Here is a 55,264-nt window from a genome sequence, read left to right as displayed (position 1 = left end):
AACAGGGTTTCCGCTTCAATACGCGCCCGATCAAGCGTTAGCGGCCAGGATTCGCCCACGCAACGTACATACGGCAGCGCCTGCTTTACGATCACCCGACTAACGCCGTCATGATCGCGGATCTTGAACACCAGATTCAAATTGCCGTCACCAATCTCGTCAGCGCTTACCAGCACCTGTGGCTCGGCCAACTTCCCATATTGACGGGCATACTCAACGGCATCAGCAGCAGTAAACGTACGATAATGTGACATCCCCAACCCCTTTAATCTTTCTCACTGACCTAGCGATTATAATTTTTAGACGTAAAAGCATTTGGACGTCTATACATCCGGAAGTCATGTTGGCAGAATAGCTTTCCAGATGCAATAACTACGCAACAAGGAATTAACCGCCGATGCAAGCGCTTAACACCACCAGTTTGACCTTGAGTGACAACCGACTTTGGATCCTCGACCAGCAGGCTTTGCCGCAGGAAAAACAGTGGCGCAGCTGCGACAGTGTGGAAGAATTGGTCGATCATATCCTTACCCTGCGTGTACGGGGTGCACCGCTGATCGGCCTGTCCGCCAGTCTGTTATTAGCCCTGCTGGCAGAGCGCGGCTTGCCGCGTAAGGAACTGGAGCAGGCACTAATCACTCTGCGTGCCTCACGGCCGACGGCAGTCAACCTGATGAATAATCTGGATCGCATGAAGCTGGCATTGGCACAGCCACAATGGGTAGCTGCGATGGTGGAAGAAGCGCTGCGGCTGGTGGAAGAAGACCGAAAATTGTGCGATCGCATTGCCGATCACGGTGCCAAGCTGGTGAAACCCGGCAGCCGCCTGCTGACCCACTGCAATACCGGGGGCCTGGCTACCGCCGGTATCGGTACCGCTATCGGCGTAGTGTTGCGTGCTCATCAGCAGGGCAAGGTACAGCAGGTGTGGGTCGATGAAACGCGTCCGCTATTGCAGGGTGGCCGGCTGACCGCGTGGGAGCTGGGTGAACTGGGTATTCCCTACCGGCTGATATGTGATTCCATGGCAGCCAGCCTGATGGCGCAAGGCCAGGTAGATGCCGTATGGGTGGGGGCCGATCGCATCGCTGCCAACGGTGACGTCGCCAACAAGATTGGCACCTATAGCCTGGCGGTACTGGCGCACTATCACCGCATTCCATTCTACGTCGCCGCGCCGCACACTACTCACGATCCACACTGCCCGAACGGGGCAGCCATCCCGATTGAGCAACGGGCCGTAGCTGAAGTAACCGGTGTCACCGGCAGCTTTGGCTCATGCCAGTGGGCCCCCGTCGATGCCCCGGTTTATAACCCGGCGTTTGACGTGACACCGGCGACATTGATTAGCGGTTGGGTCTTCGACAGTGGCGTGATCACGCCACAACAGGTCAATGAAGGGATTTTCCAACGGGCGTTGGGCTAACGCCCGCGTTATAGCGCTCAGTCGAGACGCGGATAGGCATCGGCGATGTTATCGCCGGTGAAATGCGCCACCCAGCCTTCCGGGTTATCGAACACGCGGATGGCAGTGAAATTCGGTGCTGAGCCCATATCGAACCAATGGCGGGTATTGGCCGGCACCGAGATCAGATCGTTCTTCTCACACAGGATCTGGAAGATCTTGCCCTCCAGATGCAGGCAAAATAGCCCGACCCCCTCGACAAAGAAACGCACTTCATCTTCGCCGTGGGTATGCTCGGATAAAAACTTGCTGCGCAACACTTCGCGCTGAGCATTATCCGGACGCATGCTGATCACATCCCAGCTTTGGTAGCCCTTCTCCGCCACCAGCCGGTCGATCTGATGCTGATAGGCGGCGATCACCGCCGCCGGTTCCGGGTTGTCACCCAGTTCACGATCGGCCTGCCAGCGTTCAAAACGCACGCCGATTTGTGCCAGTTGCTGCTGAATAGCTTCGGCATCGCGGCTCTGCCACAGCGGCTGCTGCGGCTCTTTATCGCTGAAAATCGTCAATCCACTCATGAGGCAAACTCCCCTAAATCGATGTGATCAAAACGGTTAACCTGCGGATGCTGGCTTTGGCTATCGGCTTCATCGCGGATCAGTTGGCAGGTATGCCAACCAGCAGCACGCGCGGCGTCCAGCTCTTGATGAATGTCGGAAAGAAATAAAAGTTCATCAGGGGCGATACCAATGTTACCGGCGATATTAAGGTACGAAGCGGTTTCACGTTTGGCACCGACGTGAGTATCGAAATAACCGTTGAACAACGGCTGCAGATCCCCGGCATCGCTGTAGCCGAACAGCAGCTTTTGCGCCTCTACCGAGCCGGAAGAATAGACGTACAGCCTCAGCCCCTGCTGCTGCCAGGCGGCCAACTGCCCGGCCACCTCGGGGTACAAATGCCCGCGAAAATCGCCGTTCTGATAACCACTGCGCCAGATAATACCTTGCAGCGCCTTCAGCGCGGTGGATTTGCGGTCTTCGTCCATAAAGCGGTACAGCGCGGCAATCAGTTGCTCAATATCCGCCTGCGGCTGGTCAAGCTCCTGGCGTAAGGTAGTTAGTGGCGCAGCGACTTCGGCATCTTCAGCGTGAAGACGGAGAAATGTGGCAAGGCGTTCACGTGCGTAGGGGAACAGCACCTGATGAACGAAACGGATATCGCTGGTGGTGCCTTCAATGTCGGTAACGATGGCGCGGATCATTTTGCCTCCAGTAAACGGCGTTGCAGTTCGCACTGGAACAGGAATTCCAGCCCTTCAAGATGACGACGAGCTTCCGCGACCTGACGGCCCCAGCAATACAGACCGTGGCCACGCACCAGAAAGCCGTACTGCAACGGCGTGGCTTCAGCATGGGCGGCCACCCGTGCCGCTAATCGCGGGATGTCCTGATCGTTATCGAAAATCGGGATCACCACGCTGTCCAGATGCGTAGTCTGTCCACCGAGTGATTTTTGCATCTCATAGCCCTGCAATACCAGCCCATCGCCGCGTTCAACCCGCGACAGTACGGTCGCATTCACCGAATGCGTATGCAGCACCGCGCCAATCTGCGGGTACAAACGGTAAATAAGGGTATGCAGACCAGTTTCTGCCGATGGCGTGCGGCCGCTCGGCACATGGTTGCTGGCGGTTTCCACCAGCAGGAAGTCAGTTTCGGTCAGGCTGCCCTTATCCTTGCCGGATTCGGTGACCAGACAATGTTGATCATCGAGACGCAGCGACATATTGCCGCCGGTTGCCGGGCACCAGCCCTTTTCACCAATCCAGTGACAGGCCGACAATAACGCTTTAAGTTGCTGATTTTCATTCATTAACATTTTTTGACCTGTAGGTTATAAGCAAATGATGCCTAGAATGATTTGATTAAGGGTAAGACTTTTTCTTCATTTAGCCATCTAAGCGTCTTGATTGCCAAATACTAACATCGTGTTATATTGACGGCAACATAAGCGCCAGGAGTATTAGCCTACGATGAGCACTTCAGCACTGATTCCCGAAAGTAAACTACCCGCGCTGGGCACCACTATTTTCACCCAGATGAGTGCGCTGGCGGCACAGCATCAGGCAATCAACCTGTCGCAGGGCTTCCCCGATTTCGATGGCCCAGACTACCTGAAAGAACGTCTGGCCTGGCATGTCAGCCAGGGTGCGAACCAATATGCACCGATGACCGGCGTTGCCCCACTGCGCGAAGCCATCGCCGAGAAAACCGCTGCTCTGTACGGCTGGCTACCGGACGCCACTAACGAAGTTACCATCACGGCAGGTGCCACCGAGGCACTGTTCGCCGCCATTAGCGCGCTGGTGCGCTCGGGTGATGAAGTTGTCTGCTTTGATCCCAGCTACGATAGCTATGCACCGGCGGTGACCTTATCCGGCGGCACGCTAAAACGCATTGCGTTGCAGCCCCCGGCGTTCAACGTCGACTGGCAACAGTTTGCTCAAGTGCTGTCACCACGCACCCGGCTGGTGATCCTCAACACACCGCACAATCCTTCTGCTACTGCCTGGCAAGCGGAAGATATGCAGCAGCTGTGGCACGCCATTAGCGATCGCGAAATCTACGTTCTGAGTGATGAAGTATACGAACACATCTGTTTCGCCAGGGGCGGCCACACCAGCGTATTGGCCCACTCGCAACTGCGCCAACGCGCTATTGCGGTGTCCTCTTTTGGCAAGACCTTCCACATGACCGGCTGGAAAGTGGGTTACTGTGTAGCACCGGCAGCGCTGAGCGCGGAAGTTCGCAAGGTGCATCAGTACCTGACCTTCTCGGTCAACACCCCGGCCCAGTTGGCGCTGGCGGATATGCTGCGCAGCGAGCCGGAACACTGGCAGCAGCTATCGGCATTTTATCGTGCCAAGCGCGACCGTTTTGTGCAGGCGCTGTCCAGCAGTCGACTGGAAATTTTGCCCTGCGAGGGGACATACTTCTTACTGGCAGATTACAGCGCCGTCTCCGATTTGGACGACGTGGCGTTCTGTCATTGGTTAACCGAGCACGTAGGCGTGGCGGCGATCCCGCTGTCGGTCTTCTGTGCCGATCCTTTCCCTCATAAATTGATCCGGCTGTGCTTCGCTAAACAGGATGCCACGCTGGATGCAGCTGCGGAGCGGTTATGTCGACTTTAAAAATTACCCTGTTGCAGCAACCCCTGGTTTGGCGTGATGGCGAAGCCAACCTGCGGCATTTTGATGAGCTGTTGGCGCCCTTAAGCGGCCGCGATTTGATTGTACTGCCGGAGATGTTTACCACCGGTTTTGCCATGGATGCCGGGGAAAGCGCACTACCGGAGCAACAGGTCGTCGACTGGCTGCACGGTTGGGCGAGCAAAAGTAACGCTCTGGTCGGCGGCAGCGTGGCACTGAAAACCACCGAAGGCGCGGTTAACCGTTTCCTGCTGGTGGAGCCGAACGGCCGGGTGCATGCCTATGACAAGCGCCACCTGTTCCGCATGGCCGGCGAGCACCTGCACTATCAGGCAGGCAAAAAACGTGAAATTTTCGAATGGCGTGGCTGGCGTATTCTACCGCAAATCTGTTACGACCTGCGCTTTCCGGTGTGGTCACGCTATCAGCAGGATTACGATCTGGCGCTGTACGTCGCCAACTGGCCGGCCCCGCGCAGTAAACACTGGCAAACGCTATTGGCGGCACGCGCTATCGAGAATCAGGTGTATGTGGCCGGTTGTAACCGCGTCGGCGAAGACGGTAACGGCCTGAACTACAGCGGCGACAGCCTGATCCTCAGTCCGCAGGGGGAAACACTGGCCCAGCTCGAACCCGGTGCCGCCGCGCGGCTGGACGCCGAACTGTCGCTGGAAAACCTGCAAAGCTACCGCAGCGCCTTCCCGGCCTGGCGTGATGCCGACAGTTTCCTGCGCCACGATTGATATTCTCGGGCGCGGTTCTCTGCGCCCGTCATTTCAGGAAACCTCCTCTCCCGCCGTATTGTCTTGTGTAACATCAATAGGGTTAAACAGCAGGTTCAGCAACAACGCCACCAAACAAGAAGCGCTGATACCGGAATGCAATAAAGTACGTACCCAGCCTGGGAACTGATCATAAAAACTCGGCATCACTATCGGGATCATGCCAAAGGCAATTGCCGTCGCTACCACCACCAGATTCATATTGTCCTTATAATCCACTTTCGCCAGAGTACGTATGCCACTGGCCGCCACCGAGCCGAACAACACCACACCGGCACCACCCAGGACCGGCAACGGAATACAGGCTACCAGCCGCCCCAGCACCGGCAGAACCCCCAGCAGCACCAAAATTCCCCCACCGGCACTGACCACAAAACGACTCTTCACGCCGGTGATCGCCACCAGCCCGATATTTTGGGCAAACGAGCTTTGCGGGAACGAGTTGAATACCGGTGACAACGCGCTCGACAGCATATCGGCACGCAAACCGTTGGCGATACGGCGTGCGTTCACCGGTGAACCGACAATCTCGCCGACCGCCATCAGTCCAGCGGTAGTTTCCGTCAGCAACACCAGCACTATTAATAGCATGGAGATAATCGCACTCAGTTCGAAGGTCGGCCAACCATAGGCAAATGGCTCGGGGAAGGCCAACCATGGCCCGTTGCCGACGGCGGCAAAGCTCACGTTACCTACCAGAACCGCCGCCACGCAGCCAATCACCATCGCCAGCAATACCGACAGTCGTTTCAGCGCCAGAGAACCCACTTTATTGAGTAACAAAATCACCACCAGCGTGAATGCTGCCAGGCCAATATTCCCGGTCGATCCCCAGTCTGCCGCCTTGGCGTTGCCACCCATGGCCCAACGCACCGCCACCGGCATCAGCGACAGCCCGATCACCGTTACTACGGTGCCGGTCACCACTGGCGGAAAGAAACGGATAATTTGCGAAAAGAATGGCGCGATCAACAGCCCGACCAGCGAAGCAGCAATCACCGCGCCGAACACCGCCGGTAGCCCGCCATCACCGGTGGCAATCGTCACCATGGTCGCAACCCCGGCAAAGGAAACGCCTTGTACCAGCGGCAGTCGCGAACCGAAGCCAGGTATACCAAGGGTTTGCAGCAACGTCGCCAGCCCACTGACAAACAGTGCTGCCGTCACCAACATGCCAATCTGCGGCGCACTTAACCCTGCGGCCGAACCGATGATCAACGGCGGCGCGATAATCCCACCGTACATGGTCAGAATATGCTGTAAACCGTAGGCGAAGGTCTTTGCCAGCGGCAATTTTTCATCTTCCGGGCAGCACGAAACCGCCCCCTTATCCTGAGACAGAGCCATAAGTACCTCGTCAATGCGGGTTAACCGCTAAGGGCGTTTAACTGCCCCGGTAGGTCGAATAGGAATACGGGCTGATGAGCAGCGGTAAATGGTAATGCTGCGCCGCATCCTGGATGACGAAATCGATAATTGCCGTGGCATACAGCGTTTCACGCCGATCGGCGGTAAAGTAAGCGCCGAGATCGGCAGACAGACGGTAATGCCCAGCGGTCAGACTGTCAGAAGTTAGATCACGCGCGCGGCCGTCAGCATCGGTCAGGCTTTCCGTCAGGGTTCGCCACTGCCCGTCCTGTTGATGTTCCAGCCACACCCGTACACCCGCAGCGGGTTTACCAAGTGAGGTGTCCAGAATATGGGTACTGATATTACTCATCGCTCAGTAACTCCTTAAAACGCAGCATGGTGATTTCACGCAGTTGTTCGGCTGTTTCCTGCTGTTCCTGTTCCACACTGTTGCTCAATCGCCTTTGCAACTCGCGCAGAATGCTCTGGCCGTCACGACCGGCGGCACGGATCAAAAACACCTGACCAAATTGCTGTTCATAACGTCGATTGCCGACCCGCAGCGCTTCGGTCAGCTCTGCATCCTGCGCGTTGACCGCCGCTTGTTCACGCTGCGAAAACTGCGCCTCTTGCCCCTGGCCTTTGGCACGTTCGCCGATACGCGGATGCTGCGCCAGTGCCTGGCTGACCTCTTCCTGCTGCCAGCACAATGCCGCTTGCCAGGCCACCGCCAGCGCGGCGTCGATGCTGCTGAAGGGCCGCGCCACCACCACCGCCGCAATCCAGGACGCAATATCTACGCAGGGCCGCAGTAAGCGTTCAGCTTCCGCCTCCGGTAACTGATTAAATCGCTGCAGACTCATCAGCCATCCTCCCAACTACCAACCGTATGGCAGTAAGCCTGGATCGCCAACGCCACATCGGACTGGCTGACGGCTTCGGCCGGGTGGTGGCTAATGCCGCGATCGCAGCGGACAAACAGCATCCCCACCGGCCAACAGGCCGCTACGGCAATAGCATCGTGCCCGGCCCCGCTCGGCAGCGCCATACTGCGCCCCTGAACCGCCATCACGCTCTGCTGCCAGCGTTGTTGCAAATTTGCATCACAAGCCGTTGCATTTATGCGGTAAAACTCTTCACTGTCAAAACGCAGCCCCCGACGGGTACAGATCGCCTGCGCCTGTTCCAGCAACTGCGTCAGCAACGCAGCCAGCGGGCCATCTTCCGGCCCACGCACGTCCAGTGACAACCTGACCTCACCGGGGATCACATTCACCGCTCCCGGCAGGCTTTCAATCCGGCCGACGGTAGCCACCAGGTGCCGATCGGCGGCCGAGGTGATCGTCTCTACCGCCACCATCCATTCCGCTGCCGCCGCCAATGCGTCTTTGCGTTGCCCCATCGGCACGGTACCGGCATGCCCAGCCTGGCCCGTAAAGGTACAGTTAAGCCGACGGGCACCATTGATCGCCGTCACCACGCCCAAAGCCAGATCGGCGGCCTCCAGGCACGGCCCCTGTTCAATATGCAATTCCAGATAGCCACAAATATCACCGGGTGCTCGCCGCGCCTCACCGACGGCTGCCGGATCCAGCCCAAACTCACGTAACGCCTGTGCTACGCTGATGCCGTCGGCATCGGTGCGTTGCAGCCAGTCGGCCGGCCATCGGCCGGTAATACCCCGGCTGCCGAGCAGAGCGATACTAAAACGTGTGCCCTCTTCATCGGCAAAGCCAATCACCTCCACCGCCACCGGCAAACGTCGCTGCTGTCGATGCAAATGCGCGACCACTTCCAGCGCGGTTAACACGCCGAGCATACCGTCATAGCACCCGGCGTTACGTACCGTATCCAGATGCGAACCGAGCAGCAGTGCAGGGGCATTGGGCGTTTGGCCTTCATAGCGGCCACAGAGGTTGCCGACGCTGTCCTGCCAAACCTCCATGCCGATAGTGCGCATCCAGTCACCGACCAACTGGTTGGCTCGCTGATGCTCCGGCGACAGGTAGACCCGCGTCAACTGGCCCGGCGTGGCGCTGATCGCCGCCAGCGCATCGCAGCGGGCCATCACCCGTGCCGCGGCCTGCTCCGCCTCCAGGGCGGTTAATAGCGCGGCCATCAACGGCTGCCGTCGTCGTAGGTATTCCATGCCGCCTGCAGCGCTTCGCCCTGTTTACTGGCGAAACCCAGCCGGTTCAGCACCGCTTCCAGTGCAGTCAGAGTCTGCAGCACGCAGTCTTTACGTGCGTTATAGCCCATGGTGCCAATGCGCCAGATTTTTCCCTGCAGCGGGCCGAACGAGGTGCCGATCTCAATGGCGAAGTCGTTCAGCATCATCTGGCGTACCTGCTCGCCATGAACCTGCTGCGGGATCACTACGCCAAGCACGTTATTCATTCGGTTATCAAGGCTGCCGAAGACTTCCAGCCCCATGCCCTGAATGCCAGCCAGCATGGCCGCGCCGTGCAGCTTATGACGGGCGATGGTGTTATCCAGCCCTTCTTCCAGGATCACCCTGGCGCACTCGCGCGCGGCAAACAGCATGCTGGTGGCTTCGGTATGGTGGTTCAGGCGCTCCGGGCCCCAGTAATCCATGATCATGCCGAGATCGAAGTAGTTGGAGTAGATCATCTCGTCCTCGCCATCAGCGTGATCGAGGGTGCGTATGCCCTGCTCCACGCATTTACGCCGGCGAACAATCTCTTCAAACTGCGGGCTGAGCGTGACCGGCGAACTGCCCGATGGGCCGCCCAGGCATTTCTGCAGACCGGCGGAGACCGCATCCAGTCCCCAGGCGTCGGTTTCCAGCGGGTTACCGCCAAAGGAGGCAGTGGCATCGGTGTAAAACAGCACGCCGTGGCGGCGACAGATATCCCCCAATTGCTCCAGCGGCTGCAACATGGTGGTAGAGGTGTCGCCTTGCACCGTCAACAGCAGGCGCGGACGCACCTTCTTGATCGCGTCTTCAATCTGGTCGGCACTGAATACTTCGCCCCAGGGCACCTCAATGCTGTGTACTTCGGCGCGACAGCGGCGAGCGATCTCACACAACAGATGGCCAAAACGACCGAATACCGGCACCAGCACCTTGTCACCAGGACGAATGGCGGAGACCAGCATGGCTTCTATACCGGAGCGAGAAGTGCCGTCCACCAACATCGTCCAGCGGTTTTTGGTGCGGAACAATGCGCGATACAGCTCCATCACCTGATTCATGTAACCGGTCATCGCCGGATCGTACTGACCAATCAACTGGCTCGACATGGCGCGCAGTACGCGCGGATCCGCGTTGATCGGCCCCGGCCCCATCAACAGGCGGGCAGGAGGATTAATCTGATCGAATTGGGTGATATCTAACATGTTAATTCCTTACCAGCTTAATAACTTAATAGATTTGATGGCATCAGTTCTCAGACAGACCACGGACCGACGCAATAAACTGTTTTAATTCCTGCGTTTGCGGATTGGCGAACAGCGTGCGGCTATCGCCCTGCTCCCATACCTTGCCCTGGTGCATAAACACCACCCGGTCACCGACCTCGCGGGCAAAGTTCATTTCATGGGTCACCAGGATCAGCGTCATGCCCTCTTTGGCCAGCTGTTCCAGCACTTTCAGCACTTCGCCCACCAGTTCAGGATCCAACGCCGAGGTAATTTCGTCACACAGCAACACTTTCGGGTTCATCGCCAGCGCCCGGGCTATCGCCACCCGCTGCTGCTGGCCGCCGGAAAGGTTGGCCGGTGAATAATGCATCCGTTCGCCCAGCCCGACCTTGTTCAACATTTCTTCCGCCAGCTCGCGGCATTCGGCAGGGCTTTTCTTCAGCACCCGACGCGGCGCCAGCATCACGTTCTCCAGCGCGGTCATGTGCGGGAATAAATTGAAGTTCTGGAACACCATGCCAATAGAGCGGCTGATTTCACGCGCCTGCGAATCGCGATCGGTCACCGTCATACCGCCCAATTTGATACTGCCTTCCTGATAACCTTCCAACCCGTTGATGCAGCGTAACAAGGTGCTTTTGCCGGAGCCGCTGCGGCCAATGATTGAAATCACCTGGCCCATGTCGATATCCAGATCCACGCCCTTCAGTACATGGTTCTGACCGTAATATTTTTGAACCTGATTAATTGTGATGAGCGGCATGGAATTTCTTCTCCAGATAATGACTGTAGCGCGACAGCGGATAACACATCAGGAAATAGCCCAGCGCGACCAGACCAAAAACTTTAAAGGGTTGATAAGTGACGTTGTTCAGCATAGTGCCTGCCTTGGTCAGTTCGACAAAACCGATGATCGACGCCAATGCGGTCCCCTTGATCACCTGAACCGAAAAGCCGACGGTAGGTGCAATGGCGATACGCACGGCCTGTGGCACAATCACTCGCATCAACGTCTGGCCAAAACTCAGCCCCAGACAGCGCGACGCTTCCCACTGGCCTTTCGGCAAGGCAGCGATGCTGCCGGACCAGATATCCACCAGAAAAGCGCTGGTGAATAACGTCAGTGCCAACGCGGCCGCGGTCCAGGGGCTAACATCAATGCCGAACAGCGCCAGCCCAAAAAAAGCCAGGAACAACTGCATCAGCAGCGGCGTGCCCTGAAACAGCTCGGAATAACCGCGAACAAAGCGCAGCGCCCACTTACGTTTACTCAGGCGTAGCAACAACAGCGGCAGTGTCACCAAGGTGCCACCCAAAAACGCCGTCAGCGACAGCAGCAAAGTCCAGCGCGCCGCCAGCAGCAGGTTGCGCACAATGTCCCAGTCGGTAAAAGTCAACATCAGCTCTGGCTCCCTAGAAAACGACGTCCGGCGGCCAGCAGCAGCTGGCGCATCAATATCGACAACAGCAGGTAAAACAGCGCCGTCACCAGATACACCTCAAAACTGAGGAAGGTGCGGGACTGGATCAGGTTGGCGGCAAAGGTCAACTCTTCAAACGACACCTGCGACACCACCGATGACCCCAGCATGACGATAATGCACTGGCTGACCAACGCCGGGTAAATCCGCTGCAGCGACGGTGGCAGCACAATGCGCAAAAAAATCTGGCTGCGGCCCAGGCCCAGCACCCTGCCGGCCTCCCACTGGCCTTTCGGCGTCACCTGAATACCGGCACGGATAATTTCGGTACTGTAAGCTCCCAGGTTAATCACCATCGCCAGCAGCGCCGCCTGCCCGGCGGTCAGTTTCCAGCCTAGACTCGGCAGGCCGAAGACGATGAAGAACAGTTGCACCACGAACGGCGTATTGCGTACCACCTCAACGTAAATACCCCAAATGCGACTGGCCAGGTTAGCCTTACCGCTGCGGATCGCCGCACCACAAATCCCCAGCGCCACCCCGATCAACGTGGCCATAGCCGTCAGCTCAATGGTGGTCAATAAACCGACCAGCAACTCAGGCAGGTAAGGCCACAGGGCGGGAAAGTTCAGCTGATAGGTCATCAGACGCCCCCGTTATGCGCCGAAATTGGCAGGCAACGGCGCTTTGAGCCATTTCTCGGACAGGCCATTAAGGGTGTTATCCTTCAATGCCTGTTCAATCAGTTGATCCACTTTCGCTTTCAGCGCCGGCTCCCCCAGACGCAGTCCGACGAAGCAGGGTGAATCTTTCAGCATAAATTTGGCCACCGGTGCCTTGGTCGGGTTCTGCCGCGCGATGGCGCTCACCACCAGATTGCCGGTAGCGATGTACTGCACCTGACCGGACAGATAAGCCGACAGCGTGGTGTTGTTGTCTTCATAGCGCTTAATCTGCGTGCCTTTTGGCGCGGTGTCGCTCAGCACCATGTCTTCCACCGCACCGCGCGTCACGCCGATGGTTTTACCGTCCAACTGCGCGGCGTCTGCCAGCACCGACGCTTTCGGGCCAAAGACGCCCAAGAAGAACGGCGCATAGGTGCGGCTGAAGGCGATCGCCTTCTCGCGTTCCGCGTTTTTGCCCAGGCTGGAAATCACCAGATCAACCTTGTTGGTCTGCAGATAAGGTACGCGGTTGGCACTGGTGACCGGCACCAGCTGCAACTTAAGTTTCATCTTGTCGGCCAGATACTGCGCCATATCGATGTCATAACCCTGTGGTTGCAGATCGGTGCCCACGGAGCCGAACGGCGGGAAGTCCTGGGGCACTGCGACCCGCAACACACCACGCTGCTGGATTTCCTGCAGTTGATCCGCCATCGCCGAAGCAGTCTGAGCCATCAACAGCACTGCACCTAAAGCCACTACGCCGATTTTCTTGAAGTTCATAGACTATCCCCGATGGTGAAATGATGAAACAAAAGATTCTTTGATCACCACTCTGCAACTAATGTGCCAAAAAAAAGCGTAGGGAACGATCGGCTTTAGTGGCGGTAAGTTAGGGGATTAAGCTGGGAATTCCCCTGCCAACGTGATGACAGGGTGAAGGAATAAAGCGGGCAAATTGCGCACCATAAAAGTGCGAAAGCACCAAAACGGCGCTGGGTTCAGCGCTGATCCAGCTCATCCAGACCCGTATACAGATCTGCGATTTGGTGAATTCGTTGCCGCCCTTGCGCCAGCGTCTCGTGCAGAAGCGCATTGCTGAGCAGATTGGCCAGACTCATGGCGGCGGAATAGCTGTCAAAAGCGGAAACGCTGTCGAGCGGTGCCGCCAGATGCCAGTTCGCCAGCGGGATTAGCGCCTGTGCCTGGGGTTCACACACCAGCAGTGTCGGTACCTGCTGAACCTGCAACTGCGTCAATAACGCCCGTATCTGGCGCGGTCGGCGGCGAAACGCCACTACTATCACGACATCTCGCGGGGCCAAATCTACCAGCTCTTCCGCCAGTGTCTGACCCGGTTGCGGCACCAGTAACACCTGCTCACGCACCTGCATTAGTTGTTGGCGCAGGTGCATCGCCACCGGATAGCTGTTGCGAAACCCCATCAACACCACGCGCCGCGCCTGCACCAAAGCAGCAATCACTGCGTTGAACTGGCCGGCATCAATATGGTTCACCCACTGGGTAAGGTTAGCCATTTCCTGCTTGTAGTGGCGCGCCAGCAGAGTATTGCCCTGCACCGCGTCACGGTTATCGGTCAGCGGCATACCGCTCTGGCGCAGAGTGCGCAATTCGTCACGCATAGCGCGATAGCTCGGGTAGCCCAGGCGTTTGAACAAGCGACTAACGGTGGCTTTGGATACCCCACTCAACCGCGCCAGTTCAGCACTGTTGTAGCTGATCAGGTCATCGAAATGATCGAAAATAAAATCGGCCACCCGCTGTTCCTGCGGCGTAAGCTGCGGATATTCCCCGCGCAGGCGTTCATCAATCTGCTGCATTGCTACTCCTGCTTTCCCCAATAGATTTCAGAGTGCAGCCAGGCGGCAACCGAACGAATCCCCAGAAGCTTAGCCCTCTAAGCGACTGGGGTGAGCGAGGGAAGCCAACGCCGATGCAGTGTGAAATATGACGGGGATGTAACGTTCGTTTCAGCGGAACATAACACGGCCAATCCACCCGCTGGCAAGCGATTATTGCCCTGGCAGAAAATATGGAACGTCTCTTGCTTGTGTTTGAGGCAGACGCTGACCTCAAACAAGGGCCAAAAAATGATTAACAGCAACACCGCGCCATTGGGCATGGCCGTCACGCCGCACCACCTCGCCAGCGAAAGCGCGCTGGCGATCCTGCGCAAAGGCGGCAACGCGATTGAAGCCATGGTCGCCGCCGCAGCTACCATCGCCGTGGTCTACCCACACATGAACGGCCTGGGTGGCGATGGGTTCTGGCTGATCGTGCCGCCGCAGGGTGATCCGGTGGCCATCGACGCCAGCGGCGCAGCCGGATCCTTGGCCACGCTGGATTTTTACGCTGGTGAAACTCACATTCCCCATCGGGGGCCAAAAGCCGCGCTGACCGTCGCCGGTACCGTCGGCGGCTGGCAAGAAGCACTGGATTACTCCGCTGAACTGGGCGGTGAACAGTTGCCGTTGCCGCGCCTGCTGGCAGATGCGATCCGTTATGCCGCAGACGGCATTCCGGTCACGGCCTCACAGGAGGCGGCTACCCGCAGTAAATATCATGAGCTGGCAGAGCGGGAGCATTTTGCCCGCACTTACCTGCCGCACGGTAATATTCCTCACGCCGGACAACGTTTCTGCCAGCCACAGTTGGCGGAGACTCTGATTACCCTGGCCGAACAGGGATTGGACAGCTTCTATCGCGGCCGATTGGCAGAAGGCATGGCGGCAGATATGGCCAGGCTGGGCATGCCACTTACTGCGCAGGATTTGGCGGATTATCGGCCACGCCGCCGTACACCGCTGCGGCTGGAGCATCAGAAAGGTGAGATTTTTAACCTGACGCCACCGACTCAGGGTCTGGTGTCGTTGGCGATCCTCGGGCTGACCGACCGTCTGCCGCTTGCCGGCCGCAGCGAAGGCGCGGTGGTACATGGCATCGTCGAGGCCACCAAACTGGCTTTCGGCCTGCGTGACCAATTCATCACCGATCCGCGTCAGATGACTCAGGATCCACAGGCGTTATTGACGGCCGAACATCTGGATACGCTGGCCAGGCGCATCGAGCCTGAACAGGCCGCCGCCTGGGGGAAAGGCAAAGGGCCGGGCGATACCGTGTGGATGGGGGTGATGGACAGCAGCGGTCTGGCGGTGTCCTTTATTCAAAGCATTTATCACGAATTCGGCAGCGGCGTAGTACTGCCGCAAAGTGGCGTGCTGTGGCAAAACCGTGGCGCGTCCTTCAGTCTGGATGCCGCGCACCTGCTGGCATTGGCACCGGGTAAACAACCTTTCCATACTTTGAACCCGGCAGCGGCACGTCTGTATGACGGGCGTACCCTGGTGTACGGCTCGATGGGCGGTGACGGCCAGCCGCAAACCCAGGCAGCGGTGTTTGTCCGCCATGTGGTGCAGGGGTTGCCGCTGCAACAGGCGATCAGCGCGCCGCGCTGGCTGCTCGGCCGCACCTGGGGTGAAAGCTCCGACTCATTAAAACTGGAGGGGCGTTTTAGCGAAGAAACCCTGGCCTACCTGCGTCAACGCGGCCATGAGGTGGAACTATTACCGGATTTCAGCGAGGCGGTCGGCCACGCCGGCGCCATTGTTCGCCATACTAACGGCATGCTCGAAGGCGCTTTTGATCCACGCAGCAACGGCAGCGCCGCCGGCTTCTAGCCGCTCTTTCAATAAGGGGATCCCCATGAACCACCCACCTGCCACCGACTGGGCGGCTTATATCAGCCAGATGGAGAACATACTGGCCCTGGAATTGAATGACGCACGCCGTCAGGAACTGCTGATCCAATTCAACCGCATCGCCGCAATGGCAGAGCCGCTGATGGCGCTGCCGCTCGATCAGCGCCTGGAAACCGCCGGAGTGTATCGAGCATGAATCCGATAAGCGCATTGTCGATCGCCGAGATCCGCGCGGCCCTGAAGCAGGGCGCGATTTCCGCCCGAGAGATCACCCAGCAAACGCTGGACAATATCGACACCCAAAATCCTTCGCTGAACGCCTATACCTACGTCACCCGCGAACGTATGCTGACGGAGGCCGATCATCTCGATCGCGCCCGTGCTAAAGGGCAAACATTGCCCAGCCTGGCGGCCATACCTTATGCGGTGAAGAATCTGTTCGATGTCACCGGGGAAACCACCCTGGCCGGTGCCAGCCTGTTTTGCGATAACCCGTCCGCCAAACAGGACGCCTGGGTAGTCAACAAGCTGGCGGCACAGGGCGCGCTGCTCTCCGGCATGCTGAATATGGATGCCTATGCCTACGGTTTCACCACCGAAAACAGCCACTACGGTGTAACGCGTAACCCACACGACACCACGCGTATTGCCGGGGGTTCCTCTGGTGGTTCAGCGGCTGCGGTCGCCGCCGGGTTGGTCACCTTTTCACTCGGCAGCGATACCAACGGCTCAATACGCGTGCCCTCTTCACTGTGCGGTATCTTCGGGCTGAAGCCGACCTTTGGCCGCCTGTCGCGCAGCGGCAGTCAGCCGTTTGTCGCCAGCCTGGATCATGTCGGCCCCTTCGCCCGGCGGGTGCGCGATCTGGCCGCGGTGTATGACGTAATGCAAGGCACCGATATCGAAGATCGCTTCCAGGCGGAAAAACCGATCACCCAAACCGAATCGCTGCTGCCGCGTGGCCAACAAGGACTGCGTTGCGCGGTGCTGACCGGTTATTTCCAGCAATGGTGCAATGAAGACGCCAAAGCGGCTGTACAACAGCTCGCTCAGGCGCTGGAAGCCAGCGCCGAAGTCGAACTGCCACAGGCTGAACTGGCGCGTTCGGCGGCGTTTATTCTCACTGCCGCCGAGGGAGGTAACCAGTACCTGCCGCAGTTGCGCAACCAACCTGAGCGCTTTGAACCGCTGTCGCGCGAGCGGCTGCTTGCCGGCGCCATGCTGCCCGCCGCCTGGTACCTGCAGGCACAACGTTTCCGCACTCATTTCCAGCAACAGGTATTGCCGCTGTTTGAACACTGGGACATTCTGATCGCCCCGGCCACGCCGTCCGGCGCGACGGTCATTGGTCAGGAAACCATGCGTATTAACGGCACTGACCTGCCGATCCGCGCCAGCATGGGCATGCTGACACAACCGATCTCTTTTCTCGGCCTGCCGGTGGTGACGGTGCCGCTGAAAACCGCGGCGGGGCTACCGATCGGCCTGCAGCTTATCGCACCGCCATGGCGTGAAGATCTGGCGCTGCGAGCCGCCTATGCGCTGGAGCAACGCGGCGTAACGGTCTGTGTTTTACCGGGGAAACAGGATTAACTGATGAAGAGTGAATATATCGATCGGCCGGCAGTACTGGCAGAGATGAAAGCCGCCTTTTATCGTTACGAACAGGCGTTGACTGGCAATGATATTGAAGTTTTGGATGAACTGTTTTGGCACGACGGGCGAACCGTCCGTTATGGTGCGACGGAGAATTTGTACGGTATCGATCAAATCCGCGACTTCCGCCAACAGCGGCCATCAAAAGGGCTGGATCGCCTGCTGGAAAACACTGTCATCACCACCTACGGTGACGATATGGCCGTTGCCAGCACCGAATTCCGCCGCCCCGACAGCGACAGTGTCGGGCGTCAGATGCAAACCTGGGTTAAATTGCCCTGCGGCTGGCGCATCGTCGCCGCGCATGTGAGTTTGATGGCGGAATAATTGCGACTGAACAAAAATTGGACAACCCGAGGCCGTCCGCTAGCAGAGATGGATACGGAATTTAGAGAATGGCCGATTGATTTTGGCAACAGTGGTTATATCGCGCTGTATCATTTTGATGGCCACGCCGCAGTACTGCTGGCGGTGCGCCACCAAAGTGAAGTCGGTTATTGAGGGATTAACTCAACACCAATAGGCCATAAAGTTAACGGTAGAGCGGTCTAAATCGCGTTCGCCAATCAGGTAGCGGCGCAACGCCTTCACCGCTGAAGATTCTGCCGCGACCCAGGCGTAGAAGCTTTTCGCCCCTTCGGCCCGTTCCCACAGCAGGTCGCTACCCAGGCTGTTTTCAGTCAGCGACTGTGACTGCGTACGCGCCGACTCTGGAATATTCACCCGCTGGCGCACCGATTCCACCAGCAAGGTGCCGTGCATCTGCTGATGCCCCACGTCACGCGGTAACCAATACACCTCGGCAAACGGGAAGCGGTCCATATTCAGGCAGTCGCCCGCAACCGGCACTTCAAAGAACGCCTGCACCCGTGGCGGGTTGACCTGCAGCGCCAGCTGTTCCAAAATACCCACTGCCGCCGGCACCGCAGTTTCATCGGCGATCAGCAGTGCCTGTTGCAAGGCGCTCGGCGGTGCCCATTCATAACCGCCGCTGTCGCCGTCAAAATCGGCATTGGGCGCAACCGCCTGCAGGGTATCACCCGGTTTGGCCTCGGTCGCCCAGGCGGAAGCCGGGCCGTTGACGCCATGCAACACAAACTCGACGTCCATCTGATGGAGTTCAGTGCGCAACGCCCGCAGCGTGTAAGTACGCATCACCGGGCGCTGTTCTTTCGGTATCGCCATATAATGACGATACCAGTCGTCGCTGTTTTCCAGACAGGAAGGCTGACCATTCTCGGCCGGGAACAACAGTTTGATGCGCTGATCCGGGGCCTCCAGCTTCATGCGGTGGACGTCCGGTCCTTCGAAAACGCAGCGCAGCAAGGAAGGCGATACGTTTTCTTTTACTTTCAGTGTGATATCAAAAACTCTGTAGCTTGATACGCCGGACATAGCTGTTACTCTCCCGCAGAATTTACCCTGACACGGTGCTGGCACCACAGCCAGCCGCTGATACCGCCCAACAGCACCGCCATCGTCAGAGCCGCCGCAATCAGCTGCGACTCACCATAAAACCTGGCCACCACCGGCACCATCAGCGCGCTCAGACCGTAACCCAGCGTGTGGCTGGTGGCAATGACTCCAGACCCTTTGCCGGTGGACAATTTATCGTTCAGCAACAGCTGGTAGCCCGGTGTCGCCATAGCCGCGCCAAAGGAGGCCAACGCACAACCGGCATAGAACAACGCCAGTGGCTCAGCGCACATCAGGCTCAGCCCGACCACCATCAATACCGCGGCAAGCAGCAGCAGTTGTGACGCGCTAAAGCGCTGTGGGCGCACCACCAGAAACTGTGCCAATAAGGTACAACCCGCCGCTACGCTCAACAGCACCGCCACATGATGGCTGACGTTGGTAGCAGAGTGGCTGAATAAACGGCTCAAATGTGGTGCCAACCCGAGTTGCATCAGGCTGACCGATGCCGCCAACAAGACCGCGCACAGCAAATAAGGCACCATATTGAGACGCAGCCGGTTTTGCTGATGGGCCACCGGTGGCAAAGGTGGATCGTTATGCTGGCGGCATATCACCAGCAAGGCGATTAATGGCGCAAACGCCATCAGCCAAAGCGGCGCCATCGGATGAATCGACAACGCCAACGCGGCGCACAAGGGGCCAAGCAGTCGCCCACAGCTCAGCCCGGAGCTGATGGTGGCCAGCGCCGACATACGCTGTTCGTAACCGGCCCGCTGCAGGGCCCAGGTCTGACTGGCAGGCACCATGCCGGACACCGTCAAGCCATAGATAATTCGTGCCACGATCAGGGCGCCCAATCCCGCCATCGGCGCAAGCCAGCCTGCCGCCAGCCCCCAAACCGCCAGTGCCAGCAAGGCAAAACTGAACAAATACCCTGCTAACGCCATGGTGACTACAAACTTGCAGCCGCGAATTTCGGACTGCTTGCCCCACCAAGGCGAGCCGACCAGAAACAGCATCGAGCCGAGCGTTAATAGCCCGGCCCAGACGGAAAGCGACAGATGAGTCATGCTGACCAACACCGGCAATGCCACCAGCAGGCCGTTTTGCCCAATGCCCAACAACCCGGCGCAAAGCGCCAGCGGCCAGTTGGAAGGAGACGTATTCCCAATTTTCGGTGATTTAGGGGGAGAAGAAATATGCATCAAACGTAAATTTACCGTTAATAAAATTATAAGGTTATGTTCAATTCATTGAAAAATTGTATCATAGGACGATTGATAATAATAAATATTATTGATATAAGAATCATTCTCAATTGATTCAACAGTGAAATGGGATCATGACAATCCAGTTTGAAACCGCGACGACCGACGTGGCTACACAATGTTTTCTCAACGCATTGATGCGTGAAACCCAGGACTGGCAAATCGTTCCGGCGGCCAGCCACCAACAGTATCCGCAACTGCACATTCCACTTTCGCCTTCTCAGGCTATTCGCATCGCTTTACGCCATACTTCCCCCACTCAGCATCACCAGTATGTGTTCCCCGCTTATTTGTATCAGCAGGATGACGGTGCCGGGGTTGCGCTAAGCGTGGAACAGCTGGTGACCTTGCTGCTGGAAAAACCGGCGGTGAAAGGCGAACTGTCGGATGAAGTGGTAGCCCGCTTCCGTCAGCGAGTGCTGGAAAGTCATGACAACACCCAGCAGGCGATCAATATTCGTCTGGATTGGCCCGCGCTGCGCGATAAGCCGCTGAACTTCGCCCAGGCGGAACAGGGTCTGTTGGTGGGGCACGCCTTCCACCCGGCACCGAAGTCTCATGAGCCATTCAACCATCAGCAGGCGCACCGCTATCTGCCGGATTTTGCCGCCAGCTTCCCGCTGCGTTGGTTTGCGGTCGATAAACGCCAACTGTGCGGTGATAGCCTGAATCTGACGCTGCAGCAGCGCCTGCAACGTTTTGCCGCCGAAAGTGCCCCGCAGCTGTTGGCACACTTTAGCGATAATGTCTGGCTGCTACCGATGCATCCCTGGCAGGCCGACCATTTACTGACGCAGGGCTGGTGCCAGGATCTGGTGACCCAGGGACTGCTGCAGGATCTGGGTGAAGCCGGCGAACGCTGGCTGCCTACCAGTTCTTCGCGCTCGCTGTACAGCGCCAGTAACCGTGACATGATCAAATTCTCCCTTAGCGTGCGCCTGACCAACTCGGTGCGCACCCTGTCGGTAAAAGAAGTGAAGCGTGGGATCCGCCTGGCACGTCTGGCGCAAACTCCACGCTGGCAACAGTTACAGGCGCGCTATCCGACCTTCCGCGTAATGCAGGAAGACGGCTGGGCCGGTCTTCGCTCGGCAGACGGCACCATCCAGGAAGAAAGCCTGATGGCGCTGCGCGATAACCTGCTGTTCGAGCAGCCGCAAAGCCAGACCAACGTGTTGGTGACGCTGACCCAGGCCGCGCCGGATGGCGGCGACAGTCTGCTGGCTGCCGCGGTGCGCCGTTTGGCCAGCCGCTTGAATCTACCGTTGCAACAAGCCGCCCACACCTGGCTGGATGCCTACTGCCAACAGGTGTTGCTGCCGCTGTTCAGTACCGAAGCCGATTACGGGCTGGTGCTGCTGGCTCACCAGCAAAACATTCTGGTAGAGATGCAGCAGGACCTGCCGATCGGCATGCTGTATCGCGACTGTCAGGGCAGTGGTTTTACCCGTGACGCCGGCCCCTGGCTGGAAGAAATTGGCGAAGCCGATGCGGAAAACCGCTTCAGCGAGCAACAGTTGCTGCGCTACTTCCCTTACTACCTGCTGGTGAACTCCAGCCTGGCGGTCACCGCCGCACTGGCCGCGGCCGGTTTCGACAGCGAAGAGGCATTGATGGCCCGGGTACGCGACGCACTGAGCGGCCTGCGCGCCAACGCCAAAAATACCCTGTGCCTGGACTACGTGCTCGACAGCAGCCACTGGAATTGCAAAGGCAACTTCTTCTGTTACCTGCACGACCATAACGAAAACACCATCGTTGATCCGGCGGTGATTTATTTCGATTTCATTAACCCGCTGCGCCAGGGGGCCACCCAATGATGCCGCACGCCAAACTGATGCATGCCGCCAGCGGTTTCCGCTGTGAACGGCTGGAACGGGAGTTGCAGCTTGGCCTGGGCCTGGACGGCAGCGCCGTATTGCACTATCCGGGCCCGTTGCCACAGGGCTGGCTGGTTCAAGCGTTAGACCAGTTACTGGTGGCCGCACCGCAGCTCAGCGGTGTCACCTTACCTTACGCGCAATGGCGTGAAGAACCGCAGGCGCAGGCACTGTTCGCGTTGGTCAGCGGTGACTATCTGCCACGCGAAACCTTTTATCAGTTACCGTTGTGGCTGATGGCTGAACGCAACCGCGCCTCCGGCCAGATGCAATATGACGCGGAACGCAGCCTGTGGTACCCACAACGCCCGGCACGTCCCAACGGTGAGGTATATCGCCGTTACGATCCGCAGTTGAAGAAAACCCTCAGTTTCCGCCTGCCGGAAGTGGAACACGACGCCGAACAGTTCACCCTCTGGATGAATTCACCGCGCGTTGACGCCTTCTGGGAAATGAGCGGCCCGCTCGAAACCCAGGCCGCCTATCTGCAGCGCCAACTGGACTCTAGCTATTGCTACCCGTTGCTGGGTTGCTTTGACGATCGCCCGTTCGGCTATTTCGAAGTTTATTGGGCGCCGGAGGATCGCATTGGTCGCCACTATCGCTGGCAACCCTTCGATCGTGGGCTGCACATGCTGGTGGGTGAAGAAGACTGCCGCGGTGCGCAGTACATCCGCAGTTGGCTACGCGGCCTGACGCATTATCTGTATCTGGATGAACCACGCACCACTAGGGTGGTCGCCGAGCCGCGTGCCGACAACCAACGCCTGTTCCGTCACCTGCCTGCCGCCGGTTATCACACCCTTAAAGAGTTTGATTTCCCACATAAGCGTTCGCGTTTGATCGTCAATCAGCGTGCCGAATTCTTCCAGGAGACCTGCGTATGATGACCCCGGATTACGCCGACTGGCAGCGCGTTAACCGCCAGATGATCGCCAAGATCCTCGCCGAGCTGGAATACGAGCACGCGCTGCAGGCCGAACATCACGACGGCCAATGGCACATTACGCTGGGCGACGCCCACTACAACTTCGACGCCGAACGCGGTATCTGGGGCTGGCTGCATATCGACCCGACTACGCTGGCCTGCGATCAATTGCCGTTAGCCGCCGACCAAACGCTGCGCCAACTGGCACAGGTGTTGAAGATGGACGATGCGCAGGTTGCAGAACATCTGGAAGACCTGTACGCCACGCTGCGCGGCGATATGCAGTTGCTGTCTGCCCGCCACGGTATGAGTGCGCAGGATCTAATCGCGCTGGACGCCGATGCGCTGCAATGCCTGCTGGCCGGACATCCCAAGTTTATCTTCAACAAAGGTCGTCGCGGTTGGGGCCTGACCGCGCTGCAGCAGTATGCGCCGGAATACCAGGGCCAGTTTCGCCTGCACTGGGTGGCGGCCAAGCGTGGCAGCTTCGTCTGGTGTGCTGATGAAGAATATCCGCTGACCCAGTTGCTTGATAGCGCCATGGACAGCGCCGAACGCCAGCGCTTCGATCGCCGCTGGCGCGAGCTGAAACTGACTCATGACTGGATCCCGGTGCCCCTGCATCCGTGGCAGTGGCAGCAAAAGATCGCGCTGCACTTCCTGCCGCAGTTGGCCGAAGGTGAACTGGTGGAGTTGGGGGAATTTGGTGACAACTATTTGGCGCAGCAATCGTTGCGTACCCTGACCAACATCAGCCGCCGCTCCGCCTTCGACATCAAGCTACCGCTGACCATTTACAACACCTCGTGCTATCGGGGCATTCCTGGCAAGTACATCAGCGCCGGGCCGGCCGCTTCCCGCTGGCTGCAGCAGATCTTTAGCGAAGACAGCACGCTGCGTGCCAGCGGCGCCGAGATCCTGGGTGAACCGGCGGCGGGTTATATGGCCCACCCAACCTACGCATCCCTGAGCAAAGCACCCTATCGCTATCAGGAAATGCTCGGCGTGATCTGGCGTGAGAATCCGTCCTGCTATCTGCAGGAAGGCGAACAGGCCATTTTAATGGCGACGCTGATGGAAACCGACAACCATGGCCAGCCGCTGATCGCCGCCTATATTGATCGCTCCGGCCTGAGCGCTGAAGCCTGGCTGCAACAGATGTTCAGTGTGGTGGTGTTGCCGATGTATCACCTGATGTGCCGCTACGGCGTGGCGCTGATTGCCCACGGACAGAACATCACGCTGGTGATGAAAGACCACGTGCCGCAACACGTGTTGCTTAAAGACTTCCAGGGAGATATGCGCCTGGTGGATAAGGACTTCCCCGAAGCGGCGTCGCTGCCAACAGTGGTGAAGGACGTCACCGTGCGTCTGTCCGCCGACTATCTGATCCATGACTTGCAAACCGGCCATTTCGTCACCGTGCTGCGCTTTATTTCGCCGCTGATGCAAGCCTGCGGAGTCAGTGAAACCCGTTTCTATCAACTGCTGGCAAAGGTGTTGGAAGGCTATATGGCTCAACATCCGGACATGGCAGAACGCTTTGCTCTGTTTGATCTGTTTAAACCACAAATCATTCGCGTGGTGCTCAACCCGGTGAAACTCACCTATTCGGAGCAGGATGGCGGCAGCCGCATGTTGCCAAACTATCTGCAGGATCTGGATAACCCTCTTTACCTGGTCACCAAGGAGTTTGCCCAATGAATCAGCCCCTGGATTTCATCGGCATTGGCGTAGGTCCGTTCAACCTCAGTATTGCCGCACTCGGCAGCGAAATTGCCGGTTTTAACGTGAAGTTTCTCGAGCGCAAACCGCACTTTTCCTGGCACCCCGGCATGATGGTGCCGGATTGCCATATGCAGACCAGTTTCCTCAAGGATCTGGTCAGCGCGGTATCGCCGACCAATCCCTACAGCTTTATTAACTATCTGGTGAAGCGGAAGAAATTTTACCGTTTCCTGACCACCGAGCTGCGCACGGTGTCGCGCGAAGAGTTTGCCGACTACCTCGACTGGGCGGCCAATGGCCTGAAGTCGATCGAGTTCAGTCAGGACATTCAAAGCGTAGATTTTGACGACCAACAGCGGCAATTTGTCGTCACCACCCAGCGCACCACCTACCGGGCACGCCACGTCTGTCTGGGTATCGGCAAACGCATCAAGCTGCCGGACTGCGTGACCGAACAAAACGACCGCTGCTTCCATGCCAGCGAGATGACGTTGCGCAATCCGGATCTGACCGGCAAGCGCGTCACCATCGTCGGCGGCGGCCAGAGCGGTGCCGATCTGTTCCTGAACATCTTCCGCGCCGAGTGGGGCCAGCCGGCGCAGTTGAACTGGATCTCGCGTCGCAATAACTATAACGCCCTGGATGAAGCCGCCTTCGCCAACGAGTATTTCACTCCGGACTACGTTGACAGCTTCTATGGCCTGAATGACAGCGCCAAGCAACGCATGCTGACCGAGCAGAAGATGACCTCTGACGGCATCACCAGCGACTCGCTGTTAGCGATTTACCGGGCGATGTATCACCAATTTGAAGTGCTGCGCGAAAAACCCTGGGCGCACCTGTTACCCAGCCGCTCGCTCGCGGCCATCCAGGCCGCAGGCAATGGCTGGCAGCTAGTGACTCACCACCACCTCGATCAGGGCAAAGAAACCTTCGATACCGATGTGGTGATCTTCGCTACCGGCTATCAGCAGGATCGCCCAGCGTTCCTTGAACCGCTGGCGGACCGCCTGTTAACCACCGCCGATGACCAGTATCGCGTGGCCCCCGACTTCACCCTGGAGTGGGAAGGCCCCAAGGAAAACTGCCTGTTTGCGGTTAACGCCGGCATGCACAGTCACGGCATCGCCGAACCCCAGCTCAGCCTGATGGCCTGGCGTTCGGCGCGTATTCTCAACCGGGCTTTAGGACGCGACCAGTTCGATTTAACGTCCACCCCGGCGGTGATCCAATGGCGCAGCCAGCAACCGGGCACCCCTGCCCGAGCGACACACGCTATGCTCAATTACACCGAGTTTTAATTCTACCTTATAGCTTTCAAGTTGCAGCCAGGCGACAAACTCACTCATCCCCAGGCGCTTACTTTAGTAAGTAACTGGGGTAAATTAGTGCAGGTAACAACGCTGCCGCTTGAAAGATGACGGGTATACACACCAATGATGGGAAACACTGGAAGATAATGATGAAGCGCAAACACCTCTGGGTATTAAATCCTTGTCTGCTGGCGATGATCGCCCCAGCAGCAGCCTGGGCAGAAGAACAAAAAAGCGAAGAACAAATGGTGGTTTCCGCCAGCCGCGCGCACCGTACCGTAGCAGAAATGGCGCAGACTACCTGGGTGATTGAGAGCCAGGAAATTGAGCAACAGGTACAGGGCGGCAAAGAGATCAAGGACATGCTGGCGCAATTGATCCCAGGTATGGACGTCAGCGGTCAGGGCCGTACCAACTACGGCATGAACCTGCGCGGCCGTTCAATGATGGTGATGATCGACGGCGTGCGTTTGAACTCTTCACGCAGCGACAGCCGCCAGCTGGACTCGATCGACCCGTTTAATATCGACCACATTGAAGTGATCTCCGGTGCCACCTCGCTGTACGGCGGCGGCAGCACCGGCGGGTTGATCAACATCGTCACCAAAAAAGGCCAGAAGGAGCAGCAGGTTGAGCTGCAGATCGGCGGAAAAACCGGCTTTGGCGGCCATAACGACCACGACGAAAACGTAGCGGCGGCCGTCAGTGGCGGTAACGATAATGCCTCGGGCCGCCTGTCGGTCTCTTACCAGCGCTACGGCGGTTGGTACGACGGCAAGGGCAATGAAGTCCTGATCGACAATACCCAGACTGGCCTGCAGTATTCCGATCGCCTCGATGTGATGGGTACCGGCACCATTAATATCGACGATCACCAGCAGCTGCAACTGACCACCCAGTATTACAAAAGCCAGTCCGACGGCGACCACGGCCTGTTCCTGGGGGAGAATTTCTCCGCCGTGACCGGCAGCGCCAAAGCTTATAACAGCGGCAACCTGAATTCGGATCGTATTCCTGGCACTGAACGTCACCTGATTAACCTGCAGTACTCCAACACCGATTTCCTCGGTCAGGATCTGGTGGCACAGGTCTATTATCGCGATGAATCGCTGACCTTCTACCCGTTCCCGACGCTGGCAGGCAAAGCACCGAACTACTACGTCAGCAGCATCGGCGCTTCCCAGCAAAAAACCGACTTTTACGGCGGCAAGCTGACGCTGAACAGCAAACCTATCGATGCCCTGACGCTGACCTACGGCATCGACGCCGAGCATGAAACGTTCAATTCCAACCAGCAGTTCTTCAATCTGGCGAAGGCACAGCAATCCGGCGGTATGACGCTGGAGAATGCCTATAACACCGGTCGCTATCCGGGTTACACCACCAGTAATCTGGCCACGTTCATGCAGGCCAGTTACGATATTAACCCGATATTTACCCTAAGCGGCGGTGTGCGTTATCAGTACACTGAAAACAAGATTGATGACTTTGTCGGTTATAGCCAACAGCAGTCCATCGCCACCGGCGGCGCGACCTCAGCGGACGCCATCCCTGGAGGGAAAACCGACTATAACAATGCCCTGTTCAACGCCGGCCTGCTGGCGCACCTGACCGAACGTCAACAGACCTGGGTCAACTTCTCCCAGGGCTACGAGATCCCGGATCCGGGCAAATATTACGGCAACGGCACTTATTCGCTGAACAACGGCCACTATCAGCTGAACAAAAGCGTCAACGTCGGCGATTCCAAGCTGGAAGGCATTAAGGTTAACTCCTATGAGCTCGGCTGGCGCTATACCGGCGACAACCTGCGCACGCAGATCGCCGGCTACTATTCACTGTCCGATAAGAGTATTTCGATCAACAAAACCGACATGACCATTAACGTCAACTCGGACAAACGCCGTATTTACGGGGTGGAAGGCGCGGTCGATTACTTCTTCGAAGACAGCGACTGGAGCGCGGGCACCAACTTTAACTTCATCCGCTCCGAGACCAAGGTCAACGGCGAATGGAAAAAGCTGGTGGTAGATACCGCCAGCCCATCCAAAGTGACTGCCTATGTCGGCTGGGCGCCGGGCGACTGGAACCTGCGCCTGCAGTCACAGCAGACTTTCGACGTGTCGGATGACGGCGATTACACCAAGGCCAGCTCCACTCAGGGCCGCAAAATTGATGGCTACAACACCATCGATTTCCTCGGCAGCTATGCCCTGCCGGTGGGTAAACTCAGCTTCAGCATAGAGAACCTGCTGGACAAGGAATACACCACCGTCTGGGGCCAGCGTGCACCGATCCTTTATAGCCCAACCTACGGCTCACCAGAGCTTTACAGCTATAAAGGCCGTGGACGCACCTTTGGTCTGAACTACTCCGTACTGTTCTGATCCCTGCCTGGGCGCATTTTCGCGCCCAAACAGAATGAAGAAAGGGCCGAAGTGGCCCTTTCTTCATTTCTTGAACGGGTGCTGCGCAACCCAGTGCTCGGCGATATCCTGCCGCCGACAGACCCAAACCCGATCGTGTTGCTCGATATAATCCAGAAAACGCTGCAATGCGCGAAATTTGCCAGGACGCCCCAGCAAGCGGCAATGCATACCTACTGACAGCATCTTCGGCGACTCTGCCCCTTCGGCGTACAGCACGTCAAAGCTGTCTTTCAGATAAGTAAAGAACTGCTCACCGGTGTTAAAACCCTGCGGCGAGGCAAAGCGCATGTCGTTAGCTTCTAGCGTATAGGGCACGATCAAATGCGGTTTCTTCTCGCCATTGGCGCACTGCACTTCGGTCCAGAACGGCAGATCATCACCATAATAATCACTGTCGTACAACAGGCCCCCTTGATCCACCACCAACCTGCGGGTGTTTGGACTGTCGCGGCCGGTATACCAGCCAAGTGGTGCCTTGCCGAACAGATCGCGCAATACGGTGATCGCCTGTTGCATATGCTGCCGTTCGGTCGCTTCATCCATATGTTGATAGTGGATCCAGCGCCAGCCGTGACTAACTACGTCGTAATCAGCATTTTTTATCGCTTCAACCACTAACGGATTACGCGCCAGCGCCATCGCCACGCCAAATACCGTCAGAGGCAGACCACGACGCTGAAACTCATGATGAATGCGCCAGAAACCAGCACGTGAACCATATTCGTACAGGGAATCCATCGACATGTGCCGTTCGGGATAGCTGGCAGCACCAATGATATCGGAAAGAAATTGTTCAGAACCGGCGTCGCCGTGCAGCACGTTATTTTCCGCGCCTTCTTCGTAGTTGAGAACAAACTGCACCGCGATTCGTGCCTGACCAGGCCAACCCGCGTGCGGCGGACGGCCACCGTAGCCGATTAAATCTCTGGGATAATCTTTATTGAACTGATACTCATTCATTGCAGTTTCCCTTTTCTGATTACCCGTTAAAACTGCTGAACATGCCGGATAAGCGTTTTGCCTGCGGAAAATCCAGATCGCCGTGTTTGCTGGTACTCAGACCTAGCACATGCAACGACTCGATCATTTTCACCGCCGCGCTGACGCCGTCAATCACCGGGATGCCCAAATCCTGCGTCAGTTCACGCGCCAAATCGGCCATGCCGCCGCAGCCAAGTACAATCGCCCCGCTACCGTCCTGTTGTTTTGCCTGAATACACCGCTCACGCACCTTTTGTTGCGCCAAGCCGGTGCCGTCTTCCAGTGCCAGCACCGGCAGGTCGATCGCATGCAGTGCGGCACAGTGGCGCTCAAAGCCATATTGATGCAGTAAATGCCGCGCAATAATCAACGTACGCGGCAGGGTGGTGACAATGGAAAAACGCGTCGCCACCAGCGTCGCCATATGCATAGCCGCCTCGGCGATACCAATCACCGGCCGGTTTGCCAACTCCCGCGCTGCCAGCAACCCCGGATCGCCAAAACAGGCAATGACATGGCCGCTGACGCCCGCCTCCCGCCCCAACTTCACCTGTTGCAATACGCCGATGGCAGCAATGGCCTCGTCAAAATGTCCTTCTATTGAAGCCGCTCCCTCTTGTGAGCAGACCGCCAGTATCTCGGTTCCCAGCGCAGCCACCGATCGTGCAGTGGCAGCCATGGCTTCGGTCATGGTCTGGCTGGTGTTCGGATTGATCAGTTGAATTTTAATCAAAATACCCACCGTTCCTGATTACGCATCAGACGTTGTGCACCATACTCGGGCATTTTCACCTCCCTCTGCACTGCACCAAAGCGCGGCGTTACCTTCAACTCCATGATGAAAATAAAAATATGCCGCCCACCTTCAGTCGTTTGAATGCCCATTGTCATGCTCCTCCTCCTGGGTTAGGCACATTAAACATAGCCAGAAATATCGAGTTGGTCTGGATCCTGCAAAGCCTCTGCTAACCACCGTTGCTAAAAACGTTCGAATGCCATTTCGAGAGGAGCAGGATTTATGCCAATCCCTAATGAAAATTACAGTCCCAAGCTGTGTAACGACGACCTGGCACCCACGCGTGACCAGAACTGGAGCTGGTACAATATCTTTTCTTTCTGGATGTCCGATGTACACAGCATGGGCGGTTATGTGGTGGCCGCCAGCTTCTTCGCCCTCGGCCTGTCTAGCTGGCAGGTATTGATTTGCCTGTTGGTGGGAATTTGCATCGTGCAGTTTTGCGCCAACCTGGTAGCCAAACCCAGCCAGCTCGGCGGTGTGCCCTACGCCGTTTTAAGCCGTCAGGCGTTTGGCGTGTTTGGGGCCAATATTCCAGCGGTGATCCGTGGCATGATCGCCTTCGCCTGGTATGGCATCCAAACCTATCTGGCCTCCAACGCGTTGATGCTGACGCTGCTGAAATTCTTCCCGTCGCTGGAACCAATGACCCAGCCACATTTCCTCGGGCTGTCACAGCTGGGTTGGGTCTGTTACATCATCATGTGGCTATTGCAGGCGATGGTGTTCTGGCACGGCATGCAAGCCATTAAGCGTTTTATCGATATCGCCGGCCCGGCCGTTTACGTGGTGATGTTCGCACTCGCGGGCTGGATTGTTTACCGTGTCGGTTTCTCCAACCTTTCACTCACTCTCGCAAGTAAAAACCTGAGCACCGGTGAGCAAGGCTGGCTGATGCTGACCGCCACCGCGCTGGTGGTGTCCTATTTTTCTGGGCCGTTGCTTAACTTCGGCGACTTTACCCGCTACGGTAAAAGCCTTGCCGAAGTGCAACGCGGCAACCGTTGGGGTTTACCCTTCAACTATCTGTTGTTCTCGCTGGTAACCGTAGTGATCGTTTCTGGTACCCTACCGCTGTTCGGGCAGCTCATTACCGACCCGATCGAAACCGTCACCCGCCTCGACAACGACATCGCCGTCGCCCTTGGCTTGCTGACCATGATTGTCGCCACTATCGGTATTAATATCGTGGCCAACTTTGTGTCGCCAGCGTTTGATTTTTCCAATTGCTCGCCACAAAAGATAAGCTTTCGCACCGGTGGGATGATCGCCGCCGTTGGCTCATTCCTGCTGACGCCGTGGAATTTGTTCCAGTCCCCCGAACTGATTCATTACACGCTGGACGTACTGGCAGCCTTTATCGGCCCACTGTTCGGCATTCTGTTGGTAGACTTTTACATCATCAAGCGCGGTGAACTGCACGTCGATGACCTGTATAACGCCACGCCAAACGGCCGTTATTGGTACAAGAATGGGTTCAACCCGAATGCGATTTGGGCTTTGGTGCCGTCGGTGATTATCGGGCTGGCGATCAGTTTCACGCCGGGCCTGCATCAGGTTGCGAATTTCAGTTGGTTTATTGGTGCAGCACTGGGTGGGGGATGTTATCGAATTATTGCCCGCCGCGAATGGGCGGCCAATCAGGTGGTAACCTTTGCCAGGGCAGAATTGAGCAAAGATTAAAACAACGAAGCCCTGAGTTATTGCTAACTCAGGGCTTCTTAATGTTGGCGGAACGGACGGGGCTCGAACCCGCGACCCCCTGCGTGACAGGCAGGTATTCTAACCAACTGAACTACCGCTCCGCGCCGTTCTTCTCTTTCGAGAGGAACGAGGCGCATATTACGGTTGAGCCACTATGACGTCAATGCCTTTTTCTTACCAAATGAACCGTTTGCACAGTTTTTCAACTAACAGGTTCAAAAGACTATCTGCCCGGATTAAAACCGCGTTATTCCGCCTCAGTACGCCACAGGCAACTGCCGCCCTTTTTCGCCACTAAATCCAGACGCGCTTCATGGGCCACCACTTCTTCATCGCTGGCATAGACCACTTTCATCGTCGTCGCCGGGCGCACAATGCGCTGAATGTCCTGTGTTGAATTACTATTTTGCGTATCGCCTTCCATCTGGAAGGCCATCGAGGTCTGACCGCCGGTCATCGCCAGATAGACTTCCGCCAGGATCTCGGCATCGAGCAAGGCGCCGTGCAGCGTACGCTTGCTGTTGTCTATCTCGTAACGGCTGCACAGGGCGTCGAGGTTGTTGCGCTTGCCCGGGAACAGGCGGCGCGCCATTAACAGGCTGTCGGTGATGGTACAGAAGGTATCTGTCTTCGGAATACCCTGCTGCAGCATGCGGAATTCGTGATCCATAAAGCCGATGTCGAACGCCGCGTTATGAATGACTAACTCGCCGCCGCGGATAAAGTCGATAAACTCATCGGCAATCTGGGCAAAGGTCGGTTTATCCGCCAGGAACTCATCGCTGATGCCGTGAACCCCATAGGCCTCAGGATCCACCAGCCGATCCGGCTTGATGTAGACGTGGTAGTGACGACCGGTTGGGCGGCGGTTAATCACCTCCAGCGCACCAATTTCAATAATGCGGTGGCCTTCGTAATGTACCCCGAGTTTATTCATACCGGTGGTTTCGGTATCGAGGACAATCTGTCTGGTGGTTGTAGAGTTCATATTGCAGTGCTCGCAGCGCTTGTTTATGTCAGACTTGGCTTTTATAAAACTGATAGGAAGAGTCTACCAGAGATGCTCAAACAGGTAGAAATTTTCACCGACGGCTCCTGCCTTGGCAACCCGGGCCCCGGTGGTTATGGTGCAATACTGCGCTATAAGCAGACTGAAAAAACCTTCAGCGCGGGCTTCCGCCTGACCACCAATAACCGTATGGAGATGATGGCGGCGATTGTCGCGCTGGAAGCTCTGACTACGCCCTGCGAAGTGACCCTGAGCACCGACAGCCAGTATGTACGCCAGGGCATTACCACCTGGATCCACAACTGGAAAAAACGCGGCTGGAAAACGGCCGACAAAAAACCGGTCAAGAATGTCGATTTATGGCAGCGGTTGGATTTGGCCATTCAACGCCATACTGTGAAATGGGAATGGGTCAAAGGCCACGCCGGCCATCCGGAAAACGAACGCTGTGACGTGCTTGCGCGTGATGCGGCCGGCAACCCAACCCAGGATGATGTCGGTTACAAACCGGAGAGTTAAGGAAGTTTGCGATAACTCTTGGTCGCGCCGACGGCGCGGCTGAGAGCGGGTTTTCTCGCACCGAATTTCATCGGCGTTGGCGTCAGCGGCAAGGTGCGTTTACGCGCCACAATCACGCTCATGCAGCCCAATGCCGGCAAATGGGTACATAAAAATTTCCCGCCTTTACGCTGCCACGGCAACACGTGAAAACGCGACTGATGCAGTACTTCATAATTCAGCAGGCTCAGCCAGTCCAGCAGACGCATTTGGGTGAACATACGACTGGCATAAGGTTGACGGTGACGTAACCCTGGCACCAGCTTACCCAATCCCAATAAACTGAACGGATTGAAGCTGCTGATCACCAGCCAGCCGTCGTCGATCAACACGCGATCAACCTCTCGCAGCATCCGGTGCGGGTCGTCAGCATAGGACAGCGTATGCGCCAACAGGCAGGCATCGACCGACTTGGCAGCAAAGGGGAGCTGGTAGGCATCCGCGATCACCTGTAGGTTCGGCCCCTCCAGGGCTACATTTACCTGATGAGAAATGGCGCATTTGTCGGTCGCCAGACTGGCACTGAGATTTCCGAGCTTTAACAGGTGGAAACCAAACAGCTTCGACCACCAGGGTTGCAACTGCCGCTCGAGCGCCTCACGATAGTATTCCCCCCACGGCAACTCAGCCCAGGACTGTGGGCCGGTGAGCTTTTGTAGAGTATGGGCTGGTTTCATGATTTATTATCTTCTTTCAAGCCGTTGCCAACGAGAGGTCCAACATGAATCTTATCAGCATTCCCGCCTTCCAGGACAATTACATTTGGTTATTGGATAACCAGCAGGGGCATTGCATTATCGTCGATCCCGGTGAAGCGCAGCCGGTATTGGCAGCTCTGGAGCGCCTGAATCTGACACCTGACGCAATTCTGCTGACCCATCATCATCACGATCACGTTGGCGGCGTAGCGCAAATTGTGGCGCGTTATTCCGGGCTGAATGTCTATGGGCCGCAGGAAACTGCCGACAAGGGAGCCGACCACATCGTTCATGACGGCGAAACCATAGAAATTAACGGCCAAGAATTCGCCACAATCGCGGTTCCCGGACATACCTTGGGCCATGTAGCATTCTATAGCGCACCTTATCTGTTTTGCGGAGACACTATTTTCTCTGCCGGCTGCGGAAAACTTTTTGAAGGAACCGCAGAGCAAATGTTCAACTCATTTCAACAGCTCGCGCAACTTCCCGATAACACCCTAATTTGTTGCGCGCATGAATATACGCTTTCAAATCTTAAGTTTGCGCGCGCTATTTTGCCGGAAGATCGACAGATTGAAACATATCAGCAACAAGTTGAGGCGTTACGGACAAAAGGCCAACCCAGCGTCCCCACCCAGCTACAATTAGAGCGTAAAATTAACCTATTTTTACGCTGTCATGACACTGATTTACAAAGAGAATTAGGCTTTCACACACCACCAAAGCACCTTCATTCAGTTTTTTCCGAATTACGCCTGCGTAAAGACAACTTCTGAGCTTTTAGTTGTGTTGTTTGGCGAAGCCAAGTATGATTGCTCGTCTTTTAAGCAACTATATTGACACACACATGAAGGCTAAAGCGATATTTATCGCCTCAGTCTTGCTAGTGGGGTGCCAGTCGTCCAGGCAGGACGCACCGGCCCCAGAACAGCATGCACAGAGTTTGTCTTCGGCAGGTCAAGAAGGTGAAGCAGGAGAGTACACAGCGAATGGTCGAGCGAGCTCGGCGCGGTGGCTAGATAACAATAGTGGTGCCGCGCAACAGAACCTGTGGAACTTCATTAGCGACGAGCTGAAGATGGAGGTTCCGGAAAATTCCCGGATCCGTGAGCAAAAAAGAAAGTACCTAAAAAGTAAGAGCTATCTCCACGATGTAACATTACGGGCAGAGCCGTACATGTACTGGATAGTCGGGCAGATTAAGAAACGCAATATGCCGATGGAACTGGTACTGCTACCCATAGTGGAGAGCGCTTTTGACCCCCACGCCACGTCAAGTGCCAACGCCGCAGGGCTATGGCAAATCGTGCCGCAAACGGGTCGGAATTATGGTTTGAAAAACAACCAGTGGTATGACGGGCGACGCGATGTCGTGGCCTCGACAACTGCTGCGCTTGATATGATGCAGTATTTGAACCGCATGTTTAACGGTGACTGGTTACTGACCGTTGCCGCTTATAACAGTGGGGAAGGCCGTGTCATGCAGGCGGTTAAGGCGAATAAACGCAAGGGTAAGCCAACCAATTTCTGGGCATTGTCGCTTCCACGTGAAACGTCAATTTATGTCCCGAAAATGCTGGCGCTGAGCGACATCATTAAAAACAGCAAGAAGTACGGTATCAATCTGCCTAAGACTGATAACACCCGTGCTCTGGCGCGTATTGATGTTGGACAGCAAATACAGTTAACTCAGGCGGCTGAGATGGCTGGGCTTTCACTGACCAAGATGAAAGCTTACAACCCAGGCTATAAAAAAGGCGTTACGGCACCCAACGGGCCCCATTATATTATGGTTCCCAAAGGTCATGCCGATCAGCTGAAAGACTCGTTGGCCGATGGCCAGATCGCAGTGACTCGACCAACCACTCAGTTGGCGAAAAACAGCGGTTTGACTGGTGGCAGCTCGTATAAAGTGCGCTCCGGCGACACGGTATCGGGCATTGCCAAGCGGTTGAATATCAAGTCCAGCGATTTGCAGAGTTGGAACAATTTGCGCGCCAAGAGCACGCTAAAAGTTGGGCAAACCCTGCAAGTGGCCAGTAATACCGGCAGTAACAGCAGCATCACCTACAAGGTTCGTAAAGGTGATTCGCTTGCCAGTATTGCACGTCGTCACGGCGTCGATATTAACGACGTGATGCGTTGGAACTCAAAGCTTGCCAAAGCCAACAGCAACCTGCAACCGGGTCTGAAATTGACCTTGTTTGTCAGCGATAAAACGTCGCCGGATACCTAAATTTTCGGCACAAAAAAGCACCCTTCGGGGTGCTTTTTTATTGTCTGAATACGGAGCCAACATTACCAGTGCGGCTTGTCGGCCTCTGGGTGAAATTCCACCAACAGCGGATTATGATCCGATGCACTGGTCACCAACACCGAAGCTTCTGCTACCCCCAGATTGCGATAAAACACAAAGTCCAGTGGGCGACCAAAAGCCTTGCGGCGGTGATCGTCGGTAAAGTTCACCTCACGCAGCGCCATATCACTGGCAAACCGGTATAGCGCATTAATTCGTTTACGACTCCAAGCGTTAAAATCCCCGGCCATGATCACCGGCCCCTGGTGATTGGCAATCTGCTCACCAATCGGCCCCAGTTGTTTACTGTAGACGTCCACGCCCAGGCTGAAATTCACCGCATGGATATTCACCACCATCAAAAGCTGACCGTTAAACAACGGGTAGACGGTAATCAGCGCCGACTTGGACAGCCGCAGCAATGGTTCACGTTCACGCAGTGGGCAACAATAGACCGGATGCGCCGCCGCCAGCGTCATTACGCCGGAAGGATGCTGAGGTAACACAAATGCCGGCACCTGATCGGCAGCCAGATAGTTTGACGTGGCAAAGCTCACCAGCTCAGGCGTGGTTTGCGCCTCCTGCAACAGCACCAGTTGCGCATCCTTGCCATAACTTTTCAGCACCGAAAGCCAATCGGCCCTCTGCTGTTTAAAGATATTCCACACCATCACCCGTAATGCGCCGGACGTAGGCAATGCAGCCCCAGGCGGCAGCGGTTGGTTGATGGCGCCAGGGAAAATTCGCTCAACTGGTTGACCTGCAACATACCTCATTGCATAAGTTCGTTTCGGCACGCTATTCGCCCATTTCCCATTAGGATAAAACTGGCAGTGACATTCCCGCCAACAATGAATTAATTATACGCCTGCCCTCGGCTGACGGCATGGCTTTTAGGGGTTATACCCTTTCAGTTATAGGGGCGTGATGCAGGGATTTCAATATTCTGACAGTATATGTGTGTAAAGGTTGGCGGCGCCGTGTCATAAATGCGAAAAGGCCCGCAAAATGCGGGCCTGAAAAGAGAAAGCGCTACGGATTAGACCAATTGCGGCCGATATTTCTTATCCAGCCGTCCACTTAGGCCAACCAACAATAGAGCCATCAGCACAATCAAAGCACCAATCCACGGAGTTTGTGCCAATCCCAAAGTGGCTACCGTTTGCCCACCAATCACCGAACCCAGCGCAATGCCCACGTTGAAAGCCGCAATGTTCAGGCCGGAAGCCACATCCACCGCGTTTGGCGTGTACTGTTCGGCTTTCTGTACCACATACACCTGCAGACCTGGAACGTTACCGAAGGCAAACACTCCCATAACGATCACCGTCAGCAACGCGGCAATGCTGTGGTTGGCGGTGAATTGAAACACCAGCAGCAAAACGGCCAGCGCGGCAAAAATAAAGCTGAGTGCGCGTACCGCCCCGTGACGATCCGCCAGTTTTCCGCCCCAAATGTTGCCAATCGCCACGGCAATGCCGTAGGCCAACAGGATCCAGCTTACTGCCGGGGCTGAGAAACCCGCCAGTTCCTGCATCATCGGTGCCAGGAAGGTGAAAGTCGTGAACACGCCGCCATAACCCAGTGCAGTAATGGCGTAAATCAACAACAGGCGAGGATGGGTCAGCACTTTAAACTGTTCCTTAATACTGGCGCTGGCCTGATTTTTAATGTTGTTTGGCACCAAAATAACGCTGGCTACGGTGGCGATTACCCCAATCAGTGATACTGCCAGGAAGGTTTCACGCCAGCCAAAGTGCTGGCCGATAAAGGTCCCCAATGGCACCCCTGTCACCAGCGCCACGGTCAGGCCACCAAACATGATGGCGATCGCCGAAGCGGCCTTCTCTTTCGCGACCAGGCTGGTCGCAATGGTAGAACCGATTGAGAAGAAGACCCCGTGAGCCAGGCCAGTCAGCAAACGGGCCACCACCAGCGTCCCATAACCAGGCGACTGCCAGGCCAATAAGTTACCGAGAGTGAACAGCACCATCAGGCTAATCAGCAGCAACTTACGTGGCACGCAACCGGTTAAGGCTGTCAGCACCGGTGCGCCGATGGCCACGCCGATAGCATAGATGGTCACCAGCAGCCCGGCAGAAGGCACGGTCACCCCCAGCTGTTCTGCGATAGTCGGGATAAGTCCGACAATTACGAACTCCGTGGTGCCGATAGCAAAGGCACTGATGGTCAATGCAAGTAATGCGAGAGGCATCTTTTTACTCCAAATAGCATTCAGGTTGATGGCGGCTATTATCGACCCGTGCTTAAATGATAAAAATGCTCAAAATATCAAATTAATTTTGCCAAAGGAGCAACAGTGAAAGCGAATTCTGATGAGTTAATTACCTTTGTCACGGTGGTGGAAAGCGGCAGCTTCAGCCGGGCAGCAGAACAACTTAATCAGGCCAATTCGGTGGTCAGCCGCACGGTCAAGAAGCTGGAAGCCAAGCTGGGCGTGACGTTGCTCAACCGCACTACGCGCCAGATCAGTCTGACGCAGGAAGGGGAAAACTATTTCCGTCAGGTGCAGAAGGTCCTAAGTGATATGGCTGCGGCGGAGAATGCGCTGATGGAGAGCCGTCAGCGTCCGCAGGGGCTATTACGCGTCGATGCCGCCACGCCAGTCGTGCTGCACGTATTAACGCCGTTGGTGGCGAAATTTAGGGCCCTGTACCCGGAAATGTCGCTGTCACTGGTGTCGTCAGAGAACTTTATTAATCTGATTGAGCGTAAGGTGGATATTGCCATCCGCGTCGGTGAGTTGACCGACTCCAGCCTGAAGGCACGCAAACTGATGACCAGTTATCGACGCGTGCTGGCCTCCCCTGCCTATTTGGCACAATACGGTATGCCACAAAAGGTGGAAGACCTGGCGCAACACTGCTGCATCGGTTTTAACGATCTGCCTAGTTTGAATCGCTGGCCACTGGCTTGTGCCGATGGTCGCCAATTGGAAATCACCCCAGGCCTGACCACCAACAGTGGTGAAACTCAGCGTCACTTGTGCCTGCATGGCAACGGCATTGCCTGCCTGTCCGATTTTATGATTAGCGCAGACATCGAGCGGGGCGATCTGGTGCCTGTTTTGGTGGAGGAGACGCTGCCGGTCGCCATGCCAATCAATGCGGTGTATTACAGCGACAGTGCCGTCAGCAACCGCCTGCGCAGCTTTATCGATTTTATCAGTGAGCAATTGGCGTAAAAAAAGCGCCCGTTTGGGCGCCCCAATGCATAAATGAGAAAGAATCAATCCCAGTTCGGTGCCAGGCCTTCCGGGCTGACCAGGCGGCCATTGTTTTCCAGCTTGGCAATTTCTGCCATTTCCTCACTGCTTAACGTCAGCTGCTGCGCCAATAGGTTGCTCACCAGGTTTTCACGTTTGGTCGATGATGGGATCACCGCGTAACCCAGCTGTAGCGCCCAGGCCAGAATAACCTGTGCCGGAGTGGCATTGCGGCGTGCCGCAATCGCCTTGATGGTCTCGTCCTTCAGCGCCTGGCCATAGGCCAGCGTCATGTAGGAAGTGATGGCAATGCCGTGCTGCTGGGCAAACTCCACCACTTTGCGGTTTTGCAGGTAGGGCGAAAGCTCAATCTGGTTTGTGGCGATCTGCTCTGCCCCAACAGCGTCAATCGCTTGCTGCATCAGATCCAGAGTGAAATTGGAAACTCCAATCTGGCGCGTCAGGCCTAATTTTTTCGCCTCCGCCAGTTCGGCCATAAACTCGGCAACAGGAACTTCGTCGTTCGGCGAAGGCCAGTGAATCAGGGTCAGATCAACATAGCCGGTTTGCAACTTGCTTAGGCTCTCTTGCAGGCTCGGGATCAGCTTGCCTTTCGCCAAATTGGCGATCCAGATCTTGGTGGTGATAAACAGCTCTTCACGCGGTACGCCGCTGGCGGCAATCGCCTGCCCCACCGCCGCTTCGTTTTCATAGATTTGTGCCGTATCGATCGCGCGGTATCCCAGCTCAAGTGCCGTAGTGACCGAGTCGATCACCACCTGATCCTGGAGACGGAAGGTGCCTAAACCAAATGCAGGGATGCTCATAATTTTATTCTCTCATTAGGATGTTGATGCGATATGGGAGGATTATGGCAACTGTTTTGTTGATCAAAAACGCCCTATTGTGCATAAGACTTTTGATTAGATAGCAACAATTGCCGGAGGAAAACCTCCGGCAGTGCAAGATTACGCCCAACGGCGCAGGATCAGTGAAGTATTGATGCCGCCGAAAGCGAAGTTATTCGACTGCACAAACTCGGTATCAATCTGACGATAGCCGCCCATGATGTAGTCCAGATCGCCACAGGCGCTGTCCGGTTCGCTGAGGTTGATGGTAGGGGCGAAGCCGCCTTCGCGCATCATCTCCAACGTCATCCAGGCTTCCAACGCACCACAGGCGCCCAACGTATGGCCAAAATAACTTTTCAGCGAGGAGATCGGCGTTCGATTGCCGAAAATCGCCGCCGTTGCCTGACTTTCCGCGATATCGCCACGATCGGTGGCCGTGCCGTGAGCACTGATATAGCCGATATCGCTGCTCGCCAGCCCAGAGGCCTTCAGCGCCTGCTGCATGCAAATCTGCATGGTTTCCTGCTGCGGCTGGGTAATATGTGCCGCATCGCAGTTGGTGGCAAAGCTGATAATCTCGCCATAAATGGTGGCACCACGCGCCAGCGCGTGCTCCAACGACTCCAGGATAAGCGTACCTGCCCCTTCGCCAATCACTAACCCATCACGTTGACGGTCAAACGGACGTGGCGAAAACTCGGGGCAATCGTTCTGCTGGCTGGTGGCAAACAACGTGTCGAACACCGCCGCCTCTGAAGGGCACAGCTCTTCGGCTCCACCCGCCACCATCACTGTCTGATAGCCGTGGCGAATGCTTTCGTAAGCGTAGCCAATCGCCTGACTGCCCGAGGTGCAGGCGCTGGAAGTCGGGATCACTCGGCCCCGCAGGCCGAAGAACAGGCCAGTGTTTACCGCCGCGGTATGAGGCATCATCTGCACATAGGTGGTGCCGGTAATATTGCCGGTGTGCTTCTCGGTGAGCATGGTGGCAAATTCACTGACCGGCTTGGTGCTGCCGGTCGAAGAACCGTAGGCAATACCAGTCTCACCGTTAGTCAGCACCTTCTCGCCCAGCAACCCGGCCTTTTCGAGCGCCAGTTCCGTCGCGCGGGTCGCCAACAGCGAAACGCGGCCCATGGAACGAATACGCTTGCGCGTATAGTGATCCGGCAGTACGAAATTCTCGATCGGGGCACCGAGATGGGTGTTCAACCCCTGATATTCTTCCCATTGCGTCATGTAACGCACCGCATTCTTGCCCTGCTTCAACCGGCTGGACACCTCTGTCCAGCTATTGCCGAACGCCGTAACGCCCGCCATGCCTGTGACGACCACTCGTTGCGTCATACCATTCCTCCATTAATGGAAATGACCTGCCGCGTTACATAGCCGGCGATATCCGACATCAGGTAGCTGGCCAGCCCGGCCACCTCTTCCGCCGAACCCATACGCTTAAGCGGGATTGCCCGCATCGCTTCATCCAGCGCCGCCGGCTCCATGTCGATCATGCCGGTGTCAATCAGCCCAGGAGCGATGCAGTTAACGGTAATTTTGCGTTTCGCCAGCTCAATCGCCAGTGCCTTGCAGGCGCCGATCACCCCGGCCTTGGCCGCACTGTAGTTTACCTGTCCACGGTTGCCAATGACGCCCGACACCGACGACAGCGCGATGATCCGCCCACCTTTGCGCAGGCCAATCATCGGCATCACGCAGGGATGCAGCACGTTGTAGAAGCTGTCGAGATTGGTGTGGATCACGCCATCCCAATCGTCTTCGCTCAGCGCCGGGAAAGCGCCATCGCGGGTAATGCCGGCATTGTTCACCACGCCATAATAGGCACCGTGGGTGGCAATATCCTGCTCCAGCGCCGCACGGCACTGGCTACGATGGCTGATATCAAACTGAATCAATCGCCCTTGCCCGCCAGCACTGACAATTTGCTGCAAGGTGTGTTCTGCCCCGGTCTTATCGCTGTGGTAGTGGACTACAATCAAAAAGCCATCGGCAGCCAGGCGGCAGGCAATAGCCTGACCAATCCCTTTGCTGGCGCCGGTGACTAAAACGGAACGCATCATGCGTCTCCCCTTAAGGTCGTCAATTGAATGATTTCTTGTTGATCAGGCTGGTAGGTGTTCAGCCTGCCCTGTGCGATGCACACATTATCGATACTGATTTCACACTCAAAATTGGCCAGCTTTTCGTCTTTCAACAGTTGCTGCACGCTAACCAACAGTTTACTCCCGGCAGGAAAAGCCGGTAACTCGCAGTGAATCGCCCGCCCGCCCAGCAACATGCCAAGCTGCGGCGTCTTGGCACTCTGACGGCCATGCCAGCCACTCCAGACGCCAATCGCCTGTGCCATCAACTCAATACCATACCAACCCGGCAGTGCGCCTTGTGCGTCAAGAAACGGTGCCAGCACGCCGTCGCTACTCACCGTGACGGCGCATTGGGCATGCTCTTCCCCCACTTCAAGCACCTGCTCCAGCAGCACCATGGGAGAGGCATGGGGTAGGTAGTGTTCGGCAGCATAATAACGATTCATCGGGCATCCCCCAGCAGCAGACAAGCATTGTTACCGCCAAAGGCGAACGAATTGGACAAAATCGCACGCAGCCCCAGCGGTTGTGGCTGGCAAACCAAACCGATCGGTGCCAGTTCGGCATCGCGCGGCACGCGGCTGAAATCTTGCTGTGGCAGCGGCAACGGCTGAGTCAGCAATAGCCAACTCAACGCCGCCTCCACCGCACCGGCCGCACCCAGCGTGTGCCCGGTAAGATGCTTGGTCGAACTGCACGGTGTCCGCTCGCCAAACAGGCGATTGATTACCTGCGCTTCAACCTGATCGTTCAGCCGCGTAGCGGTGCCGTGCAGATTAATATAACCAATTTGCCCGGCATTGAGACCTGCCTGCCGTAGCGCCATGCTGATGGCCCGTTCAGCCCCCTCACCGGCGGGATGCGGTGCTGACATATGCCAGGCATCAGATGACTCGCCAACGCCCAACAACGCCACCGGCGCAGGTTCCCGCGTCAGCAGCATCAACGCCGCTGCCTCGCCGATATTAATGCCACTGCGCCCGACCGCAAACGGCGTGCAACGTTGTGAGGACAGTGACTCCAGGCTGTTGAAACCGTTAATGGGCATTTGGCACAGGCTGTCGGCACCGCCGACAATCGCCGCATCCACCAGCCCAGCGTCGATCAGCCGCTTACCGCTGATGATGGCTCGCGCGCTGGAGGAACAGGCCGTAGACAGGGTATAGGCCGGGCCACGGGTCGCGAGAAAAGCGCTAAGAAACAGCCCCGGATCGCCCAGCTCCTGCTGCTGATAGTCATAACCCGGTGGCCACTGTCCCGTCTGATACTGCTGCAACGCCAGCTCGCCTTCATGGATACCGGAGGTACTGGTGCCCATAATCACCGCGACACGATCCGCACCGTAGCGGGCGATGGCTGCACGAACTGGCGTGTCGATCTGCGCCAGTGCCGCCAACAGCAGGCGGTTATTGCGCGAGTTATGCCGTTTGAGAAGTTCAGGAATGACGGGCAGCTCACCCTGTACATTACCGAACCAGGAAGGTTCCCCGTCCAGCAGCCACTGCGTCTGCTGCTGCATGCCGGGCGACACGCCAAGCGCTAGATTTTCCGCGATCTGCGACAGGCTGCTGCCCAACGCATTCACCATCCCTACGGCGGAGAAATAGATCATTATTCGTTCCCCAGCGTTTGAATGATGATCCGGTAATGGAAGGCGGATTGAGCGATCGACACCGGTTCTCGCCTTCCGTCCATCTGCTGGTAACGGATTTCATTGATCACCGCCCCATACTCGTCATACAAGCGACGCACCAGCGTCTGGTCTTCCAGTCGCCACCCTGCTGGCAGCAAGGGTTGCCAGTCCTTCACCGGCCAGTAGCTCAACATGATATCCGCCAGCACCTGGCTGGCTGGCGGCAGTTCTCCCACCTTGATCAATTGTTCGGTGTGGATCCCCTGACGATCGTAGGTCAGGTTAAACAGACGGATACCGAGCGGCGACATGCCCACCAGTTGCAAGCGCTGGCCGTCGGCATTGAGCAGCACCAGCATCGAATGTTGCTGCCCTTTCACTTCGGCGGTCAGCAACTGTTGCTGATTAATCGGCTGAGCCAGCGCAGGAGGAGGTAAGGTCACCTGCGTACCGGGTTTTAGCCACGCCTGTGGCAGCGTCGGATCCTGCGAACCGGCGCAGCCGGCCAGCACGACAATCCACATTAACAGCACCATTCGTAAGCCGCGCATCAGGCTTTTCCTCTTTTTCTTTTCGTTACTAACGTCAGCGGTGCCAATAAAAATGCCACGGCAATTCCGCTGCTCAATACGATACCAAAACTGCTGATGGCCTGAGTGTGGCTCAGTACCAGCATGCCGAACGTCAGTTGGGTAGTGAATACCGCCATAAAAATGGCGAACATCGAGGTGGTCGGCGTGCCCCGGGGATTGGTAAAGAACAACGTATAGTTGATGCCGATCCCCAAAACCAGCACCAGCGCCAACAGCGAGAACAGGTTCAGCGTATGGCCGCTCAGTGCCAATACCGCAATGCCGCTGCCCAGTGACAGCAGCGTTGGCACCATGCAGCGCAGACCGTGACGCAGACCAAAACGCCACAGGTAAATCAGCGCAATCGCTGCAACCGACAATGCCAACAGATAAGAAAGATACAGGCGGTATTGACCAAACAGGTCACTGAACTCGGTTTTCCGATCGATCCAACCGGTGCCGGGAACCTGCTCCGCCAATGTCTTCATTGCCGCACTGTTCTTCACGCCGTTAACGGGCACCAGCGCCGCACTGCGTCCATCGGGCAACGTCAGCCACAGCAGACGCCAACCCTCACTAACCACGCTACCCAGCCACTGCTGCGGGCTCACCCATTCAGGCGTTAAATCTGGTGTACTCAGTACCAACTCTGCCTGCTGCAGGTTGTTCATCACCTGCGGCGCCACGCGCTGCAATAAAGCGATGTTTTCTTGCTGGCGCTGGAGAGAAGGCAGAGGCAACAGTCGATAATCCGCCAGCACACCTTGTCGTTTGGCCTCAGCCAGTTTGGGTTGCAACAGCTCGATACGTTGCAACAACTGCTCGGCATGAGCGCCGTAGACCACCAGCCACTTCTGATCGTTATGTTGGCCCGTCAGTGCGGCGATACGCTGCTCTTGCTGCTGTAACGCCGCAGGTAATGCCTGCAGTTGACCAATATCGTCATCTACCTTCAACTGGCTGAACCCCGCGACCACCAGCAACAGCACCGCGCCGGGCAACCCATAACGCAACAGCGGCCGATGGCGCCAGGCATGCAGCCAATTCAGGATCAGCGTTAATCCCGGTGCCGGGCGTACCGGCAACCGTCGCGACAATTGCGGGTACCAGCAAATAACGGTAATGCAGGCGGCGCTCAATCCGGCAGCGGCAAATACCGCCAACTGCTGCAAACCGGGGAACGGCGCAATCAACAGCGCCAGGTAGGCCACTACGGTGGTCAGCAACGCCATCGATAATGCCGGCAACAGCTTTTGCAAACTGGCTAATGGCGTCGACTGCCGGCCATGCACCATTCGCTCGGTCAGGAAATAGAGCGTGTAATCGGCTGAGATGCCGACGATGCTGATGCTCAGCACCAGCGTCATCAAATGTATTTCGCCAAATGCTAACAGCGTAGCGACGGTGCCAGCCAGAGCGCCAATACCCACCGACAGCGCGCACAACAACAGCGGCAAAGGTGAGCGGAACATAAACAACACCAATAAAAACACGCCCGCCACCGACGCCAGGCCAATCGTGGAAATATCCTTTTCGGCCTGTTGGCTGGCATAGTTGCTGTAAAACAACGTGCCGCGGCTGAGCACTTCAGCTCCCGGCCAGCGCAGCTGCAGCTGTTGCTGCAATGCTGTCAGTTTATCTACCGTTAGCCGGGCACTGCTGATGTCATAAGATGATGCGCTAAGCTCGGCGTGCAACAAATACCAACTGCGCCCCTGTAGATCACGCGCCACCAGCCACTCCTTGGACAGGCTCAGCAAGCCACCGTTTTGCTGCTGCGCCAACTGCGAGGCACGTACCAGCATCAACGGATCGTTCGCCAGCTCCTTGCCACTGACCCCGGCGAAGGCAGAATAGAGTTGCCCGAGGATCCACTGACTTTGCGCGTCCGCGCCCTGCTGCAAACGCCGCCGGGTAGTGTCATCGAGCAGCACATTACGGTGCTGATAGAAAAAACGCCCCCACTGCTGCTGACGCTGCGCATCCATAGGCCCGCCTACCTGCTGTAGTTCTGGCATCTGGCGCAACTGCTGCCACCACCAGCTCACCGCAGCGTTGTCCGCCCCCGGCGGCGGGCTGACCAACCACATCAGTTGCCGGTCAAGCCGACGGCTGAAACCTTCGGCCAGTTCATCCGGCACGCCCACCAGTTGCTGCTTCGGTAATAACGCCAATACGCTGCTGTTGATCTGGCTGCGCGGCAGCAGCCAACACAGTGCAGCCAACAACAGCAGGCAAATCGCCAGCCAGCCAAACGCCAGCCGCCGGTGCAGCTCAGGACGCAAAACGCTGTTGCTCCCCGGCGGTCAGCGTCAGTGGTGCCGTACGCTGGTTAAAGAAACGGATATGGGTGGCATCACTTTGCATGTCATCGATATCAATGGTTTCCAGGAATTGCGCACCATTAAGGGTGATGCGCCTGAACAGTTTGTCGAGCGGTGTGGTTTTCGGTGTCAGCACCAGTCGCCATTGGTTATTACCCAGGTCGCTGAACTGCAAAGCAAAGTTTTGCTCCAATGCCTGACTGTCGGCATGGAATAATGCGGTCAGCAAGTGGTTGAACTGGAACATCTGCGGGTTGTTTTCTGCCGTCACTACCTGCGGCGGCTGGCCGGCCAGAGTTTGCACCATACGCTTATCATCCAGCAGCAGGGTCAGTGGGAAGGGTTTTTGTTGCGCCCACCACAGCCCTTTTTGCTGTGAAATCAGCAGCTCACCGCTGGATTTCAGGGGTTTCGCCATACCGCTGATGCTGCGCTGCTGTTCGAACTCGGCGCGCAGCACCGGCTGTTGGCTAAAGCGCTGTTGCAGCTCCGGCAGCGTGACCGCCTGGACGCTCAGGCTGAAAAAGGTGATAAGAAACAATAACCCGTACTTCATTGTGCCCCCTCTATGTTATCCAACAGCACCTGTGGCGAGGCAAAACACATTTCTTTGCTGTCAGCCTCTACCGCTACTTGAATGGTATGACCGCGAGTAGTGAGTTTGCCGCTATCCGCATCGAGGATTCGGTAACCAATGCGCAGGCGGTTTTCATACTCTTCCAGTTCGGCACAGACGATGATGCGTTGTTCAAACAGCACTGGCGCGATGTATTTCACTCGCGTATCCACGATCGGCCAGACATAGCCTGAAGCCTGCATCTGCCGATAGCCGTAATTAAACTGTTTGAGTAGCGCTTCACGCGCGACCTCGAAATAACGGAAGTAGTTGCCGTGCCATACCACGCCCATGGCATCGGTATCATGGAAAGGGATAGCGATTTCAATGCTGACGGAAAATCGCGGATCGTCTTTTAGCTTCATGTCTCAGGCCCCTGTTGCACTAACGGCTGCGCCGCCAACTGCCAGAAATCGAAAAAATTAAACCAGTCGAGCGGTGCCAACAGGCAATAATGCTCCAGCCGCGCGGCATAACCGTCCACCGCATCTTGCAACGCCTGTTGGCGCTGCTGACGGGGTAATAACAGCGGATCGGCAAAGGGTTCGAAATAAACGTTAAGACGCCCCTGCTGCTTGAGGCCGAACATCAGAAATACCGGACAACGCAGAGCCGCGGCCAGGACAAATGGCCCCTGAGGAAACGGCGCCGGTTGGCCAAGGAAGTTGCTCCATACCACGCGCGGTTGCTCACCCCGCTGATGCTTGCCGGCCGAAGTGCGATCGCCAACGATAGCTACCCACTCGCCAGCGTCGAGTTTGTCCTGCAGACGCATGGCCGTTTCTGGCCCCAGCGACGTCACCTGGATCAGGTTCAGATTTGCTCGCGGATTTACCTCTTTCATCACCTGATTGAAGCGCTCGGCGTGCTCGGTAAACACCAGGGCATTCACCTTTACGCCAGAATCCAGCTCACCCAGTGCGCGGCAAGACTCGATATCCCCCAGGTGTGAAGCCAGGATCAGGGTGCCTTTTCCGGACGCTATCTGCCGTTCACAACGCGTACGATCCACCAGACGAATGTCATTGTGCTCCCCGCGCCAGCTCGCCAGCTTGTCGAGCATCGCATCACCAAATCTCATAAAGTGACTGAAGCTGTTGAGCGGTGCAGGCAATGGCTGTTGCCGCTGCTCGGCGAATTGCCGCAGGCGCTGCAGATAGTCGCGTGATGCCTCACGCTGGCTACGCCCAGTCAGCCAGAAATAACCAATCACCGGATACAACAATAATTGAAAAACCCGGCGGCCAAACAGTCGGTAGACTTGTAACATCAACCGGATGCCCCATAGGCCGTGGCGCTCCTGGGTTGCCGACCAGTGTTTCGGACTGGCCGTTTGTCGGCGTTGGCGCAGCAGACGAGGAATACGCGGCAACATACCGAAGAACAAGCGGGTATGCATCCAGGAAATACGTAAGTTATCGCGCAGTGCGTCAAAATGAGAAACACCGTCAACCGGATAGGTGACGCGCGTCGGCAGAAAACGGCTGGGCACGCCCTGCCAATACAGTCTGACCATCACTTCGGTATCGAAATCCATCCGTTTACCGAGCGGATGACGCGTCGTTAACGCCAACGTCGGAGCCACCGGGTAAACGCGGAAACCGCACATGCTGTCTTTCAGCGAAAGCGACAGGGTTTCTATCCACACCCAGACATGGGTGACATAGCGACCATACAGGCGTGCTTTTGGCACGGAGCTGTCGTAAATGGGACTGCCGGAAATCAGACAATCCGGATGAGCGCGGGCTTCGTCAATCATTGCCGGAATGTCACTCAGTTGATGCTGGCCGTCGGCATCCACCTGTAAAGCGTGGCTGTAGCCCTGCCGTTGCGCCAGTTGCAGGCCGGCGATCACCGCCGCTCCTTTTCCCTGGTTTTCATCCAGCCGCATTAACCTGACCCATGGCCGATCAGCAGCCAGGCTCTGCAGCTCTTCGGCGGTGCTGGCATCGCTACCATCGTCCACTATCAGGCATGGCAGGCCATAATCGGCTAACCTGGTCAGCACTGCGGCCATCATCTGTCCATGATTGAAACAGGGGATAACAATGCAGGGAGTAAAGGGAACTTTCACTGACATAATGAGATCTTGCCGCTGCTGGCGGTCGCCTCACCCACGCGGTAGCTGAACAACAGTTTATGCCGTGCCGGCTGCCACTCAAGCTGTAATAACACACTTTGCTCCGGCAGTAAGGGCTGTTGAAACTTCACCACTTCAATGCCTTTGAATCCGGCCTCGATAGCCAGCAACTGACGGGCATACTGCATCACCCAATTCAACTGCGTGACTCCCGGCAGGATCGGATGTTCAGGAAAATGGCCGCGAAACCAAAATAGCTCTGTGGGCAAACGCAGCAGCAGGCTGGCATGGGTAGCATCGCTCACCTGCTGCTGCAGCACCTCAGGTTGCATCATAAAAACAGCTCCTGTAGTTCAGCATAGGCACGCTTGCCCTGCGGATTCAGAGGGATAGCCTCGATAATACGCCAACGGCGCGGCAGAGCCACCGGCTCCAGCCAGCCCCGCAACGCCTGATGCAGTTCGCGGGTTAACTCCCCTTCCGGCAATTTTTGTCGACGGGTTTCGCCATAGGGTGACAACACGATCGCCGCGACCAATACTGTGCGCCCGGTTTGCTGCTGCGTTAGCACGGCAGCAGCGGCGACCTCCGGCAGGGAAACCAGCCGGCGCTCAACTTCGGTCAGCGACAGACGTTTTTCTTCCAGCTTGATAATGCGGTCAACGCGGCCGTTTAACTGAAATTGCCGACCATCCGGCGCGAGCTGAATCACATCGCTCAGTGCGAGTTCACCGGTATCGGGTATCAGGGGCGACGCAACATTTATGCTGTTATCTGGGTTTGCCGTTAGCGTCACGCCGGCAAACAGCCGCCACAGGGTGACCTCCCGAAGTTGCTTGCGCCATGCCAGCGTGCCGGTTTCCGTTGTGCCGTAAATTTCCAGCGGCAATACGCCCAATGCTCGCTGCGACAGTTTAGCCTCCGCGTAAGAGAGCGGACCGCCAGCGGAAAATACCTCAACGCACTCGGCCAGTGCCAGGTGGTTATCCAAACGTTTAAGCCAGGCGGGGCTGCTGACAAACAGCAAACGTCGCCCCTGGTGACGGGCAATCAACTGCTCGTGATATTGCGTTAACTGCGCATCAAACGGCAGGCCAAAAGCCAGTGGCAGGAATAAGCGAAAGCTCAGGCCATACATATGCTGGTGAGAGACCGACGCGATCACGCTGCACCCCTGAAAGACATCCTTCCAGCTTGCGGCCAACAGTTCGCTTTCACGATCCATGCAGGCAACGGACTTGGTCACTGCCTGTGGTTGGCCGGTCGAGCCGGAAGTATAAAGGATGAACCTTGGGTCTTGAGGCCAGACGGGCAATGCTATCTCCGTATTGCCCCCTTCTGGTACCGGCAAAACCGGTACATCAAGAGCGAGAGGTAAATCAGTTAGCAGTGCGTCGAAATCTGCCCGCTGCTCTTTGAGGATAGCTTCGCGCTGATGACCAAAAATTACCGGCATTCTGCTGGCATACAAAGAGGCCAACAACGCAACGGCAAAACGATAGCTATCATCAAAACACAGCGCCCAACGCTGCTCTTCCCTGCCTGCCAGTTGTGCGACCAATGCGGCGACATCACGGCGAAACTGACCGAGACAGAATCCCTGAGCGCCACGCCAGGCAATAAGCACCCCATCATCACGCTCCACACTGAGCCATTGGCTCATCGGTAAACTCAGGCGCGCCTGACCCTTTTCCTGACTATCCATTCAATACCCATTAATGCCCCCATCAGCAGGTAGCTGATGCCGCCGTTATACAGCGTCCAGAGTGTGATATCCCCAGACAGACAGGTTGCCAGCGATATTGCACCGTTAGCAATAAAGAACCCGCACCAGATCTGAGTCACCTTGCGAGTATAAGCCACGCCAGCGGCATCCAACTGTGGCTCGGTTATACGCGCCAATCGCTCCACCACGGTGGGGGAGGCAAACAACGAGTATGCAAACAGCAACAGCAGTAATGCGTTGACCAAGACCGGATAATACAGCAGCCAATGGCTTTGCTTCAGCGCCCAACTGGCAAGCGCCAGCAAGATGCCGACAATCGCCAAGGCCTTGCCCAACCACATTTGCTGACGAAGTTTACCGCGCAGCAATATCAGGCGTAAGGTGAAGACAGTCACCAGCAGCGGTACCAGGACGTTGGTGCCCCAGCGCGCCAACCCAAACCAGACCGCCAGCGGATAAAGCAGCAGCGCCAGCCAGGTCATGGCCTGCAACAGCCGCAACATCGGGTGTATCCAAGGGGACGTTTTCACCTTAACGCAGCGGCCTTAGCTATTTGACTTAAGCAACTCATCAATGGCATCAACTACGTCTTGCACGGTGCGCACCGACTTGAACATTTCCGGTTTGATCTTCTTGCCGGTTGTTTTTTGCAGTTGCACCACCAGATCCACAGCATCAATGCTGTCCAGATCCAGTTCCTCGTACAGACGGGATTCTGGCTTGATGTCATCGGCATCAAGCTCAAACAGTTTGACCAGCAACGCCTTAATTTGCAGGTAAATTTCTTGCTTATCCATGAAAAACCCTTATTTGCTACGCTGTGCAGAAACAAACTTTGCCAGCGTTTCCACGGAATAAAAATGTTGGCGCATATCCTGGCTTTCAGCCGACAGCACAACGCCATAACGGTTCTTTAATGCTAAACCCAATTCCAATGCATCGATGGAGTCCAGACCCAGTCCATCACCAAACAGCGGTGCCTCGGCGTCAATCTCCTCCGGTGTCATACCTTCAAGATTGAGCGTATCAATGATCAATTGCTTGATTTCAGTGCTCAATAAATTCATTCCGCTATATCTCATTATTTATAGGTTCTGACTGTAAGGCGTCAGTTAAATGCTGGGTTAATCTTCTTGCCGCAAGGGCGGGAGAAACGTCATTTGCATGAATGAATGCGCGGGCGTCGATCTTATCCTGAACGGTGATATGGAACTGCGGTTTTATCGCCGGGATCTTATACCATTTACCCTGCTTCGTCAGCATGGAGGGATGGCAGTGGATATGCACAACCCGGATGTCACATTGCCCCCGCAGCGCAATATTGGCCGCCCCCCGTTGCAGCGTCAGCGCCTTGCCCGGCGTGGTACGGGTGCCTTCCGGGAAGATCAGGATGGTCCCTCCGCTGGTCAGACGTTGGTGACATTGTTCCAATAGAATATCCGACTGCGCATTAGCCAAATATCCCGCCGCTTTGATCACCCCACTGACAAATATATTATTCAGCAAGGCCTCTTTGACGATGCAGTCGCAGCGCGGCATTTGTGACGCCAGTAACACATAATCCAACAGGCTGGGATGGTTGGCGATCACTAGGCAGCCGCGATCCTCACTGAAGCGTTCTATATTATCGAAATGGTAATCCAGCACACCAAAAAAACGCGTCGTGGCCAGGAAGAAACGGAAACTGTGACGGATTGAGTTTTGCGTTAACCGGCTGCGGCGTGCGGGATCTCGCACTACCAGACGCATCAGGTTAAACCAGACGCCAGACAGTAACAGGCCACCCAAACCAAATAGCGAAAAGCAAAAGCCCGTAGCCACCACCCGCCAACAGCGATTAAACCATGAGGATTGTTCGGGATCCGTTTGGGCAGGGATCGTTGTAGCCATCAGCGTTTCCACCACCAGCCGTGCCTTGGGCCCGGTACCGTAAATTCATCATCAGCGCCCAGCCACCCCCGCAAAAAAGACAGGCCCTGCGGCTCCTGGTGACTCACTTGTTCGGGCGTTATTGCCTGGCATTGCAGCGTGCCACCACTTTCGAGCAGCAGGGCGACAGCATAGGGAACCGAATTTTCAGGCGCAAAAGGCCGGTAAACATCCGGTACGACCCCGTCGAAGTCGATTAATAACACCCGTTCCGCACTGCCCGTGGCCAATGCGGCCTGGGCCTCAATCATCCCCTGCTGGAAGCTGTCTTCGCCGGCGGCCAGTGAAGTGGTCGGCAAAGTATTCTTCGCCATAATAGTCAACCATCCCGCCGCCGTGTTGTGTACCGACATGGCAAAATCCGTTGGCGATAAGGGTTGCTGCTGATGCAAGTGCTGGAGGATTTTGTGCGTCCGCTCCAACTCGCCATGACGACTGGTAAAAATTGCCATATCCGCCGGGTAATCATTCAATAATATCAGCCCACTTTCTACCGCCAGGCGCGTTCCGATACTCATTCGACGCAGTGACATCATGGGGATATGAGAGCACCCGGGTAATACTCCCGGATTTTCAGCGGTAAGAGCATTATCCGTAGCCCATTGGCGCCATGCATCACGCGTTCCACGATCGGGGGCCATTGCCCACCAACTGAGTATATTCATGTCGCCCGCCATTAAGGGGATTACCGGTCAAAAAAATTCCGTGGGTAAATTTATTATATCTAACCCCAGAATGCATTCCCAAAATTCCTATTTTTACACGGTGTATTTGATTAAACGATTAGGCTTAATTATCGGCACAAATTGGCAACACTTGAGAAAAAAGGGAATTACAACGATGAAAAACAGCAGTATTTGTCGAATTTTTCCGATGAGTGTATCTTAGTCAGGGATCGTCATGCATCACTTCCCCTGCATGATTAATACATTTCTTATTTACCAACACTCATGGACAAGAGTATGAAACCATTTAAGCTCATTTTAACTGGCGTATTCGCCGCTATTCTGGTCACCGGTTGCGCAGGCACGGCTCCCGTTAAAAACGTCAGCCAAAACATTGCGGGTAGTCGCAGTGATGCACAGGTACGCCAGGCGATCCTCTCCGCCGGCTTGAGCCGCGGCTGGATTATGAACCCTACCGCAGATGGCGTGATCGATGGCAAGATTTTGCTACGTGGCCACAGCGCAGGTATACGTATCACTTACAATACAAATAGTTATCAGATTAACTATGTTGCTAGCGGTAATATGGATGCCAAAGACGGAAAAATTCATCCAAACTATAATCGCTGGGTGGCCAACCTGGATAAGGATATTCAGTTAGAACTGGCACGTCAGAATATTCAATAACGACAAAAAATTTATTACCCGGCGGAGGTCTACTGCCGGGTATATTAACCTTTATATTGGCATGCAATTCGGATAATTATTTATCAGAGCAGATTTTCACCGCATAAATCACGCAGCTATATTCATTTTCGTTGAATTTTGCATATGAAAAAGCCCTGAGTCAAAAACTCAGGGCTTATCAAATAAGTGGCGGAACGGACGGGGCTCGAACCCGCGACCCCCTGCGTGACAGGCAGGTATTCTAACC

The 55,264-nt window shown here is 56.3% G+C and carries 59 protein-coding genes and 1 tRNA gene (1 of these 60 cut by a window edge); 19 read left to right on the top strand and 41 right to left on the bottom strand.

Features of this window, described 5'->3' with window-relative positions:
- Positions 1-254, bottom strand: partial view of an S-methyl-5-thioribose kinase gene (mtnK, locus tag ACUTSU_RS03750; RefSeq protein ID WP_445653786.1) — the start only. 946 nt of this gene lie to the left of the window's left edge; the window shows 254 of its 1,200 coding nt (coding positions 1-254); it begins with the start codon at positions 252-254; its stop codon lies beyond the left edge, outside the window.
- A 143-nt stretch (positions 255-397) separates the two neighbouring features.
- On the opposite strand from mtnK, the gene mtnA reads away from it, so the two are divergent.
- Positions 398-1,426 (top strand): S-methyl-5-thioribose-1-phosphate isomerase, encoded by a 1,029-nt coding sequence (mtnA, locus tag ACUTSU_RS03745; protein ID WP_445653785.1) that lies wholly within the window; start codon positions 398-400, stop codon positions 1,424-1,426.
- A 17-nt stretch (positions 1,427-1,443) separates the two neighbouring features.
- On the opposite strand, the gene ACUTSU_RS03740 is transcribed toward mtnA, so the two are convergent.
- From ACUTSU_RS03740 to ACUTSU_RS03730, 3 genes are read right to left on the bottom strand one after another with little or no spacing between them, the layout of a single operon-like run.
- Positions 1,444-1,986, bottom strand: a complete 543-nt coding sequence (locus tag ACUTSU_RS03740) for a 1,2-dihydroxy-3-keto-5-methylthiopentene dioxygenase (RefSeq protein ID WP_445653784.1) — start codon at positions 1,984-1,986, stop codon at positions 1,444-1,446.
- Positions 1,983-2,672, bottom strand: a complete 690-nt coding sequence (gene mtnC / locus ACUTSU_RS03735; RefSeq protein WP_445653783.1) for an acireductone synthase — start codon at positions 2,670-2,672, stop codon at positions 1,983-1,985. Before mtnC ends, ACUTSU_RS03740 begins: the two co-directional genes overlap by 4 nt.
- Positions 2,669-3,283, bottom strand: a complete 615-nt coding sequence (locus ACUTSU_RS03730; protein ID WP_445653926.1) for a methylthioribulose 1-phosphate dehydratase — start codon at positions 3,281-3,283, stop codon at positions 2,669-2,671. Before ACUTSU_RS03730 ends, mtnC begins: the two co-directional genes overlap by 4 nt.
- A gap of 160 nt (positions 3,284-3,443) precedes the next feature.
- Here ACUTSU_RS03730 and ACUTSU_RS03725 point away from each other — a divergent pair, with 160 nt between their 5' ends.
- A complete protein-coding gene (locus ACUTSU_RS03725) occupies positions 3,444-4,604 on the top strand; it encodes a pyridoxal phosphate-dependent aminotransferase (RefSeq protein WP_445653782.1) in 1,161 nt (386 codons plus the stop codon).
- On the top strand, positions 4,592-5,365 hold the full coding sequence (locus ACUTSU_RS03720) for an amidohydrolase (protein WP_445649612.1): 774 nt from the start codon (positions 4,592-4,594) through the stop codon (positions 5,363-5,365). Before ACUTSU_RS03725 ends, ACUTSU_RS03720 begins: the two co-directional genes overlap by 13 nt.
- A gap of 33 nt (positions 5,366-5,398) precedes the next feature.
- Here ACUTSU_RS03720 and ACUTSU_RS03715 read toward each other — a convergent pair whose 3' ends face one another.
- From ACUTSU_RS03715 to ACUTSU_RS03670, 10 genes are all read right to left on the bottom strand, one after another.
- Entirely contained in the window at positions 5,399-6,751 is a 1,353-nt protein-coding gene (locus ACUTSU_RS03715; protein ID WP_445649611.1) for a nucleobase:cation symporter-2 family protein, read from the bottom strand.
- Positions 6,752-6,788: 37 nt separating this feature from the next.
- On the bottom strand, positions 6,789-7,124 hold the full coding sequence (gene uraH / locus ACUTSU_RS03710) for a hydroxyisourate hydrolase (protein WP_445649610.1): 336 nt from the start codon (positions 7,122-7,124) through the stop codon (positions 6,789-6,791).
- A complete protein-coding gene (gene uraD / locus ACUTSU_RS03705) occupies positions 7,117-7,617 on the bottom strand; it encodes a 2-oxo-4-hydroxy-4-carboxy-5-ureidoimidazoline decarboxylase (protein WP_445649609.1) in 501 nt (166 codons plus the stop codon). The genes uraH and uraD overlap by 8 nt, the downstream gene beginning before the upstream one ends.
- Complete coding sequence (gene hpxK / locus ACUTSU_RS03700; RefSeq protein ID WP_445650233.1) at positions 7,617-8,873, bottom strand: allantoate amidohydrolase; 1,257 nt, start codon at positions 8,871-8,873, stop codon at positions 7,617-7,619. Before hpxK ends, uraD begins: the two co-directional genes overlap by 1 nt.
- Positions 8,873-10,114 carry a pyridoxal-phosphate-dependent aminotransferase family protein gene (locus ACUTSU_RS03695; RefSeq protein ID WP_445649608.1) on the bottom strand — a complete coding sequence of 414 codons (1,242 nt, stop codon included), beginning with the start codon at positions 10,112-10,114 and terminating at the stop codon, positions 8,873-8,875. The genes hpxK and ACUTSU_RS03695 overlap by 1 nt, the downstream gene beginning before the upstream one ends.
- Before the next feature lie 43 nt (positions 10,115-10,157).
- Positions 10,158-10,901, bottom strand: coding sequence for an amino acid ABC transporter ATP-binding protein (locus tag ACUTSU_RS03690; RefSeq protein WP_261093905.1), 744 nt, complete (start codon positions 10,899-10,901; stop codon positions 10,158-10,160).
- The gene (locus tag ACUTSU_RS03685) at positions 10,882-11,538 is read right to left on the bottom strand and encodes an amino acid ABC transporter permease (RefSeq protein WP_445653781.1); all 657 of its coding nucleotides are present in this window, start codon (positions 11,536-11,538) and stop codon (positions 10,882-10,884) included. The genes ACUTSU_RS03690 and ACUTSU_RS03685 overlap by 20 nt, the downstream gene beginning before the upstream one ends.
- On the bottom strand, positions 11,538-12,203 hold the full coding sequence (locus tag ACUTSU_RS03680; protein ID WP_445653780.1) for an amino acid ABC transporter permease: 666 nt from the start codon (positions 12,201-12,203) through the stop codon (positions 11,538-11,540). The genes ACUTSU_RS03685 and ACUTSU_RS03680 overlap by 1 nt, the downstream gene beginning before the upstream one ends.
- A gap of 12 nt (positions 12,204-12,215) precedes the next feature.
- Positions 12,216-13,007 carry a transporter substrate-binding domain-containing protein gene (locus ACUTSU_RS03675; RefSeq protein ID WP_445649605.1) on the bottom strand — a complete coding sequence of 264 codons (792 nt, stop codon included), beginning with the start codon at positions 13,005-13,007 and terminating at the stop codon, positions 12,216-12,218.
- A gap of 218 nt (positions 13,008-13,225) precedes the next feature.
- The gene (locus ACUTSU_RS03670; protein WP_445649604.1) at positions 13,226-14,065 is read right to left on the bottom strand and encodes a MurR/RpiR family transcriptional regulator; all 840 of its coding nucleotides are present in this window, start codon (positions 14,063-14,065) and stop codon (positions 13,226-13,228) included.
- 270 nt (positions 14,066-14,335) lie between these two features.
- Here ACUTSU_RS03670 and ACUTSU_RS03665 point away from each other — a divergent pair, with 270 nt between their 5' ends.
- From ACUTSU_RS03665 to ACUTSU_RS03645, 5 genes are read left to right on the top strand one after another with little or no spacing between them, the layout of a single operon-like run.
- Positions 14,336-15,922, top strand: coding sequence for a gamma-glutamyltransferase family protein (locus tag ACUTSU_RS03665; RefSeq protein ID WP_445649603.1), 1,587 nt, complete (start codon positions 14,336-14,338; stop codon positions 15,920-15,922).
- Between the two features lie 25 nt (positions 15,923-15,947).
- Positions 15,948-16,139: an oxalurate catabolism protein HpxX gene (gene hpxX / locus ACUTSU_RS03660; RefSeq protein WP_174355396.1), complete on the top strand. Its 192-nt coding sequence runs from the start codon at positions 15,948-15,950 to the stop codon at positions 16,137-16,139.
- Complete coding sequence (locus ACUTSU_RS03655) at positions 16,136-17,536, top strand: AtzE family amidohydrolase (protein WP_445649602.1); 1,401 nt, start codon at positions 16,136-16,138, stop codon at positions 17,534-17,536. Before hpxX ends, ACUTSU_RS03655 begins: the two co-directional genes overlap by 4 nt.
- Positions 17,537-17,539: 3 nt before the next feature.
- A complete protein-coding gene (gene hpxZ / locus ACUTSU_RS03650) occupies positions 17,540-17,926 on the top strand; it encodes an oxalurate catabolism protein HpxZ (RefSeq protein WP_445649601.1) in 387 nt (128 codons plus the stop codon).
- A 48-nt stretch (positions 17,927-17,974) separates the two neighbouring features.
- The gene (locus ACUTSU_RS03645; RefSeq protein ID WP_445653779.1) at positions 17,975-18,100 is read left to right on the top strand and encodes an addiction module toxin RelE; all 126 of its coding nucleotides are present in this window, start codon (positions 17,975-17,977) and stop codon (positions 18,098-18,100) included.
- A 9-nt stretch (positions 18,101-18,109) separates the two neighbouring features.
- On the opposite strand, the gene ACUTSU_RS03640 is transcribed toward ACUTSU_RS03645, so the two are convergent.
- Positions 18,110-18,994 (bottom strand): siderophore-interacting protein, encoded by an 885-nt coding sequence (locus ACUTSU_RS03640; protein ID WP_445653778.1) that lies wholly within the window; start codon positions 18,992-18,994, stop codon positions 18,110-18,112.
- Between the two features lie 5 nt (positions 18,995-18,999).
- A complete protein-coding gene (locus tag ACUTSU_RS03635; RefSeq protein ID WP_445649598.1) occupies positions 19,000-20,223 on the bottom strand; it encodes an MFS transporter in 1,224 nt (407 codons plus the stop codon).
- A gap of 137 nt (positions 20,224-20,360) precedes the next feature.
- Here ACUTSU_RS03635 and ACUTSU_RS03630 point away from each other — a divergent pair, with 137 nt between their 5' ends.
- From ACUTSU_RS03630 to ACUTSU_RS03610, 5 genes are all read left to right on the top strand, one after another.
- On the top strand, positions 20,361-22,106 hold the full coding sequence (locus ACUTSU_RS03630; protein ID WP_445649597.1) for an IucA/IucC family protein: 1,746 nt from the start codon (positions 20,361-20,363) through the stop codon (positions 22,104-22,106).
- Entirely contained in the window at positions 22,103-23,053 is a 951-nt protein-coding gene (locus tag ACUTSU_RS03625; RefSeq protein ID WP_445649596.1) for a GNAT family N-acetyltransferase, read from the top strand. The genes ACUTSU_RS03630 and ACUTSU_RS03625 overlap by 4 nt, the downstream gene beginning before the upstream one ends.
- Positions 23,050-24,798: an aerobactin synthase IucC gene (gene iucC / locus ACUTSU_RS03620; protein ID WP_445649595.1), complete on the top strand. Its 1,749-nt coding sequence runs from the start codon at positions 23,050-23,052 to the stop codon at positions 24,796-24,798. Before ACUTSU_RS03625 ends, iucC begins: the two co-directional genes overlap by 4 nt.
- Positions 24,795-26,123, top strand: a complete 1,329-nt coding sequence (locus ACUTSU_RS03615) for a lysine N(6)-hydroxylase/L-ornithine N(5)-oxygenase family protein (RefSeq protein WP_445649594.1) — start codon at positions 24,795-24,797, stop codon at positions 26,121-26,123. Before iucC ends, ACUTSU_RS03615 begins: the two co-directional genes overlap by 4 nt.
- Positions 26,124-26,284: 161 nt before the next feature.
- A complete protein-coding gene (locus ACUTSU_RS03610) occupies positions 26,285-28,522 on the top strand; it encodes a TonB-dependent siderophore receptor (RefSeq protein WP_445650232.1) in 2,238 nt (745 codons plus the stop codon).
- Positions 28,523-28,585: 63 nt separating this feature from the next.
- Here the strand turns inward: ACUTSU_RS03610 and puuE are convergent, their stop codons facing one another.
- Genes puuE through ACUTSU_RS03595 form a run of 3 tightly spaced genes read right to left on the bottom strand, consistent with a single transcriptional unit; the run spans position 28,586 to position 30,436 of the window.
- Positions 28,586-29,524 (bottom strand): allantoinase PuuE, encoded by a 939-nt coding sequence (gene puuE, locus ACUTSU_RS03605; protein WP_445653777.1) that lies wholly within the window; start codon positions 29,522-29,524, stop codon positions 28,586-28,588.
- A 19-nt stretch (positions 29,525-29,543) separates the two neighbouring features.
- Positions 29,544-30,275: an aspartate/glutamate racemase family protein gene (locus ACUTSU_RS03600; protein WP_445650231.1), complete on the bottom strand. Its 732-nt coding sequence runs from the start codon at positions 30,273-30,275 to the stop codon at positions 29,544-29,546.
- Complete coding sequence (locus tag ACUTSU_RS03595; protein WP_445649592.1) at positions 30,275-30,436, bottom strand: hypothetical protein; 162 nt, start codon at positions 30,434-30,436, stop codon at positions 30,275-30,277. The genes ACUTSU_RS03600 and ACUTSU_RS03595 overlap by 1 nt, the downstream gene beginning before the upstream one ends.
- Positions 30,437-30,563: 127 nt before the next feature.
- On the opposite strand from ACUTSU_RS03595, the gene ACUTSU_RS03590 reads away from it, so the two are divergent.
- Positions 30,564-32,024 carry an NCS1 family nucleobase:cation symporter-1 gene (locus tag ACUTSU_RS03590; protein WP_445653776.1) on the top strand — a complete coding sequence of 487 codons (1,461 nt, stop codon included), beginning with the start codon at positions 30,564-30,566 and terminating at the stop codon, positions 32,022-32,024.
- A gap of 45 nt (positions 32,025-32,069) precedes the next feature.
- Here ACUTSU_RS03590 and ACUTSU_RS03585 read toward each other — a convergent pair.
- Positions 32,070-32,146 (bottom strand) — tRNA-Asp (locus tag ACUTSU_RS03585).
- A 146-nt stretch (positions 32,147-32,292) separates the two neighbouring features.
- Complete coding sequence (gene dnaQ / locus ACUTSU_RS03580; protein WP_445649590.1) at positions 32,293-33,033, bottom strand: DNA polymerase III subunit epsilon; 741 nt, start codon at positions 33,031-33,033, stop codon at positions 32,293-32,295.
- A gap of 72 nt (positions 33,034-33,105) precedes the next feature.
- Between dnaQ and rnhA the strand changes: the two genes are divergently transcribed.
- Positions 33,106-33,573, top strand: coding sequence for a ribonuclease HI (gene rnhA, locus ACUTSU_RS03575; RefSeq protein ID WP_017891706.1), 468 nt, complete (start codon positions 33,106-33,108; stop codon positions 33,571-33,573).
- Here rnhA and ACUTSU_RS03570 read toward each other — a convergent pair.
- Positions 33,570-34,289: a class I SAM-dependent methyltransferase gene (locus tag ACUTSU_RS03570; protein ID WP_445649589.1), complete on the bottom strand. Its 720-nt coding sequence runs from the start codon at positions 34,287-34,289 to the stop codon at positions 33,570-33,572. The two genes, rnhA and ACUTSU_RS03570, sit on opposite strands and share 4 nt — an antisense overlap.
- A gap of 44 nt (positions 34,290-34,333) precedes the next feature.
- Here ACUTSU_RS03570 and gloB point away from each other — a divergent pair, with 44 nt between their 5' ends.
- Positions 34,334-35,089, top strand: coding sequence for a hydroxyacylglutathione hydrolase (gene gloB / locus ACUTSU_RS03565; RefSeq protein ID WP_445649588.1), 756 nt, complete (start codon positions 34,334-34,336; stop codon positions 35,087-35,089).
- A 71-nt stretch (positions 35,090-35,160) separates the two neighbouring features.
- Positions 35,161-36,549 carry a murein transglycosylase D gene (gene mltD, locus ACUTSU_RS03560; RefSeq protein WP_445653925.1) on the top strand — a complete coding sequence of 463 codons (1,389 nt, stop codon included), beginning with the start codon at positions 35,161-35,163 and terminating at the stop codon, positions 36,547-36,549.
- 62 nt (positions 36,550-36,611) lie between these two features.
- Here the strand turns inward: mltD and ACUTSU_RS03555 are convergent, their stop codons facing one another.
- Entirely contained in the window at positions 36,612-37,406 is a 795-nt protein-coding gene (locus tag ACUTSU_RS03555) for an endonuclease/exonuclease/phosphatase family protein (RefSeq protein ID WP_445649587.1), read from the bottom strand.
- Between the two features lie 242 nt (positions 37,407-37,648).
- Positions 37,649-38,824 carry an MFS transporter gene (locus ACUTSU_RS03550; RefSeq protein WP_445649586.1) on the bottom strand — a complete coding sequence of 392 codons (1,176 nt, stop codon included), beginning with the start codon at positions 38,822-38,824 and terminating at the stop codon, positions 37,649-37,651.
- Positions 38,825-38,929: 105 nt separating this feature from the next.
- Here ACUTSU_RS03550 and yafC point away from each other — a divergent pair, with 105 nt between their 5' ends.
- Positions 38,930-39,814: a DNA-binding transcriptional regulator YafC gene (yafC, locus tag ACUTSU_RS03545; RefSeq protein ID WP_445649585.1), complete on the top strand. Its 885-nt coding sequence runs from the start codon at positions 38,930-38,932 to the stop codon at positions 39,812-39,814.
- A 44-nt stretch (positions 39,815-39,858) separates the two neighbouring features.
- Here yafC and dkgB read toward each other — a convergent pair whose 3' ends face one another.
- The 17 genes from dkgB to ACUTSU_RS03460 all read right to left on the bottom strand — a co-directional run bounded on the left by dkgB (position 39,859) and on the right by ACUTSU_RS03460 (position 54,342).
- Positions 39,859-40,662: a 2,5-didehydrogluconate reductase DkgB gene (dkgB, locus tag ACUTSU_RS03540; RefSeq protein ID WP_445649584.1), complete on the bottom strand. Its 804-nt coding sequence runs from the start codon at positions 40,660-40,662 to the stop codon at positions 39,859-39,861.
- A gap of 141 nt (positions 40,663-40,803) precedes the next feature.
- The gene (locus tag ACUTSU_RS03535; RefSeq protein WP_445649583.1) at positions 40,804-42,033 is read right to left on the bottom strand and encodes a beta-ketoacyl-ACP synthase; all 1,230 of its coding nucleotides are present in this window, start codon (positions 42,031-42,033) and stop codon (positions 40,804-40,806) included.
- Positions 42,030-42,761 (bottom strand): 3-ketoacyl-ACP reductase FabG2, encoded by a 732-nt coding sequence (locus ACUTSU_RS03530; RefSeq protein WP_445649582.1) that lies wholly within the window; start codon positions 42,759-42,761, stop codon positions 42,030-42,032. Before ACUTSU_RS03530 ends, ACUTSU_RS03535 begins: the two co-directional genes overlap by 4 nt.
- Positions 42,758-43,231: an ApeP family dehydratase gene (locus tag ACUTSU_RS03525; RefSeq protein ID WP_445649581.1), complete on the bottom strand. Its 474-nt coding sequence runs from the start codon at positions 43,229-43,231 to the stop codon at positions 42,758-42,760. Before ACUTSU_RS03525 ends, ACUTSU_RS03530 begins: the two co-directional genes overlap by 4 nt.
- Positions 43,228-44,397 carry a beta-ketoacyl-[acyl-carrier-protein] synthase family protein gene (locus tag ACUTSU_RS03520; protein ID WP_445649580.1) on the bottom strand — a complete coding sequence of 390 codons (1,170 nt, stop codon included), beginning with the start codon at positions 44,395-44,397 and terminating at the stop codon, positions 43,228-43,230. Before ACUTSU_RS03520 ends, ACUTSU_RS03525 begins: the two co-directional genes overlap by 4 nt.
- On the bottom strand, positions 44,397-44,969 hold the full coding sequence (locus ACUTSU_RS03515) for a DUF3261 domain-containing protein (RefSeq protein ID WP_445649579.1): 573 nt from the start codon (positions 44,967-44,969) through the stop codon (positions 44,397-44,399). Before ACUTSU_RS03515 ends, ACUTSU_RS03520 begins: the two co-directional genes overlap by 1 nt.
- Positions 44,969-47,275 carry an MMPL family transporter gene (locus tag ACUTSU_RS03510; RefSeq protein WP_445649578.1) on the bottom strand — a complete coding sequence of 769 codons (2,307 nt, stop codon included), beginning with the start codon at positions 47,273-47,275 and terminating at the stop codon, positions 44,969-44,971. Before ACUTSU_RS03510 ends, ACUTSU_RS03515 begins: the two co-directional genes overlap by 1 nt.
- Positions 47,265-47,870: a LolA family protein gene (locus ACUTSU_RS03505; RefSeq protein WP_445649577.1), complete on the bottom strand. Its 606-nt coding sequence runs from the start codon at positions 47,868-47,870 to the stop codon at positions 47,265-47,267. The genes ACUTSU_RS03510 and ACUTSU_RS03505 overlap by 11 nt, the downstream gene beginning before the upstream one ends.
- The gene (locus tag ACUTSU_RS03500) at positions 47,867-48,295 is read right to left on the bottom strand and encodes an acyl-CoA thioesterase (RefSeq protein WP_445649576.1); all 429 of its coding nucleotides are present in this window, start codon (positions 48,293-48,295) and stop codon (positions 47,867-47,869) included. The genes ACUTSU_RS03505 and ACUTSU_RS03500 overlap by 4 nt, the downstream gene beginning before the upstream one ends.
- The gene (locus ACUTSU_RS03495) at positions 48,292-50,010 is read right to left on the bottom strand and encodes a glycosyltransferase family 2 protein (protein WP_445653775.1); all 1,719 of its coding nucleotides are present in this window, start codon (positions 50,008-50,010) and stop codon (positions 48,292-48,294) included. Before ACUTSU_RS03495 ends, ACUTSU_RS03500 begins: the two co-directional genes overlap by 4 nt.
- Positions 50,001-50,345 (bottom strand): 3-hydroxyacyl-ACP dehydratase FabZ family protein, encoded by a 345-nt coding sequence (locus tag ACUTSU_RS03490; protein ID WP_445653774.1) that lies wholly within the window; start codon positions 50,343-50,345, stop codon positions 50,001-50,003. The genes ACUTSU_RS03495 and ACUTSU_RS03490 overlap by 10 nt, the downstream gene beginning before the upstream one ends.
- Positions 50,342-51,715 carry an AMP-binding protein gene (locus ACUTSU_RS03485; RefSeq protein ID WP_445649573.1) on the bottom strand — a complete coding sequence of 458 codons (1,374 nt, stop codon included), beginning with the start codon at positions 51,713-51,715 and terminating at the stop codon, positions 50,342-50,344. The genes ACUTSU_RS03490 and ACUTSU_RS03485 overlap by 4 nt, the downstream gene beginning before the upstream one ends.
- Positions 51,682-52,239 carry a hypothetical protein gene (locus ACUTSU_RS03480; protein ID WP_445650229.1) on the bottom strand — a complete coding sequence of 186 codons (558 nt, stop codon included), beginning with the start codon at positions 52,237-52,239 and terminating at the stop codon, positions 51,682-51,684. The genes ACUTSU_RS03485 and ACUTSU_RS03480 overlap by 34 nt, the downstream gene beginning before the upstream one ends.
- A 42-nt stretch (positions 52,240-52,281) precedes the next feature.
- Positions 52,282-52,533: an acyl carrier protein gene (locus tag ACUTSU_RS03475; RefSeq protein WP_445649572.1), complete on the bottom strand. Its 252-nt coding sequence runs from the start codon at positions 52,531-52,533 to the stop codon at positions 52,282-52,284.
- A 9-nt stretch (positions 52,534-52,542) separates the two neighbouring features.
- Entirely contained in the window at positions 52,543-52,803 is a 261-nt protein-coding gene (locus ACUTSU_RS03470; RefSeq protein ID WP_017891685.1) for a phosphopantetheine-binding protein, read from the bottom strand.
- Positions 52,804-52,807: 4 nt separating this feature from the next.
- Positions 52,808-53,626 carry a lysophospholipid acyltransferase family protein gene (locus ACUTSU_RS03465; protein ID WP_445649571.1) on the bottom strand — a complete coding sequence of 273 codons (819 nt, stop codon included), beginning with the start codon at positions 53,624-53,626 and terminating at the stop codon, positions 52,808-52,810.
- A complete protein-coding gene (locus tag ACUTSU_RS03460; protein WP_445649570.1) occupies positions 53,626-54,342 on the bottom strand; it encodes a beta-ketoacyl synthase chain length factor in 717 nt (238 codons plus the stop codon). Before ACUTSU_RS03460 ends, ACUTSU_RS03465 begins: the two co-directional genes overlap by 1 nt.
- A gap of 285 nt (positions 54,343-54,627) precedes the next feature.
- On the opposite strand from ACUTSU_RS03460, the gene ACUTSU_RS03455 reads away from it, so the two are divergent.
- Entirely contained in the window at positions 54,628-55,017 is a 390-nt protein-coding gene (locus ACUTSU_RS03455; RefSeq protein WP_445649569.1) for a hypothetical protein, read from the top strand.
- The last annotated feature ends 247 nt before the right edge of the window (positions 55,018-55,264 follow it).

Source organism: Serratia sp. NA_13 (assembly GCF_052691735.1).
The sequence above is the reverse complement of the archived record's forward strand: the minus strand, read 5'-3'. Positions and strand labels throughout refer to the sequence as shown.

What these genes read in the sequence shown, in the direction of transcription:
- mtnA (WP_445653785.1), top strand. Translation starts at nt 398, where the DNA reads ATGCAAGCGCTTAACACCACCAGTTTGACCTTGAGTGACAACCGACTT.
- ACUTSU_RS03740 (WP_445653784.1), bottom strand. Translation starts at nt 1,986, where the DNA reads ATGAGTGGATTGACGATTTTCAGCGATAAAGAGCCGCAGCAGCCGCTG.
- mtnC (WP_445653783.1), bottom strand. Translation starts at nt 2,672, where the DNA reads ATGATCCGCGCCATCGTTACCGACATTGAAGGCACCACCAGCGATATC.
- ACUTSU_RS03730 (WP_445653926.1), bottom strand. Translation starts at nt 3,283, where the DNA reads ATGAATGAAAATCAGCAACTTAAAGCGTTATTGTCGGCCTGTCACTGG.
- ACUTSU_RS03725 (WP_445653782.1), top strand. Translation starts at nt 3,444, where the DNA reads ATGAGCACTTCAGCACTGATTCCCGAAAGTAAACTACCCGCGCTGGGC.
- ACUTSU_RS03720 (WP_445649612.1), top strand. Translation starts at nt 4,592, where the DNA reads ATGTCGACTTTAAAAATTACCCTGTTGCAGCAACCCCTGGTTTGGCGT.
- ACUTSU_RS03715 (WP_445649611.1), bottom strand. Translation starts at nt 6,751, where the DNA reads ATGGCTCTGTCTCAGGATAAGGGGGCGGTTTCGTGCTGCCCGGAAGAT.
- uraH (WP_445649610.1), bottom strand. Translation starts at nt 7,124, where the DNA reads ATGAGTAATATCAGTACCCATATTCTGGACACCTCACTTGGTAAACCC.
- uraD (WP_445649609.1), bottom strand. Translation starts at nt 7,617, where the DNA reads ATGAGTCTGCAGCGATTTAATCAGTTACCGGAGGCGGAAGCTGAACGC.
- hpxK (WP_445650233.1), bottom strand. Translation starts at nt 8,873, where the DNA reads ATGGCCGCGCTATTAACCGCCCTGGAGGCGGAGCAGGCCGCGGCACGG.
- ACUTSU_RS03695 (WP_445649608.1), bottom strand. Translation starts at nt 10,114, where the DNA reads ATGTTAGATATCACCCAATTCGATCAGATTAATCCTCCTGCCCGCCTG.
- ACUTSU_RS03690 (WP_261093905.1), bottom strand. Translation starts at nt 10,901, where the DNA reads ATGCCGCTCATCACAATTAATCAGGTTCAAAAATATTACGGTCAGAAC.
- ACUTSU_RS03685 (WP_445653781.1), bottom strand. Translation starts at nt 11,538, where the DNA reads ATGTTGACTTTTACCGACTGGGACATTGTGCGCAACCTGCTGCTGGCG.
- ACUTSU_RS03680 (WP_445653780.1), bottom strand. Translation starts at nt 12,203, where the DNA reads ATGACCTATCAGCTGAACTTTCCCGCCCTGTGGCCTTACCTGCCTGAG.
- ACUTSU_RS03675 (WP_445649605.1), bottom strand. Translation starts at nt 13,007, where the DNA reads ATGAACTTCAAGAAAATCGGCGTAGTGGCTTTAGGTGCAGTGCTGTTG.
- ACUTSU_RS03670 (WP_445649604.1), bottom strand. Translation starts at nt 14,065, where the DNA reads ATGCAGCAGATTGATGAACGCCTGCGCGGGGAATATCCGCAGCTTACG.
- ACUTSU_RS03665 (WP_445649603.1), top strand. Translation starts at nt 14,336, where the DNA reads ATGATTAACAGCAACACCGCGCCATTGGGCATGGCCGTCACGCCGCAC.
- hpxX (WP_174355396.1), top strand. Translation starts at nt 15,948, where the DNA reads ATGAACCACCCACCTGCCACCGACTGGGCGGCTTATATCAGCCAGATG.
- ACUTSU_RS03655 (WP_445649602.1), top strand. Translation starts at nt 16,136, where the DNA reads ATGAATCCGATAAGCGCATTGTCGATCGCCGAGATCCGCGCGGCCCTG.
- hpxZ (WP_445649601.1), top strand. Translation starts at nt 17,540, where the DNA reads ATGAAGAGTGAATATATCGATCGGCCGGCAGTACTGGCAGAGATGAAA.
- ACUTSU_RS03645 (WP_445653779.1), top strand. Translation starts at nt 17,975, where the DNA reads ATGGATACGGAATTTAGAGAATGGCCGATTGATTTTGGCAACAGTGGT.
- ACUTSU_RS03640 (WP_445653778.1), bottom strand. Translation starts at nt 18,994, where the DNA reads ATGTCCGGCGTATCAAGCTACAGAGTTTTTGATATCACACTGAAAGTA.
- ACUTSU_RS03635 (WP_445649598.1), bottom strand. Translation starts at nt 20,223, where the DNA reads ATGCATATTTCTTCTCCCCCTAAATCACCGAAAATTGGGAATACGTCT.
- ACUTSU_RS03630 (WP_445649597.1), top strand. Translation starts at nt 20,361, where the DNA reads ATGACAATCCAGTTTGAAACCGCGACGACCGACGTGGCTACACAATGT.
- ACUTSU_RS03625 (WP_445649596.1), top strand. Translation starts at nt 22,103, where the DNA reads ATGATGCCGCACGCCAAACTGATGCATGCCGCCAGCGGTTTCCGCTGT.
- iucC (WP_445649595.1), top strand. Translation starts at nt 23,050, where the DNA reads ATGATGACCCCGGATTACGCCGACTGGCAGCGCGTTAACCGCCAGATG.
- ACUTSU_RS03615 (WP_445649594.1), top strand. Translation starts at nt 24,795, where the DNA reads ATGAATCAGCCCCTGGATTTCATCGGCATTGGCGTAGGTCCGTTCAAC.
- ACUTSU_RS03610 (WP_445650232.1), top strand. Translation starts at nt 26,285, where the DNA reads ATGAAGCGCAAACACCTCTGGGTATTAAATCCTTGTCTGCTGGCGATG.
- puuE (WP_445653777.1), bottom strand. Translation starts at nt 29,524, where the DNA reads ATGAATGAGTATCAGTTCAATAAAGATTATCCCAGAGATTTAATCGGC.
- ACUTSU_RS03595 (WP_445649592.1), bottom strand. Translation starts at nt 30,436, where the DNA reads ATGACAATGGGCATTCAAACGACTGAAGGTGGGCGGCATATTTTTATT.
- ACUTSU_RS03590 (WP_445653776.1), top strand. Translation starts at nt 30,564, where the DNA reads ATGCCAATCCCTAATGAAAATTACAGTCCCAAGCTGTGTAACGACGAC.
- dnaQ (WP_445649590.1), bottom strand. Translation starts at nt 33,033, where the DNA reads ATGAACTCTACAACCACCAGACAGATTGTCCTCGATACCGAAACCACC.
- rnhA (WP_017891706.1), top strand. Translation starts at nt 33,106, where the DNA reads ATGCTCAAACAGGTAGAAATTTTCACCGACGGCTCCTGCCTTGGCAAC.
- ACUTSU_RS03570 (WP_445649589.1), bottom strand. Translation starts at nt 34,289, where the DNA reads ATGAAACCAGCCCATACTCTACAAAAGCTCACCGGCCCACAGTCCTGG.
- gloB (WP_445649588.1), top strand. Translation starts at nt 34,334, where the DNA reads ATGAATCTTATCAGCATTCCCGCCTTCCAGGACAATTACATTTGGTTA.
- mltD (WP_445653925.1), top strand. Translation starts at nt 35,161, where the DNA reads ATGAAGGCTAAAGCGATATTTATCGCCTCAGTCTTGCTAGTGGGGTGC.
- ACUTSU_RS03550 (WP_445649586.1), bottom strand. Translation starts at nt 38,824, where the DNA reads ATGCCTCTCGCATTACTTGCATTGACCATCAGTGCCTTTGCTATCGGC.
- dkgB (WP_445649584.1), bottom strand. Translation starts at nt 40,662, where the DNA reads ATGAGCATCCCTGCATTTGGTTTAGGCACCTTCCGTCTCCAGGATCAG.
- ACUTSU_RS03535 (WP_445649583.1), bottom strand. Translation starts at nt 42,033, where the DNA reads ATGACGCAACGAGTGGTCGTCACAGGCATGGCGGGCGTTACGGCGTTC.
- ACUTSU_RS03530 (WP_445649582.1), bottom strand. Translation starts at nt 42,761, where the DNA reads ATGATGCGTTCCGTTTTAGTCACCGGCGCCAGCAAAGGGATTGGTCAG.
- ACUTSU_RS03525 (WP_445649581.1), bottom strand. Translation starts at nt 43,231, where the DNA reads ATGAATCGTTATTATGCTGCCGAACACTACCTACCCCATGCCTCTCCC.
- ACUTSU_RS03520 (WP_445649580.1), bottom strand. Translation starts at nt 44,397, where the DNA reads ATGATCTATTTCTCCGCCGTAGGGATGGTGAATGCGTTGGGCAGCAGC.
- ACUTSU_RS03515 (WP_445649579.1), bottom strand. Translation starts at nt 44,969, where the DNA reads ATGCGCGGCTTACGAATGGTGCTGTTAATGTGGATTGTCGTGCTGGCC.
- ACUTSU_RS03505 (WP_445649577.1), bottom strand. Translation starts at nt 47,870, where the DNA reads ATGAAGTACGGGTTATTGTTTCTTATCACCTTTTTCAGCCTGAGCGTC.
- ACUTSU_RS03500 (WP_445649576.1), bottom strand. Translation starts at nt 48,295, where the DNA reads ATGAAGCTAAAAGACGATCCGCGATTTTCCGTCAGCATTGAAATCGCT.
- ACUTSU_RS03495 (WP_445653775.1), bottom strand. Translation starts at nt 50,010, where the DNA reads ATGTCAGTGAAAGTTCCCTTTACTCCCTGCATTGTTATCCCCTGTTTC.
- ACUTSU_RS03490 (WP_445653774.1), bottom strand. Translation starts at nt 50,345, where the DNA reads ATGATGCAACCTGAGGTGCTGCAGCAGCAGGTGAGCGATGCTACCCAT.
- ACUTSU_RS03485 (WP_445649573.1), bottom strand. Translation starts at nt 51,715, where the DNA reads ATGGATAGTCAGGAAAAGGGTCAGGCGCGCCTGAGTTTACCGATGAGC.
- ACUTSU_RS03480 (WP_445650229.1), bottom strand. Translation starts at nt 52,239, where the DNA reads ATGTTGCGGCTGTTGCAGGCCATGACCTGGCTGGCGCTGCTGCTTTAT.
- ACUTSU_RS03475 (WP_445649572.1), bottom strand. Translation starts at nt 52,533, where the DNA reads ATGGATAAGCAAGAAATTTACCTGCAAATTAAGGCGTTGCTGGTCAAA.
- ACUTSU_RS03470 (WP_017891685.1), bottom strand. Translation starts at nt 52,803, where the DNA reads ATGAATTTATTGAGCACTGAAATCAAGCAATTGATCATTGATACGCTC.
- ACUTSU_RS03465 (WP_445649571.1), bottom strand. Translation starts at nt 53,626, where the DNA reads ATGGCTACAACGATCCCTGCCCAAACGGATCCCGAACAATCCTCATGG.
- ACUTSU_RS03460 (WP_445649570.1), bottom strand. Translation starts at nt 54,342, where the DNA reads ATGGCGGGCGACATGAATATACTCAGTTGGTGGGCAATGGCCCCCGAT.
- ACUTSU_RS03455 (WP_445649569.1), top strand. Translation starts at nt 54,628, where the DNA reads ATGAAACCATTTAAGCTCATTTTAACTGGCGTATTCGCCGCTATTCTG.